Genomic DNA, 42,341 nt, shown 5'->3' on the forward strand with positions numbered 1-42,341 from the left:
CCGGGCCCTCGCCTGGCACTCCGGGGGGATGCCGCCGGCCGGGTCATACCCCGGTAGCACCCGGCGGGTTGGCTCCGCGGTATGACGCCGGCGCACCGGCCCGGCCCGTACCTTCGCCGTACGGGCCGGCCGCGACGCGCGGCGGGCCGTCACGCGGGAGACGGGGAGTCGGGGAGCATGCGCGAACGGGGCCGGGGACAGGGCCGGGGACAGGAAGTGCGGGGCCTGCGGGGCCTGCGGGGCCTGCGGGGCCTGCCCAGGGGCGCCGCCGTCGCCCTGGCGGCCACCACGGTGCTGGTCACGGCCGGGGCGGTGGCCGTGCCCGCCACCGCCTCCGCGGCGCCGGCCGTCAGCGAGCGCCGGGCCCGGGCCGCGCTGCCGCCGCCCACCGGCCCCTACCCGGTCGGCACCACCGCACTGCGTCTGACCGACCCCGGCCGCGAGGACCCCTGGCGGCCCGGGCAGGTCCGCGAACTGATGATCAGTCTCTGGTACCCGGCCACCCGACCGGCGCAGGGCAAGGACCGCGCGCCCTACATGGCGCCGCGCGCCGGCCGGCACTTCGGTGGACCGGACGGCGCCGCCGCCGTCAACTACGGTGCGACCGCCGACCGCACCGACTGGACCTGGGTGCGCACCCACGCCCGCCCGGACGCCCCGCCACTGCTCGGCGCAGGACCGCGCCCGGTGGTGCTCTGGTCGGCCGGGCTCGGCGACCCCCGCACCTGGGGGACCGGCCTGGTCGAGGACCTCGCCTCGCGCGGCTACGTCGTGGTCACCGTCGACCACCCCTACGACGCCTCCGAGGTGGCCTTCCCCGACGGCCGGCTGGCCACCTCGGTGTTCCCCGCCCTGGCCGGCCAACCCGCTCCGGACATCGGCGCGTTGCTGCGCAAGGCGCTGGCCGTCCGGGTCGCCGACACCCGCTTCGTGCTGGACGAGCTGGCGGCGCTGCGCACCGACGGCCGGCTCCCGGCGGCCCTGGCCGGCTCGCTGGACCTGGACCGGATCGGCATGGCCGGCCACTCCGCCGGCGGGTTCACCGCCGCCCAGGCGATGCACGACGACCCCCGGATCAAGGCCGGCGTCAACCTGGACGGCCAGCTCCACTTCCCCGGCCCGGACGGCACCGGGGTGCACCTGGGCACCGTCGCCGAGGAGGGCCTGGACCGCCCGTTCCTGCTGATGGGCACCGAGAGCGCGGACTCCGGCCCGTACACCGCCCAGCCCGGCTGGGCCGCGTTCTGGCAGCACACCCGGGGCTGGAAGGCGGACGTCACCCTGCTCGGCTCCCGGCACGGCTCGTACACCGACGCGCAGGCGCTGCTGCCCCAACTCGCCCGCCAGGGCGCGGTTCCGGAGGACGCCGTGCGCGCCGGCCTCGGCGACGTCCGGCCGGAGCGGGCGGTGGCCGCCACCCGCGCGTACGTCGGCTCCTTCTTCGACCGCTGGCTGCGCGGCCACGACGACCACCTGCTGGACGGTCCCTCACCGCGCTTCCCGGAGATGCGCTTCGAGGGCTGACGGGCCGCTAGAGCCCGCCCCCGAGGGTCACGCCGCCGTCCACCACCACGGTCTGGCCGGTGATCCACGCCGCTTCCGGGGAGAGCAGGAAGGCGACGGCGCCCGCGACGTCCTCGGGCACGCCGAGCCGGCCCAGCGGGTAGGCGGCGGCGACCTGCTCCTCGCGGCCCTCGTACAGGGGCTCGGCGAACCTGGTCTTCACCACCGCGGGGGCGACGGCGTTGACCCGGACGCCCAGGGGGCCCAGCTCGGCGGCGAGTTCGGCGGTGAGCCGGATCAGCGCGGCCTTGGAGACCCCGTACATGCCGATCCCGGGGGAGGCGCGGATCCCGGCCACCGAGGCGACGTTGACCACCGAGCCGCCGTGCTCGCCCATCCAGGCGGCGTGCGCGCGGCGGGTCCAGGCCAGCGGGGCGAGCACGTTGACGGCGAGGATCTTGGCGGCGGCCTCCTCGTCGACGGTCAGCACCGGGCCGTAAAGCGGGTTGATGCCGGTGTTGTTGACCAGGTGGTCCAGCCGGCCGAAGGCCTCCAGGGTGCGGGCGACGGCCTCCTCCTGGTGGGCCGGGTCGTCGGCGCGGCCGGCCACGCCGATGGCGACCTCCGGGCCGCCGAGGTCGCGGACCGCCTCGGCGAGCGGCTCCGGGGTCCGGGCGGTGAGGCAGACCCTGGCCCCGCGGGCGATCAGCTCGCGTGCGATGCCGAGGCCGATACCCCGGCTCGATCCGGTGACGACGGCCACCCGGCCCTTGAAGGAGTTCACACGGGGTCCTCTCGGCGTGGAGCGCGGCCGGCGGGGCTGCTGACTGAGCGCTTGCTCAGCATGGTGCGGGTGCGGGACCCTGTCAACGGCCCGCGACCGGCTCGTGGGTCGAACGCCCGTACGGCTGCCCGGCCGACCGATCTGCGAGGATGGCGCCATGACCAGCACGCCCATCGCCGAGCTCTGGCCCGCCCTGCCCGGAGGCGCCGACGCCCGCCCGGAGGCGGCGTACCGGCTGCTCCGGGCCGCCGTGGAGTCCTTCGCCGAGCGCGGATTCCACGCCACCACCACCCGGGACATCGCCACCGGCGCCGGGATGAGCCCCGCCGCGCTGTACATCCACTACCCGTCCAAGGCGGCCCTGCTCGCCGAGATCAGCCGGACCGGGCACGCCGCGACGCTCGAACTGGTCCGCGCGGCGGCGGCCGGCGAGGGCGACCCGGTGGCGCGGATGCGGCGCCTGGTCGAGGAGTTCACCGCCTGGCACGCCCGGGCCCGGACGGTCGGCCGGGTGGTCAACTACGAACTGCACGCGCTCCCGCAGGACGCCTACGCCGTCGTGGCGGCGCTGCGGGTGGACATCGAGCGCGAGGTCGCCGCGCTGATCGAGGCGGGCCTGGCGGCGGGGGCCTTCGAGGTCGCCGAGGTGCGCACGGCGGCCCGCGCGGTCACCTCGCTGGGGATCGACGTCTCCCGCTGGTACACCGACCGCAGCAGCGAGACGCCGGAGGAACTCGGACGCCGCTACGGGGAGCTGGTCCTGCGGATGCTGGGCGCCGCACGCTGAGCGCGGTGCCGCTCAGCCGTCCTTGACGGCGGTGTGCACCATCCAGGCGACGTGGTGGCGCAGCTCGTACATCTCCACCGTGGAGCGCAGCCCCAGCCACCGGTCGCTCGCCCCGAACCGCCGCAGCACCGCGTACGGCAGCCGGAAGTACGCGTACAGCGCCTCGGTGGTCGGCAGGTAGTAGCGGGTGGCGTCCAGCTCCTCCTCCAGCCGGAAGCCGGCGCCGGTGACCAGGGGGCCGAGCGTGCGGGTGGTGTAGTGCCGGGCGCCGGGCAGCACCATCGCGTCCAGGTACGGGTCCAGCAGCGACCGCTGGTGCGCGGGCATCTCGGCGCGCGGCACGGCGGCCGGGCCGAGCAGCACCAGCCGCCCGCCCGGGCGCAGCAGCCGGTGGAACTCGGCCAGCGCGCGGGCCGGGTCGTAGGCGTGGCAGAGCGTCTCCATCGAGTAGACGCCGTCGAACGAACCGTCCGCGTACTCCAGGTCGTGGAAGTCGCCCCAGGTGAAGGTGGTGCGGTCCTCCAGGGCGGCCCGGGCGCTCAGTCGGCGCGCCTCGCGGACGTGGAAGTCCATCAGGTCGACACCGGTGACCCGCAGCCCCAGGCGGGCGGCCAGCCGGCGGGCGACGACGCCCGAGCCGCAGCCGGCGTCCAGCACCCGGGCGCCCGGCGGCAGGGCGAGCTTGCGGCCGAGGACGGTCTCCAGTTGGCGCTGCGCCCGCCAGCAGCGCCACTTGGACTGACCGGGCTCGGTCCAGCCCCAGTGCCGGGCGCGGCGGCAGACCAGGGTGTAGAAGAGGCGGTGGCCGGGGGTGCCGTAGACCCGCCGCAGCCCGCCGAGATCGAGCCCGCCGTCGACGCCTTCGACCATCGCACCCGCCCGGCCTTCCGCTGATCCGGGCGCCGCCGCCGTGCCGGCGAGCCGCCCTTGCCGTCCCGGTCACGCTATCGAGCGGACCGGAACGGCGCCGGTCCGGTGCGGCCGGACGGGCGGTCCCGCCGGGTGTCGTGGGTCGGGCGGGGCCGGGCGGGGTCGGGCGCTCAGCTCGCCGCGGCCCGGGCCGCGGCGAGCAGGGCGTCCAGCAGGCCGGGGAAGCGGGCGTCGAGGTCGGCGCGGCGCAGCGAGACGAACCGGTTGCGGCCGGCGACCCGGGTGGTGGTCACGCCCGCCTCGCGGAGCACCCGCATGTGGTGCGAGACCGTCGACTTGTGCAGGTGTTCGAGTCCGAGGTGGCGCGGGTCGCAGGAGTGCTCCGCGCCGTCCGCGTAGCTGGTCAGCAGGCGCATCCGGACCGGGTCGCCGAGCGCGTGCAGCACGGTGACCAGGTCGATCTCGGCGGGGGAGGGCTGGGGCAGCCGCTCGTCGGCGGACATGGCCGGCGGCCTCCTCGGGGTCGGGCGCGGGGCGGTGCGCGGACGGGACGGTTTGACAATCATCCACCGATCCGTACTGTTTGGCGAGTGTCGAACAGTTGCCCGGACGTCCAACAGTTCGACGTTCCGCGATTCCGCGTCCGACAACACCCGTTCCCCGGGGGGATCAACGTGCCCGTCCGCCTGCTCCTGCTCGCCCTCGGCACCTTCGCCGTCGGCACCGACGCCCTGGTCATGGCCGGCATACTCGGCCCGGTCGCCGCCGACCTCGGGGTCTCGGTCACCGCCGCCGGCCAGCTGGTGACCGTCTTCGCCCTCGGCTACGCGCTGCTCGCCCCGCCGCTCGCGGCCCTCACCGCCCGGTGGCCGCGCCGGCGCCTGCTGCTCACCGCGCTCACCGTGTTCGGCGCCGCCAACGCGCTCAGCGCGCTCGCCCCCTCGTACGGGACGCTGCTGGCCACCCGGGTGCTGGCCGCCGCGGGCGCCGCGCTCTACACCCCGACCGCCAACGCGGTCGCCACCACCCTGGTCGCCCCCGAACGGCGCGGCCGGGCGCTCGCCACGGTGCTCGGCGGCATGACGGTCGCCACCGCGCTCGGCGTGCCGATCGGTACCTGGGTCGGACGCAGCGACTGGCGGCTGACGATGTGGCTGGTCACGGTGCTGAGCGCGGCCGCGCTGGCCGGCCTGGCGCTGCTGCTGCGCGAGCTGCCGGCGCCCGTTGCCGCGCCCGGTCTGCGGGAGCGGCTGACTCCGCTGCGCGACCGGAGGGTGCTCGGCGCCGCCTGGACCACCCTGGTGTTCTTCCTCGCCTTCCAGTCCGTCTACATCTACCTGGCCACCGCCGTCGCCCCGGCGACCGACGGCCGGGCCGACCGGCTGAGCCTGGTGCTGCTGGTCTCGGGCGTCGCCTCGGTGGCGGGCAGCTGGCTGGGCGGGCGGCTGGTGGACCGGGTCGGCGTGCGGCGGGTGCTGCTGGTCGCGAGCACGGTGGCGGCGGCCGCGTTCGCCGCACTGCCCTGGGCGGGACTCTCGATGCCCGGCGCGCTCGCCTACGCCGTGGTCACCCCGCTGGCCGGGTGGGCGGTCTCGGTCGCGCTGCCGCACCGGCTCGCCTCGCTGGACCCGGCCAACGCCCAGCTGCTGATCTCGCTCAACAGCAGCGCCCTCTACCTCGGCACGGCCGCCGGAGGTGCGGCCGGCAGCGCCGCGATGGCGCTGCTCGGCGGGCGCTGGTTCCCGCTCGCGGCGACCGGGCTCGCCCTGGTGGCCGCGGCCACGGCCTGGGTCACCACGCGCGGCACGGCGCCGCTCCGGGGCGCCGCGGCTAGCTGAGCTCGCCGCTCGTTGAGCTCGCCGCTGATTGGGCTCGCCGCTCGTCGAGCTCACCGGGCGCGGATCGACCGGAACAGCAACTCGGCCGTCTCCTCCCAGCGTTCGACGATGTCCACCCGGTCGTGCAGGACGTCCGAGATGTGCTGGGTGCCGAAGAAGGCGGCCACCAGCGACCGGGCCGCCGCCTGCGGGGAGACCTCCGGGTGCAGCTCGCCCGCCGCCTCGGCGCGCGCCAGCAGGGTGGCCAGCAGCCGGGTCCAGTCCACGTACGGCGTGGGCAGCTCGGCGTCGATCTGCGGCCGTTCGATCTGCAGCCGGGCGCCCGCCTGGACGACGATGTCGTCCCGGAAGGCGACCGCCGCCCCTTCGAGCATGTGCACCGCCGTCGCCAGCGGCCCGTGCCCCTCGGCGGTCACCTTCGCCAGCAGCACCGGCCAGCGCGCGTAGTGCTGCTCGACCACGGCCACCGCCAGGGCCTCCTTGGTCGGGAAGTGGAAGTAGACCGCTCCCTTGGTCATCTCCACCCGCTCCGCCACGTCCTTCACCGAGGTGTGGCGGAAGCCGCGCGCCGCGAACAGCTCGGCGGCCGCGGTGAGCACCAGCATCCTGGTGCGGGCCGCCCGGTCCTGCTTGGGATCGGGGCCCCGACGGGTGGTGATGGGCCGCACCCGGAACGGGGTGGCCTGGTCGGGCTCGGGCATGCTCGGCTCCTGGGGTGGCTCGGTGTGTTCAACTCGACGGCGGGCAGGTCGATTTGGACATGATGGCGGGAAGCTCCGGACTCGACGCTAAACCTTCCAGAAGGTATGTTCCTGAGACGTCGCACCGGCCGGGGCACCGCAATGTAGCGGTCCCGCCGGGGCCTCCGCGACTGCGGGGGAGGGAGAAACCATGGATGTTCTGTCATCGGTTGTGTCCGCGCGGCGCCCACGGCCGCGGCGGGCGCGGCGGGCACGGCGGAGCGGTCCGCGCGGGGCGGCGGCGTGCTGAGCTGCGAGGGCCTCGCGGGCCCGGCGGGTTCCGCGGGCCTCGCGGGCGTTGACGGCCTCGACGGCCCCGCCGCTGCCGAGCTGGCCGCGCTGGCCCGGCGGGACGTCGTACGGGCGGAGGCCGGACGGCGGCTCACCGAGGAGGTCGCCGCCGGGATCCGCCGCGCGCACTTCCCCCGCCACTTCGTGCCGGCCCGCTGGGGCGGCACCGCCGGGGAGTTCGGCGCCCTGGTGACCGCCGTGGCGCGGCTCGCCGAATCCTGTGCGGGCACCGCCTGGTGCGCGGCGCTGTACGCCTCGCACGGCCGGCTCGCCGCCTACCTCCCGCCCGAGGGGCAGCGCGACCTGTGGGGCGACGGACCGGACGCGCGGATCGCGGCCGCCGTGGTCCCGCCCCAGGGCCGGGCCCAACGCCTGGGCGACGGCTGGCGGTTGGACGGCGAGTGGCGGCTGGCGAGCGGCGCCGACCACGCCGAGTGGATCCTGCTGGCCGCCTGGACCGGGAGCGCCGCCGCCCGGGAGCACCGCGTCCTCGCCGTGCCCCGGGCCGAGCTGACGGTCCTGGACACCTGGCACTCCGCGGGCCTGCGCGCCAGCGGCAGCACCTCGGTCACCGCCGAGGCCGTCCACGTGCCCGCCCACCGCACGCTCGTCCTGGAGTCCCTGCTCGCCCCGCCGGAGGGCGGCGCCGCCCGCTGCCACAGCGTGCCCTACCCGATGGTCGCCGCGCTGGTCTTCGCCGCCCCGCTGCTCGGCATCGCCCGTGCCGCGCTGCGCGAATGGACCGCCGGGGCCCGGTGCGCGGCAGTGCCGCACCCGGCCGCGCACACCGTGCTGGCCGGGGCCTCCGCGAAGATCCGGACGGCCGGGCTGCTGCTGGACGGCGCCGCCGGGCGGGCCGACCGGGGCGAGGTGACCGCCCTGGCGGTGGTGGAGAACCGCCGTGACGCCACGACGGCCGCCACGCTCTGCCGGGAGGCGGTGGACACGCTGTTCCTCGCCGCCGGGGCCGACGGGCAGGACCCGGCCTCCCCGCTGCAACGCGCGTGGCGGGACGCGAGCGCGGTGGCGGTGCACCGCACCCTGGACGCCGACGCCGCGGCGCGCGCGTACGCGGAGACGGTCCTCGCGGCACCGGGCGGTCCGGGACGGACGGCGCGGGGCGGTCCGGGGTGAGCGTCGCCGGCCGTTCCTCGAACGGCGTTCGGGCTGACGGCCGTTCAGCGATCGGATTCTCTCCGATGTGCGGTAAGCCTGCGCGTTCGGGGCTGCCGCTGAGAACATTCATTCAGAAAGGTATGTTCTTTCCCCAGGGAGGGCACATGATGAAGCAGGAGCGGGCCCGGCGGACCCGGGAGAAGGTGCTGGACGCCGCGGCCGAGGAGTTCTCCACCCAGGGCTACAGCCGGGCCACCCTCAACGCGGTGGCACAGCGGACCGGGATGACCAAGGGCGCGCTGTACGGGCACTTCCCGTCCAAACGCGCGCTCGCCGGCGCGCTGATGTCGCACTCGCGCCGGGTCTGGGACGAGATGCGGCTGACCCGCGACGTCCCGGGCGCCGAGGCCGCCGCCGTGCTGGAGGGGCTGGTGCTGGACCTCGCGCACCGGCTGAAGGAGGACGTCCGGTTGCGGGCGGCGCTCCGGCTGGCCACCGACATCCCGGACCCGGCACAGCCGCACCCCCTCCGGCCGCCGTCCCCGGCGCCGGCCCCGCCGGACATCTTCGAGGACGTGCAGCGCGGCCTGGTCGCCCTGATCCGCCGCGCCCAGGGCGAGGGCGGCATGGCGCCCCGGCCGCCCGAGCTGGTCGCCCAGCTGCTGCTGGCCGTCCTGCACGGCGCCCCGCACGTCTCCTTCGGACAGCCGGAGGCCGCCGGCCCCGCCGGGTACGACGCGGCCTGGCGGCTGCTGCTGGAGGCCCTGACCGGCGGCGCGGACCGCGCGGTGCCGGTGGGAGCCGCCGTCCCCTCGGCGTGACCCGTGCCGACCCGGCCGCGCCGTCGTGCGGTCGGGCCGGCGTGCGGTCGGGCCGTCCCCTCACCCGGAGGCGGCCGGCCAGGGGTCGGTGCGGCCGGGCCGGGCGACGCGCTGCCAGGGCCAGCTGGCGGTGACCCAGTGGTCGAGGGCGGTGGACAGCTCCCGGTCGAGCGCCGACCCGGGGCCTTCACCCGTCCAGAAGAACAGGTCGGCCTCGTACCGGGGATCGCCCGGCGGGTCCAGGTGCACGCAGCCGAGCAGTCGGTCGTCGCCCGGTGACACCATTGCCAGCGCGAAGGACTCCCGCCGGATGAACTCCTGCTGGTGCCAGGCGAGCTGGATCAGGTCCTGCTCCTCGGTGAGGTCCGGCGGGGGCCAGTTCCAGGCCCGGCCGAACTGCGCCCAGAGCAGGTCCCGGGCGGAGGTCACCAGCGCGTGGTCCTGGGCGAGGTCGCGGATGGTGATCGGACGCAGCAGGAACCCAGGGGTCTCCAGCCGGTCCGGCACCGCGAAGCGCTGCGGCACGAACGGCCGCGGCAGTGCCCGGACCTCCGGCTCGGCGAGGGCGGTCCGTTCCGGCGGCGGCAGCTCCTGACGGAGGATCGCCCGGTGCACGGCCGTGAGGTCCGCGCCCGGTTCGACGCCGAGCTCGTCGACCAGCCGCCGCCTGGTCCGGCCGTACAGCGCCAGCGCCTCCGCCTGCCGCCCGGTGCGGTACAGCGCGCGCATCAGCAGCGCCTGCGGGCCTTCGCGCAGCGGGTGCTCGGCGGCCGTGCGCCACAGCCGGTCGACGGCCGCCGTCGCCCGTCCGCAGGCGAGTTCGGCCTCGGCCGCCGACTCCACGGCGGCCAGCCGCAGGTCCTCCAGGCGGACGGCCTCCGCCTGGAGCCGCGGAACCTCGCGCAGGTCCGCGAGCGCCGGACCGCGCCACAGGCCGAGCGCCTCGACGAGCCGTGTGCGCGCGCCGTGCGCGTCGCCGTCGGCCAGCCGCGCCCGGCCGTCGGCCGTCAGCCGCTCGAAGCGGCGGAAGTCGACGACCTCCTCGGCCGGTCCTCCTGCATCGGCTTCCCCGGCCTCGCCGACGTCGAGCCGGTAGCCGCCGGCGGTGCCCAGCAGCCGCGGCGCGCCCCGGTCGGCGCCGCCGGACGCGTCGGCGAGGACGGCGCGCAGCCGGGAGACGTAGCTCTGCACCGTGTTGACCGCGCTGGCGGGCTCCCGGCCGTTCCACACGCTGTCGACCAGCCCCGCCAGCGGGACCGGCCGCCCGTGCGCCAGCAGCAGCGTCGCGAGCACGGTCCGCTGCCGGGCCCCGCCCAGCGGCAGCGCCCGCCCGTCGCGCTGCACCGCGAGCGGTCCGAGCACGCCGAACCGCCAACCCCTCCCGGCCATCCGCCGTCCCTTCCCTCGCGCCGTTCCACCGGCCGGGCTGCCGCGCGGACGCGGACAGCCCCGCCGACCGTGCCCCGCCCGGTCCGGTGCAGCGTACGCGCCGTTTGCACGCGTTCTGCACGGCGGGTCCGGCAGGCTGCCCGGACGGCCTCCTCGGCACCCGCCGACCGCACCCGGGGCCCCGACCAGGAGAACCACCAGGATGACCACGACCTTCCCTCCGCCCGCCGGCCTCACCGTCCGGCCCGCCACGCCCGGCGACGCCCCGGCCGTCCGCGATCTGCTCAACCGGGTGGACCTGCTGGAGATCGGCCGGGCGGAGACCGACCTGCGGGAGGTCCGGGCGGACCTGGAGCACCCGGGCACCGACCTGCGCCGCGACTCCTGGCTGCTCGCCGACGGGGACGAGCTGGTCGGCTACGGCCTGGTCCGGGACCGCTCCGGCGGCGGGCGGATCGACCTCGACCAGTACGTGCTGCCGCAGTACCAGGCCGGGGCGCTGCACCTGTTCGCGCTGATGGAGCGCCGGGCGGTGGAGCTGGCGGCGGCCAACGGCGCCTCCCGGGCCGTCCTCCACCTGCTGCTCAACACCCGGCCCACGCTCGACACCAGGGCGATCCGCGGGCGCGGCTGGGCGTGCGTGCGCCGCTACCAGGTGCTGGAGCGCCGGGTCGACCCGCGCACAGACCCCGTCCCCGCCCCGCGGCCGGGCGTCACCCTGCGCGACTGCCGCCGCGAGGAGGACCGCCGCACCGCCCACCGGCTGGAACAGGAGGCCTTCGCCGCGCACTTCGACGCCCGGCCGCGCACCTTCGAGCAGTGGTGGGAGGACATCGACGGCGCCCACCTCGACTGGTCGCTGACCTGGATCGCCACCGTGGCGGGCGTCGGCGACGTGGCCGTGCTCCGCACCCGCGACGACCGCGCCGGCCGGGGATGGGCGGACCGCCTGGGCGTGCTGCCCGCCGCCCGGGGGTGCGGCCTCGGCGGCTACCTGCTGCGCCACTTCTTCGGCCACTACGCGGCATCGGGCTGGGAGGCCGTCGCCCTCGGGGTGGACACCGCCAACACCACCGGCGCGCTCGCCCTCTACGAGGGCCACGGGATGACGGTCGACTTCGCGGTGGACACCTGGGAGCTCACCCTCCCGGTGCCCGGGCTCTGAACACGGCCGGGCCCGGGTGGGCGCAGAAACGATTCCGCGCCCACCCGGGCCGGTCGCCGTCCCGGGGTCAGCCGTTGGCGAGGGCCTGGACGCGGTCGAAGGCGCCGTTGAAGAGGTTCTGGTCGCCGGGGAAGACTCCGGAGTCGGAGTGCTGCCAGATCGTCTGGAAGCTCCAGCCGGCCGGGAGGGTGCCGACGGTGGAGGCGTAGCGGGCGATCCACAGCGGGTTGGTGGCACCGAACGAGGCGTTGTTGCCGGTGCAGGTCGTCCACCAGTTGGTCGTGGTGTAGATCGTGGGATAGCGGCCGGTGCGGGTGTGCACGGTGTTGCTGAAGGAGCGGATCCAGCTCACCATGGCGCTCTGGCTGAGGCCGTAGCAGGTGGCGCCGTAGGGGTTGTACTCGATGTCGAGGGCGGGCGGGAGGGTCTTGCCGTCGCGCGACCAGCCGCCGCCGTGGTCGACGAACCAGTTGGCCTGCGCGGTGCCGGAGGAGCGGTCCGGCAGGGCGAAGTGGTACGCGCCGCGGATCAGGCCGGCGTTGTAGGAGCCGTTGTACTGCTGGGCGAAGTACGGGTTGGTGTAGGTGGTGCCCTCGGTCGCCTTGACGTAGGCGAAGCGCGCGCCGTTGGCGCGCACCGTGGACCAGGCGACGTTGCCCTGGTGGCTGGAGACGTCGAGCCCCGGAGTCTGGGTGACGGCGAGGGCGGCGGCGGGGGCGGCACCGGGCTCCCGGCCCTCGTGGGCGGCGACGGTGGAGCCGGCGAAGTCCAGCTCGGGATGGATCGGGGGCAGTTGACCGCCGCCCCGGGCGGCGGAGTTGTCGGTGGCGGCAGCCTCGGAGGCGGCGGTGTCGGAGGGGGACGCGGTGCCGGGCGCGGGCTCCGCCGCGTACGCCGGGGCGCTGACGCCGACGGCGAGGGCGACCGCGGCGGCGAGGACGGCGAACGCGGGGAGCCGGCGGTTTCCCGGCCTGCTGGTGCGGTCGGTGGGGCTGGCGGAGCGGGAAGTGCTGGGCATGACACTCCTCTGGTCCGTGGTGACGACCCTTGGATTCGCGGACAGCCGGTGCGCCGGTGACGGCGACCGGCTGGAGCAGGGTAGCCATGTACGTGCCAGCCCGCCAGGTATCGGTGGCAACATCCTGAACGGGCGTCACATGGCCGTGGTACCCACCATTCCGCCTTCCCTCACGCCCGGAACACCGCCCGCCCGGCTGCCCGGCCGGCCTCCCCGCAGCGCCGCCCACCTGCGCGGAAGCGGCCCCGGCGGCGACCGGTGCGCGGCGACGGTACGGGGCGCGGGAGCGGTGCGCGGGCGCCCCGCGGACCGCCACCGCCCGGCGCCCCGCACCGCCGTGTCTTTGCGCCTCGGTCAGCCGGTGGTCGCCCACTCTTCGCGCAGCCGCCCGAACACATCGTGGAAGGCGGGAAAGGTCTTCCGCACGCAGCCGGGGTCGTCGAAGGTGATGCCGGGCGCCCGCAGCGCGGTGACGGAGAACGACATCACCATCCGGTGGTCGCCGTGCGAGGCGAGTTCGGTGCCGCGCGGGGTGCCCGGGCGGATCTCGATCCAGTCGTGGCCGGTGGTGACGTCGATGCCGAGCCGGCGGAGGTTCCCGGCGCAGGCGTCCAGCCGGTCGCACTCCTTGATCCGGGTGTTGGCCACGTTCTCGATCCGCACCGGCCCGTCGGCGAACGGCGCGAGGGCGGCGAGCGTCGGCATGGTGTCGGAGATGTCGCGCATGTCGACCGTCAGACCCGACAGCCGTCCGCCCCGGGGGCCCTCGACGGTGACCCGGTCCGCGCCGATCTCCACCCGCGCGCCCATCCGGGCCAGCACGTCGACGAACCGCAGGTCCCCTTGGAGCGCGTCCCGGCCCAGCCCCGGGACGGTCAGCTCCCGGCCGGTGAGCGCGGCGGCTGCGAAGAAGTAGCTCGCCGTCGAGGCGTCCGGCTCGATCGGGTAGGTGGTGGCCCGGTAGCCGCCGGGCGCGACCTCGAAGACCCGGCCGGTGCGCGTCACGGTGGCGCCGAAGGCCCGCATCATGGCGACGGTGATCTCCACGTACGGCGCCGAGACCAGGTCGGTCACGGTGATCCGCAGGCCCTTCTCGGTGAGCGGGCCGAGCAGCAGCAGCGCGGTGAGGTACTGCGAGGACAGGCTCGCGTCCAGGCTCAGTTCGCCGCCGCGGACCCCGTCGGCGGTGATCCGCAGCGGGTGGTGGCCCTCGGCCTCCTCGTGCCGCAGGTCGACGCCGAGGGTGCGCAGCGCCTCGGTCAGCGGGCCGAGCGGGCGCCGGCGCAGCTGGGCGGAGGCGTCGAAGCGGAAGGTGCCGTGGCCGGCCGCGGCGAGCACGGGCAGGAAGCGGCCGGTGGTCGCGCCGTCGCGGCAGTACACCTCGGCGTCGTGGGCCGGGCCCTGCGGGCGGCCCTCGACCGTCCACCGGTCCGGCTCGCGGGTGAGCGCGTAGCCGAGTGCGTGCAGCCCCTCGGCGAAGCCCTCGGTGTCGTCGGAACGCAGCGGCCGCAGCAGGGCGGTGGTGCCGTCGGCGGCGGCGGCGAGGAACAGCGCCCGCGCGGTCACCGACTTGGAACCGGGGATCTCGACGGTCGTCATGGGGCCTCCGGGCTGGGCGGGATGGACGGGACGGGTAGGACGGGTGGGGCCCGTCGCGGTCATCCTGCCGGAGGCCGCACGGTGGCCGGGGGAGTTGTCCGGCTGTTGGACGCGGGTTCGGGACGCCCGTGCGGGGAAGGCGCGTTCGGGTGGTCGGCGGGGTGCGGGGCCGGGTGGTCGGCCGACGGTGGGGTGTGGGGTGCGGGGTCGGGCCGGGCCGGGTGGTCGGCGGGCGAGGGTCCGGCAGGTCGGCCGGTGCGGGTCCGGGCAGGTCGGAGGCCCCGGCGGCTGTGGCACGATGCCAGGGACCGGCTTTGAACGGTCGCCGCCCCCGCCCGGGCCGCCGTCCGGGCCCGTCCGAGAAGAGGACCCGTGCCCGAGAGCAGCACCCGAGCGTCCGTCGAGGCCGTCGCCGAAACCGAGGCCTCCGTCGAGGCCCCCTCCGGGGCCGTCGACACCGACCGGCTCGGCTTCCGCACCGCGACCACCGCGGACGTGCCCGCCCTGCTCGCCCTGGTCGAGTCCGCCTACCGGGGCGACGCCAGCCGGGCCGGCTGGACCACCGAGGCGGATCTGCTGGAGGGCCAGCGCACCGACACCGAGGGCGTCACCGCGGCCGTCACCCACCCCGACGGCGTGGTGCTGCTCGCGGAGCTGGACGGCGAACTGCTCGCCTGCTGCCAGCTCGAACGCCGGGGCGGCAGCGCCTACTTCGGCATGTTCTCGGTGCGCCCCGGCCGCCAGGGCGGCGGCCTCGGACGGGCCGTGCTCGCGCACGCCGAGAAGTACGCGGCCGAGCAGTGGGGCGTGGCCGAGATGGAGATGACCGTGATCGAGCAGCGTGCCGAGCTGATCGCCTGGTACGAGCGCCGCGGTTTCCGGCGCACCGGCGACTACTCGCCCTTCCCGTACGGCGACGAGCGCTTCGGCGTCCCGCTCCGTTCCGACCTGCGGTTCGAGAAGCTGACCAAGGCGCTCGCCGCCCGGTAGCGGCGGCCGGTCGGCGCCCCCGGAGGCCGCCCGCTCCTGCGGCGGGTGGGCGGCCTCCGGGGGCGTCCCGTGGCTCAGGTCCGTGGCTCAGGCCTGGGCCGGGTGCGGCAGCAGGCCGCGCTTGCGCAGCAGCGGGATCAGCTGGTCGCGCACGGCGGGGGCCAGCCGCAGGGCCGGGTCCAGGCCGTCCGTCCAGCGCAGGTCGGCGAGTTCGGCGGCGGGCGCGGGAGCGCGGTCCAGCCCGGTCTCGAACACGGTCATCCGCATCGGCACGCCCTCCAGCGCGGCGACGGCCTCGATCTCGGTCAGGTGGCGCGGTGCGACGGGGGCCGCGCCGAGCTCCTCCTCCAGTTCGCGGGTCAGCGCCGTCAGCGGCCCCTCCCCGGCGTCCGGCTTGCCGCCGGGGAGGTAGAAGACGTCCGGGGCGGCCTTCTTGCTGACGACCAGAAGGCGGCCGTTGTCGACCACGGCGGCGGCCGCGACGGTGAGCAATGCGGGGTTGGGATCGGTTTGCGGCGATTCGTGCTCGAACATGATCATGATTGTTGCAGCCGCCGATCATGCGGGACCGTGCGGGGGTGTCTGACGGGTATGTCTGGCGGTGGTGGTCCGGCGGACGGGGCCCCGTAGGCCCGGCGGCGCGCCCCGCCACCCGAGGAAGCCCCGCCGACTGGTCGCCGACGGCCGCGTCCACCTGCGGACGCTCCGGTACAGCCTCCTCGTGCCCGGCCGCGACCGGCCCCGGGAGTGCCGGGAGACCCTCACGCCGCACCCGCACCCGCACCCGAACCCGCAGCCGCCCGGCTCCGGCGGACCGCTGCGCATCGTCTTCGCCGAGGACCCCGGCCGGTTCGCCCCGGCCGGTTCGTCCCGGCCCGTTCGCCCCGGGCGGCTTCCCGCTCGGCTCCGGCGACGTGGGCCGGGCGCACGGCGCCTCGCCGAACCTGCACGAACCGGGAGCCGTCCGGGCCCTGCTCGACGCCACTGCGGCGCGCGGGGCATGGCGGCCGGGGAACGGCGGGAGGCGCGGGTCGACGGTTCGTCGCTGCCGGAGGCGGTGGCCGCCGCCGTGCCACGGGGACGCCCGCTCAGCCGTAGATGCTGCGGCAGAGGCGGGCCTGCTCGGAGCCGGCCGCCCAGCGGCCGAACCGCTCCGCCTGGTCGCAGATGGTGTCCGTTCCCGCCCCCGCTCCCGGTAGCGCGCCCGCAGGGGTGTTCGCGCCGGGGGAGGGCGCGGCGCCGGCGCCGGGCGCCGGAGCGGGCGCCGGGGCGGGGCCGCCGGCCGGGGCGCCCGCCGTCTTGGAGGGCGCCGGGCGTGGCGTGCGGCTCGCCTTCGGGCGCGGTGACGCGGAGCGCTCCGCGCCGTCGGCCCGGGCTCCCGCCTGCGGGGCGGACGCCGTGCCCGCCGCACCGTCCGGGCTCGCGGTGGCCGTCGTGCTCGCCGGACCCGTGGTCTCCAGCCGCGCGCCCTCGCCGCCCGTCGTCGTCGGCGGCGGCAGCGGGGAGGGGGCCGGCACCGGCAGCCGGTCGGCCGCCGGCGAGGCGACCGGGGACGGCGGCAGCGGCGGGGCCAAGGACGGCGCCGGGAACGCCGCCACCCCGGACGACTCCTCGCCCGGCCCGGGGCCGCACATCGCCAGTACCGCCGCCAGCCCGGCGACGATCCCCGCCGAGCCCGCCACCCACATCCGCCGTCGCCGTCGCCGGGCCGTCTCGGCCGCCGCCGCCAGCGCCTCCCAGGCCGGCGGCTCGCCGGGCGTCGTGGGCGGCGCCGGTACCGGCGGCGGCTGCCACGCGTGCGCGGGCCACTGCCACTGCACGGTGCCGGACGGCATGGTGGTGCCCGGGCCCGGCGGCCGTTCCCGGCCCGCCGACGGCGGTCTGCCCGACACCGGGCCGCCCACCACCGGCCCGCGCGGCGGCGGACCCCCGCTCGCCGGTGTCCCGCCGCCTGCCGATTGCCCGCTCATGTCCTCGTCCTCCTGCCGTCGCCTGCTCCGGCTCCCCGGCGGCCCGCCCGTCGCGGACGGCCCGGTCGTACGGGAACGGGGCCGGTCCGGCACCGCCGCAGGGCCCCCGCTCGCCGTACTCAACGAGCGCGCCGACGGCGGGACATGACCCGGAAGTGGGCCCCGGGGCGCGCCCGGGCCGCCTCGCGCCCCGGCCGTACGCTGCCTGCCGGTCCCCGGGTGCGCTCCCCGGAGGTCCGCCACATGCTTGGGGGCATGGAAACCAACAGCCCGTCCGGCACGGGGAAGCCTCAGGTCGAGGTCGCCGAGTTCCGCACCGACAGCCGCTACCGGCTGGTCCGCTTCGAGGGCCACGGCTGGGAGCCGCTCGGCCCGGAGGAGTTCGAACCGCGGATCAAGCAGCTGTTCCCGGACCTCGACCCCCGCGACCCGGTCCTCGTCGCATGGGCGGACCGCCCGTGGGAATGGCCCGCCTGGCACCCCGGTGAGGCCTGACCCCAAGTGTGACGGCCATCCGGGGTACGGTTGACGCGGCTGCTTGACGGCCGCGACGGCCCCGGTTGACGCCGGGTGCGCGTACGGAGGGCGGAGGGGGAACGGCCGTGGTCACGGGGGAGACGCGCGGCACGGACCGTCACCGTCCGGCGGGCACCGCCGGCTACGGCGAGGAGGCCGAACGGCTGGCGGCGCAGTACGAGGCCGTCACCTTCGCCGAGGTCCACCGCGAGGCCCTGCACCTGCTCCCGTCCCGGCCCGCCGACGTCCTCGACGTCGGCGCCGGCAGCGGACGCGACGCCGCCGCGCTGGCCGCCCTCGGCCACCGCGTGGTCGCCGCCGAACCCACCGCCGAGCTGCGCCGGATCGGCGAGCACCGGCACGCCGGCAGCGGCGTCCGCTGGGTCGACGACGCACTGCCCGCGCTGCCCCGGCTCGGCGCGGAGGGCGCGCGCTTCGACGTCGTCCTGCTGACCGCCGTCTGGATGCACCTGGCCCCCGACGAGCGCCCGTCGGCCATGGACGCGCTCACCGCCCTGCTCGCCCCCGGCGGCAGCCTCTTCCTCTCCGTGCGCCACGGCCCCGTCCCGGCGGGGCGCCGGATGTACGACGCCCCGGCCGCCGAGGCCATCGCCCTCGCGCGTGCCCGCGGTCTGCACCCCCTGCTGCACACCGAACGCCCCGACCTGCACGGCCGCTCCGACGTCCACTGGACCGTCCTGGTCCTCGCGGGCGCCGGCCGCTCCTGAACGTCAGCCCGCGAAGCCCCCGTTGCTCAGCAGCAGCTGGCCGTTGACCCACTGGCCCTGCGGCGAGCAGAGGAAGGCGACCAGGTTCGCCGTGTCCTCGGGAGTGCCGAGACGGCCGAGCGGCGTGCGTCCGAGGACCTCGGCCCGGATCTCCTCGGTCATCCATCCGGTGTCCACCGGGCCGGGATTGACCGCATTGGCGGTCACCCCGAGGTGGGCCAGCTCCTGCGCCGCGGCGAGGGTGATCCGGTCGAGCGCCCCCTTGCTCGCGCCGTACGGCAGGTTGCCCGCCGTGTGGTCGCTGGTGAGCGCGACGATCCTGCCACTGCCGACGGGCCCGGCGAACCGCCGCCCGAACTCCCGGATCAGCAGCCAGCTCGCCCGCGCGTTGACGGCGAAGTGGCGGTCGAAGCTCTCCACCGTGGTGTCGAGCAGACCGGAGTCGACACTCTCGCAGTGGCCCAGCACCAGTGCCGTCACCCCGCCGAGCCGCCGCTCCACCTCGTCGAACACGGCCGCCGGCGCCACCGGTTCGGCAAGGTCGGCCTCCACAGCCGCGCTCGCCGCCCCCCGGTCGGCAAGCGCCCGCGCGACGGCCTCGGCGGCACCCGGCTCGGCACCCCAGGCCATCCGGCGGTCGTAGGGGGTCCAGTAGGTGAAGGCGACATCCCAGCCGTCCTCGGCGAGCCTGCACGCAATACCGGCCCCGATCCCGACCGTCCGCCCGACACCGGTGACCAGCACCACGGGCCGCGAGGCGGGGGATTGCGGGGGTTCGTGGGCGACCGTCATGAGGAGTGATCATCCTTCTTGTATGTCGGAACGTCAAATAACCTACGCCACCACTTCCTTGGCCATCATCATCGGCGACCCGCGACCGAACCCGACGGTTCATCTCGCGTCCCGCTGCCCCAAGCCAGATCTCCACCGCCGTCCCACACCTACGAGACCACTCGCATCCGTTCGCGATGCTCACCCCTCGCCCGCTTGGGTGGAGTAGGAAGTCGGGGTGGCCGACTCCTACTCCACCCAAGCCGCCCACCACCTCAGGCGAACCCGGCTAGGCTTCCCTTGCACCGCAAGAACTATCCCAAAGATCCGATATGCCCGAATCTCAACAAGTTGCAGAATCCCGCCCCGCCCCCACATAAAGCCCCAGTTCGCGAACTCTGCTCCCCGCACACGCGGGGATGGTCCCCCGGACTACGCCGCGTACGCCGGTGGCGAGCTCTGCTCCCCGCACACGCGGGGATGGTCCCCTCGCCGGTATCACGACCAGCGCCACGGCCGGCTGCTCCCCGCACACGCGGGGATGGTCCCAGGAACACGGTGCCGGACCAGATCCAGGAGCCGCTGCTCCCCGCACACGCTGGGATGGTCCCACGGAGGTGCACATGGCCTATGGCGAGAAGGTCTGCTCCCCGCACACGCGGGGATGGTCCCATGGAGCTGCGCCTCGACCGCCGCCTCGCCGACCGCTCCCCGCGCACGCGGGGATGGTCCCACCACCGCGGCCAAGGCCACCAGCCGCATCATCTGCTCCCCGCGCACGCGGGGATGGTCCCGGCGACCCCAAGATCCTGGCGCTGGCCCGCAGCTGCTCCCCGCGCATGCGGAGATGGTCCCTCGCCGGCGGCGTGCCCGACCTCGTCGAACCGCTGCTCCCCGCGCACGTGGGGATGGTTCCGTGGCCATTACGCCCCGCGCGCCGTTCGGCGACGGCTCCCTGCGTATGTGGGGGCGTGGTCGGGTGCTCGGCCGGACTCGGGTGGTGGCGGGGGCGATGGTGGTCAGGAAGGGGTTGCCGCGCCGAAGTTGTCGGCGACCAGGCGGGTGGCCCAGTGGCGGAGGACTTCGGCCACGGGTGGGTGGTGGAGGCCGGCGGCCTGGGCGAGGTGGTCGGCGGAGGTGGTGTCGTAGCGGTCCTCGGAGAGGAAGGTGAGGGTCTCCGGGTCGGCGCCGGTGAGTGTGCGGGGCAGTCGTCGGACGATGCCGACGGGGACCCGGCCCCGGGGTGCGCGCACGCCCAGGTGGTCGGCGAGCAGTGTGATCATTTCGGGTAGGGGCGGGGTGGCCGGGTCGAGCACGGTGTGGGCGTGTGCCGGTCCGGTGTCGTGCTCCGGGACAGCGGCGAGGAACCGGGCCAGATGGTCGATCGCCACCACGGGGACGAAGGTGCGGGCCGTGCCCGGCAGCAGCGGCAGGCGGCCGGAGTGGAGTTGGCGGACCAGGCCGGCGAGTCCTAGGTACTGCCCGGACTCGCCGGTGATCGAGTGACCGATGACGCTGCTCGGGTTGACCGTCGTGAGCGGTACGCCGAGTCGGCCGGCGGTCACCCGGACGGCGGCGTCGCCGAGTTGCTTGGACGCCTCGTACGCGCCGAGGCGGGCGTAGAGGGTGTCGGCCTCGGCGGGCGGAAGCGGGTGGCGGGGCGCGGCATGGCGGCCGACGCGGTACCCGGAGGCGTGGACCAGTCTGCGCAGGCGCGGTCGCCCGGCGGCCCAGTGCAGGGCGTTGAGCGCGCCGTCGACGTTGGCGGCGTGTGCCGTCGCGCGGTCGAGGCCGAAGCGGAAGACGGCGGCGAGGTTGTGGACGTCGCGGACCTCGGCGAGGCAGGCGTCGTCCTCGGGGGTGAGTCCGAGGCCGGGGCGGGTGAGGTCGGCGGCGACGGTGGTGAGCGGGTGGTCGTCGGCGCCGTGTGCGCGCAGCCAGTGGCGGAGTTCGCGGTCGCGGGCGGTGCCGGGGCGGAAGGCGGCGGCCGTCGGTTCGCCGCGGGCGAGGAGTTCGAGGACCAGCCACCGGCCGAGGAACCCGGTGGCGCCGAGGACGAGGGTGGTCGGCGGCGGTGGTGCGGTGCTCATGGTGGCTCCGATTCAGTAGACCGGTCTGTATATTTTCGACGCATGCCCGGAGCTACTAAGTAGACCGGTCTGCATATTTTTTGGCGCAAAAGGTGCGGACGGGCGCCCGAGCGGCGCTCGCCCGCAGCTTGCGTCAGCGGGTGGGCTGCGGGACCGGGGCCGGGACCGAGGCCGGGACCCGGTCCCGGTGTGCGGTGATGAGGTGGCGTACGGCGTGGGAGGCGTCGAGCAGCGGTTCCACGGAGCGGCGCACCTGGGCGAGCAGCACCGCACCCTCCAGCAGGGCGAGCGCCTGGCCGGCCGCGACGTCCGCCTCGGCGGCCTCGAAGCCCTCGGCCGCCAGCCGCCCCGCGAGCACGCGCTGCCAGCCCGCGTACACCTCCGCGCAGACCTGGCGCAGGCTTTCGTTGCCCCCCGCGACCTCCAGGGCGACGGTCGCGACCGGGCAGCCCTTGGTGAACTCGGACTGTGTGAGGCGGTCGGCGAAGGTCCGGGCCAGGGCGGTGAGCGCGGTGGACGTGTCGGCACCCTCGCGCACGATTGCGGCGAGCAGGTCCGAGACCTCCTGGCCGGCCTGGGTGAGCGCGGCGGCGACCAGCTGGTCCTTGCCCTCGGGGAAGTGGAAGTAGAGCGAGCCGCGTGGTGCGCCGCTCTCCGCCACGATCTGGTTGAGGCCGGTGCCGAAGTAGCCGTGTGCTTCGATCAGGTTCCGCGTCCCGGCGATCAGCCGGGCGCGGGTCTCCTCGCCTTTGACTCCCATGAAGAAAACTGTAGACCGGTCTGCATATTCCTGTCGATGCCTTATGTCGACCAAAGTTGACGTGGCGACGGTTTCTGACGCCGCCCCCCATCGCATACCGTTCGGCGCATGACGAAGAGCCACCCGTCGAGCCCCGGTCCGCAGAACGGCCGCACCGGCATGCTCGCCGCGCTGCTGGCGCTGAGCGTCTCCACCGTCGCGCTGACCGCGCCGCGCGCCGTCTCCGCCGGACCCGGCGAGGCGGTCGTGGACGAGGGCTTCAACGGCCCGGGACTCCCCACCGGTTGGAGCGCCGTCGAGGGTGACTGGAAGGTGGAGGGCGGCCGGCTGGTCGGCACCTCCGCCGACGCCGGCCGGCAGACCAGGATCGCCTTCGGCCGCCACCTCGACGACTTCCGCATCGAGGTCACCGCCCGCTTCGAGACCGCCGTCGACGACGTCCGCTGGACCGCCCTCGGCCTGGAGTTCAGCCGGAACGCCACCGACGCGGCCGGCCGCGACGTCCGGATCGCCGTCGAGGTGCACGGCACCACCGCCCGCTGGAGCGTCGACGGGCGCGAGGTGGTGCGCTCCACCCGGGTCGCCCGCAGCGCCGACGACGGCCAGGCACTGCTGGTCGACGGCTCGGCGGTGTCCTTCGACGACGTCAGGGTGACCGCGCTCGCCCCGGGCGCCTTCGTCCGCCAGCCGGGCGCGCCGCTCGCCGTGTTCGCCCACCGCGGTGCCTCCTCCGCCGCGCCCGAGAACACCCTTCTCGCCGACGAGGTCGCCCGCCGGGCCGGCGCCGACTGGATCGAGAACGACGTCCGACCCAGCCGCGACGGCGTGCCGTACGTCCTGCACGACGACACGGTGAACCGCACCACCAACGGCACCGGCGCCGTCCGCGACCTGACCGCCGCCCAACTGGACGGCCTGGACGCCGGCTCCTGGTTCGCCCCGACCGCGGCCGGCGCGCGGCTGCCGAGCCTCGCCGCCCAACTGGACGACCTGCGCACCCGCGGCGGCAACCTCCTGCTGGAGATCAAGGGCCCGCACACCCGCGACGAGGTGGCCCGCATCGTCCAGGAGGTCCGCGACCACGAGATGGCCGACCGGGTCCTCGTCCAGAGCTTCGAGGCCGACGCCCTGCGCCACACCCGCGAACTCGCCCCCGAACTGCCGCTCGCCCTGCTGCGCAGCAGCCTCGACGACGATCCGGTGGCCCTCTCCCGGGAGCTCGGGCTGGCCGCCTACCACCCCGCCGACGAAGCCCTCGCGGCCCGCCCGGAGGTGGTCGCGGCCCTGCACGCGGCGGGCGTCGCGGTCAACGTCTGGACCGTCGACTCCGCCGCCCGGTGGAAGGCCCTCGACGCTGCCGGAGTCGACGGCATCATCACCAACCGCCCGGCCGAGCTCGCGGGTTGGCTCTCCGCACACCAGTAGCGGCGTGGCGGCGTAACACAGTGGCGGCATCGCGGCGTGGCGACCCCCGGCAGGGCGCCCGGTGACGGGGCGGCGGCCGACGGCCCATTCGCTGACGAACCGTCAATCATCCCGACCGGAACGGAGGACCGGGCTCCAACCCGCGACCTCCGGCGGCTATCCTTGCGCATCGGTGCGCCCCGGCGCGCCGCAGCCGCACAGGCACGTGGACCGTTGAGGTGGGGGAGACATGGCGGACGGGCCGGAGATCACGGAGCTGGACTCCCTGGAGTTCTGGGTCACCGAGGACGACGAGGAGGACGGCGACACCATGGGCGTCTTCCGGCGCGACCGCGAGGCCGTCCTGCGCCGGGTCCCGCTCGGAGCCCTGCGCAGCAACCTCACCGAGACCGTCGACGCGCTGCAGGCGCTGTTCGAGCAGATCGCGGAGCGCGGCGGCCCGATGCCGCTCAAGGAGGTGCAGTTGAGCTTCCAGGTCTCGGCCTCCGGCGGCGTGCAGCTGATCGGCAGCTCCCAGGTGCAGGGCACGCGCGGGATCACCTTCGTCTTCGGCCGCTGACGCACGACGGGGCCGCACTCGATGCACGGGGGGTTCGCCGCGCTGCTGCTCGGCGCCGGCGACTACGACCTCGCGGGCTTCACGCCCCTGCCCTTCGTCCCGCGGGACCTCGAACGGCTCGGCGAGGCCCTGCTGGCGCGCGGCTTCCGGGTGGTGCTGCCCCCGGCCAGGGGCCAGGTCGGAGCCAACTTCGTGAACGGCGAGGTCGGCCACTTCCTGCGGACCGCCCGGCGCGGCGAGACGGTGCTGATCTGCCTGAGCGGCCACGGGCTGCACGCGGAGGGCAAGGACTACCTGGTCCCCGAGGACCTGCACTCGGGGGTGGAGCCGCCGTGGTCCGGCTGCGTCGCCATCGACTGGAAGTACGAGGTCGAGCGGACCCCGGCCGCCCAGGTGCTGTTCCTGATCGACGCCTGCCGCAACGGCGTCCGGCAGGACTTCATGAGCGGCACGATCGGCTGGGGGACCCGGGAGGCCCTGGTCGTCGCGGGCCGCAGCGTCGCCCACCTGTACGCGTGCTCACCCGGTGAGTACGCGCGCTTCGTCGGCTCCGACGACCTCCGGCAGGACACCGGGGGAGGTTCGTTCAGCCTGTTCTCGCGCGCCGTCCTGGACGTGCTGCTGGCGCACGACGGGCCGCTGAACCTGGAGCAGCTGCGCGTCGGCACCCAGGCCCGGATCCAGGAGTACCACGAGCGCTACGGCAAGCAGGGCCGGCCGCAGCAGGTCCGGGTCCTCACCGACGTCGACCAGACGGCGTTCCTGGTCGCGGGCCCGGCCCGGCGCGCCGTCGCCCCGCCCGCCGGCGGGGCGGGCGGATCGGCGCCGGTCCTGCAACCGCTCGCCGCCCACCCCGCCGACGCCGCCGTCGCCGCCCACGCCGCCGTCGCCGCCCACCCCGTTTCCGACGGCACGGCCGCTCCGCCCGTGGACCCGCAGGAGCTGCTCGGCCGCGCCGTCCACGAACTGCAGACCACCGGGCGGACCGGGTTCCTGGAGGAGTGCGCGGCCGTCGGCCCCGTGGCCGACCTGCTCTGGCTCTGCTCCCTGCCCCTCGCCCCGGGGGCCGCCGCCGCGATGTGGACGGCCGCGGGCCTGCGGCGGCCGGTCGCCCCGCTGATGGAACTGCTCGCCGCCCTGTGCGACGGAGGCCGGACAGCGGTCGCGCACCGGGTGCTGGAGTCGGCGGCCACCGGACGTCCGGCGGACGAGCTGCTCCTCGCGCTCGGCGCCCTCGGCCTGCCGCCGGAGAGCGCCGATACGCTGCGCGGGACGGTCCTCGGGGTGCTGGGCGGCCTGCCGCCGGCCGAGTTGGCGGCGTGCGTGGTCGTGCTGAAGCAGGCGGACCTCGGCGCCGAGGCGAAGTCGGTCCTCTCGACGCCACGGCCAGTGGAGGACCTGCCGCCGCTGCTGGCCGCGCTGGACGCCGCGGAGTTGGCGGCCGAGGCCCGTGAGCTGCTGCGGGAGGCGGTCACCGGGTACGGCGCGCAAGCGGTGGACGGCCTCGTCGAGGCGCTCGGGCGCGCAGGTCGGGCCGAGCACCGCACCGCCGTGCTGACGCTCCTCGCGACGGGGCCCGCGGACGGCATCGTCGCCTGGCTGGCTGCGGGCCGTTCGCGCGCCGGCTTCGCCGAGGACGCCGGCTTCGTCGAGGACCCGGGCTTCGCCGAGGACGCCGCCTTCGTCCTCAGGACCGCCGTGGCCACCGGGGACCGGCACGCCCTTTCGCCGGCGCTGCGTGCCGCCGGTCTGGCGAACCACCGCGACACCGTCCACGAGGAGATCGGCCGGCTCCCGACGGCGGACGTGTGCGTGGCGCTGAAGCGTCTGGCGCACGGCGGTGCGACGGAGGACGCCGAGGCGGTGGCGGCCCGCGCGGTCCGGCCCTTCCGCCCGGAACGGGCGGCCGAACTGGTCCTCCTGCTCGACCGGGAGGGGCCCGCCGAGCTGCTGGCACCCGTCTGCCGCGAGCTCTCCGAGCAGCCCCCGGCCCAGGTGGTGGCGTTCCTCGGACACCTCGGGCACCTCGGACACCTCGGGAACGCCAGAGGCCTCGTCAAGACGGTCATGTCGTCCTTGGGCCCCTCGTATCCGCTGGACCAGGCCGTGCCATTGGTCAAGGCACTCCGTGAGCGCGGCCTCACCGGCGCCGCGGGCCGCTTCCGGCGCGCGCTGGTCCGTGAGCGGGGGGCGGCGGACCTCCTGCCCGTGCTGGCGAGGGCCGGCGACCAGGACCGGTCCGCCTTCCTGAAGGACCTCCTCGCGGCCCACCGGGCCCCGGACCGGCTCGCCGAACTGCTCCACCTGGCCTGCGGAGAGGGCCTGCGCGGCACCGTCGGCCACCGGATGGCGGAGAAGGTGGTCGCGGGGTCGGACGACGAGGCACTCGTCGCCGTGCTCGCCGAACTCCGGGCGCCCGGCCGGGAGGCCGCCGAGGAGGAACTGATCGGTCGGCTGGGGCTCAGCCCGGTCGCGGATCGCCCGGAGCGGATCGCGCGGTTGCTGGCGGCCGAGGGCCTGCACGGTTCCGCCGCCGAACTGCTCATCAGGGTGGCCGAGGAACGGGGCCCGAAGGGGGTGGCCCTGCTCGGTGCGGGCCTGCTGGCCCACCCGCAGCACCCGCAGCCGGAACTCGGCAGGCGCCTGCTGGTCGAGGCGACCGAGGACCGGCCGGTGGCCTACCTGGCCGAGCTGGCCGCTGAGCTGGCCCGGCACCCGGACGGACCGGGGCCGCACGCCGAGGGCGCCGAGATCCTCCGCAGGGCGGTCGAACGGCGCTCGCCGGCGGACGTGGCGGAGCTGCTGGTCATCCTCGACGCCCAACGGCCGGGCGCCCTCGCGTTCTACGACGTCACCGCCCTGCTCGGCGCGTTCGTCGGGGCCAGACCGGTCCACGAGATCGACGCCCTGCTCCAGGAACTGAACGCCCGCCGCGCCCGGCACCGGCTCGGCCTCAGCCTGGTGGCCGCCGTTCGGGGCGCTGCGCCCGCCCTGTTCCAGGTCACCCGCCTGACCGGGGCGGCGGCGGGCACCCGGTACGTGCTGGACGCCTTCGGGGACGACACGCCGATGCGGGCGTGGGAGGTGGGCGAACTCCTCGGGGAGCTGGAGCGGCTCGGCTGCCGTGAGGAGAGCTTCGCCGTGTTCGAGCAGCTGGGCTGCTTCCAGCCGCCCTCGGCCGTCTGCGGGCTGCTGGCCGGGTTCCGGGGCACGTACTTCTTCGGGGTGCTCTGCGAGGCTACGGCGAAGCGTCCGCCGAGGGAGATCACCGCGATCCTGTGGGAGTTCGGGGACTCGGGGGAGGCGGGCCTCTCGTTCGCGGAGTACCTGGGCCGGTTCCTCCCGCCGGACCTCTGCTGGGCCGTGCTGGTCGAGCTGCTCGTCGGCGGGCGGAGGCGTCTCGCGGGAACCGTCCTCAAGGCCGCCCCCTGGTCCCGCTCGACGAAGGGGCTCGCTCGGCTGCTCGCCACCCTGGAGCAGGAGGACGACGTCCGGCGCCGGGCGGCGCTGGACACCCTGACCCTGGACCTGCACTCCGCCGCCTGGGCGATGGAGCTCCTGCACCGCCTGCACGACCAGGGCCTGCACGAGGGCGCCGTCCCCGTCCTGCGGGCGCTCGCGCACACCCCGGACGCCTGCACCCAGTGGCTGGAGATGCACGCGCTCGGCTGGTTCCGGTACGCCGCCTTCCTGCTCGACCGGCTCCCGGGGGAGACGGACGTCCTCCCGTGGTACCGGCAGCTGCCGGGGACGCCGCCGAAGCCCGGCCGGAAGGCGCTGCTGCGGGCGTCCGGGGCGGACGGCCCGCCGCGCGCACTCGCCGCCGGTGCCGCCACGGCCCGGGCGGCGCTGGGCGCGGCGGCCCTGTACCGGTCGCCCGCAGCCGTCGCCGAGCTGCTGATCGCCCTGGCCGGCGAACCCGGCGGGTGGACCGAGCCGGGGCGGATCCTCGCGGCCGTCCGGCCGTGTGCTGAACTCGGGCAGGTCCTGGCGGAGTTGGGCCGGCTGGGGCACCCGGACGAGGCGGTCCGGATCGTCGACAGCGTGGTCGCCGACGAGCCGGTGACCAGAATCGCCGAACTGCTGGAGGCCGGGGACGGTGCGGCGGCGCTGATCGCCGAGTCCGTGGTCACCCGGGACACGACCGCCGACCTCATCGACGGCCTGGAGCGGGCCGGTCACCGGAGGAGCGCCGAGGTGCTGATCGACACCGTCGTGGCTGTCGGGCGCAGCGGGAGCCGGGCCGCCCAGGTGGTCGCGAGGCTGGCCGGCACGGGTGTGCGGTCGGCGCTCCGCCTCCGTCTGATCGGCGGCTTCTGCCGCCGGCAGCGGGCCGCGGAGGTCGCCGCCTTCCTGGCCCACCTCGACCGGTACGGTCCGAAGCGGGAGCTCGAACAGGCCGTCGGGGCGGTCCGCGCGTCCCGTGCCGCGGAGTTGGCCGAGATCCGGCAGGCCCTGAAGGAATCGGGCTACGGGAACCGCCGACTGCTGACCGCGCTCGCCGAGCAGCCTCCACCGCCGCCCACCGGTCGGCGGCTGTGGCGCAAGGACACCAACGGTCCCTGACCGGGCCGCGAACGGGAGCGGCCGTACCGGGGAAGGCGTCCCGGGGAAGGCGTCCCGGGCGTCGGTCCAGCACTCCGCTCGTCCTGGAGGAGCCGGTGGCTCCGGCTCCTCCGGGGTGCTGGTCGCGCCCTTCCGGGGGGACCGCCTTCCGGCATGGCGCCGGGACCCTAGAACGTGCCGAAGCTCGCCGGGCCCGTCGGGCGGTAGGTGTGGGCGGTGACGCCGGAGGGGGTGGTGCGGGTGCCGGCGAGGTGGAAGGCGGTGGGCGGGCCGGCCTCGGGGAAGAGGCGGTGGCCGGTGCCGAGCCGAACGGGGGCGGTGACCAGGTGGTACTCGTCGATGACGCCGTGCGGCATCAGGGCGCGGGCGAGGGCGCCGCTGCCGTGGATCTGGATCTCGGTGTCGCCCAGCCGGTCCTTGAGCGCGGCCACCTCGCCCGCCAGGCCGCCGGGGGCGGCACCCGTCAGCACGGTGGTGTTGTGCCAGGCGGGGTCGCGCAGGGTGGTCGAGGCGACGAACTTGGGCAGGGCGTTGAGCGGGACGGCGATCGGGTCCTCGGGGTCGGTCGCCTTCGGCCAGTAGCCTGCGAAGATGTCGTACGTCCGGCGGCCGAGCAGGAAGGCGCCGGCGCGGCCGATCACCGCGTTCATCAGGGCGCCGAACTCCTCGTCGGCGAACGGGAACAGCCAGCCGCCGTGGGCGAAGCCGTCCTCGCGGTCCTCCTCCGGCCCGCCGGGGGCCTGCATCACGCCGTCGAGGGTCAGGAAGGTGGTCAGCACGAGCTTGGCCATGAAGGGTCTCCCCGGTCGGATGTCGCCCCCCGGGGACCCAAGATCCCAGACCGGCCGTCGCGTCGCCGCCGCGCCACGCCGTCGCGGCGGCGCCCGGCGGCAGCCCCTCCGCGGGGACGAGGGGCCGCGCCGGCGGGGGCGGCCTGCCGGCGATGCTCCTAGGCTCCTGCCATGACGACTCCCCGGCCCGCACCCCTCGACCTCCTCTGGCGGGGCGGGTTCACCGACCGTGAACTCGACGCCCTGCACGCCGCCGCCTTCGGCTACCCGGTCGACGCCGACCGCCCGCCCACCCCCTGGCGGGCCCGGCTGGAGCGCCACAGCCTCGGCTGGGTCTGCGCCCGCCCGGCCGCGGACGGCCCGCTGCTCGGCTTCGTCAACGTCCTCTGGGACGGCGGCGTCCACGCCTTCCTCCTCGACACCGCCGTCGACCCGGCCGTCCGGCGGCGCGGCACCGGGACCCGGCTGGTCGCCGCGGCCGCCGACAACGCCCGTGCGGCGGGCTGCGACTGGCTGCACGTCGACTTCGAACCCCGTCTGCGCGACTACTACCTCGACGCCTGCGGCTTCCGCGCGACCGACGCCGGCCTGATCCGCCTCTGAGCGCCCTGCCGTACGCTCGCGGGATGGACGGATGGGTGGGGGCCTGGACCGGCGGACGGCGCGCCGTGCACATCGGCAACGTCGCCGACTTCAACGAGCAGTTCCGCCAGGAGGACGAGCCGCCGGACGCCGAGCGCCGCGCCCGCCGGCTGCGCCAGGCCCACCACTACGCGGGCCTCGCCGTCGCCTACGGCCCCGACCCCGCCGCCCTGGTGCTGCCCGCCGAGGTCGACCGGGCCTGGATCGACCTGCTCGCCCGTGAACTCGACTGGGGACCGGTCGAGTTCCACGCCGGCATCGCCCCCGGCAGTACGGTGGCCGACGCCCTCGCCGCCCGCCCCGCCCTGGCCGGACGGCTCGCCGGCGACCCCGGGCCGGTGCTGCACTGGGGCCGCACCCCCGACCTCGGCGACGGGCCGGAGCTCGCGGCCGTGCGCCGCTACGAGTCCAAGGCGGCCACCCACGAACTGTTCACCGCCCTCGCCCCCGGCCACCCCGGCATCAGGGTGCCCGGCCAGGAGCGCGCCGACACCCCGCGCCGCGCCGCCCGCCGGTTGACCTCCCGCGCCGCCCGGGGCCTCACCACCGTGCTCAAGTCCCCGCACGGCGTGGGCGGTTACGGCACCGCCGTGGTCACCCCGCAGGAACTGCTCGCGGCCGGCGGGGCCCGGGCACTGCTGCGCCGCCTGGTCCGCGAGGACGTGCTGCCGCCCGGCGGGGAGCTGCTGCTGGAGGAGTACGTGGACGGCGGACCGGCCGGCTCGGGCCGGCTGCGCGACCTCACCTTCGACGCGGTGATCGGCGCCGACGGGCGGGTGCACCCGGTCGGCGTCGGCGAGATGGCCGTCGACGGCACCCGCTACCAGGGCGTGACGGTCGGTCCGGACGTGGTGCCGCCCGGCGCCGCGGCCGTCGCCGAACGGTTCGGGCTCGCGGTGGGGGAGCGGCTGGCCGCCGCCGGCCACCGCGGCTGGTTCGACGTCGACTTCGTCACCGACCGCGAGCGCAGGCTCGCCCCGACCGAGGCCAATCTGCGGCTCACCGGCCCCGCGATCGCCTTCGTGCTGCGCCACCGCCTGGACGAGGTGCGCGGCCCCGGCCACCTGGTGCGCACCCTGGACGCCATGCCGCTCGGTGCCCGGCTCTCCCAGGAGGCGCTGTTCGGGCACCTGGAGCGGCTGCGCCCGCAGTGCGCGCGGCTCGGCGCGACCGTCCTGCCGCTGATCGTGACGGCCTGCTACGAGCCGGAGCCCGCCGTCGGCCTGGCGCTCGCCGCGCGCGACGCCGAGGCGCTGGAGGCGGCGCAGGCCCTGCTCGGCTCGGCCCACCACGCACTGGGCCGGATGTTCGAGGCGCTGCGCTGACCGGGCGGTCGGCTCGACGGCGGCACGGTCAGCGCGGCTCCTTCGGCTGCCAGGCGAGGAAGCGGACCACGACGGCCGCCGCGACCATCAGCGCCACATTGAACACGTAGACCAGCCACACCTCGGTGGCCAACACCGTGCGGTCGGCCGTCCGGTAGAGGTTGTCCTGCGGCCACCACGCCGCCAGCAGCCAGAACACCGACAGGTGGGCGGCGAACGAGAGCCCGGGCGGGCGTCCGAGGCGGCCGATCGCCGGGGCGCCGACCAGCAGCCAGGCCGTGCCCAGCCCGAACGAGGCCCACTCGAAGAGGTACAGCCCGCGGAAGAAGGCGTCGTACGGGGACGGCACCAGCGAGACGTCCGTGGAGCCCGGCCACAACTGCCCGGTGAACAGCCACGCGGCCACCGCGAACGGCACCGCCAGCATCAGCACCGCGCAGCCGGTCCGCGTCTCCGGGGAGGCCGCCCCGCCGCCCCCGCCCTTGCCCCGGTACCCCTTGCCACCGCGAGCCCGGTGCGGCGCGGAGTGGCCGACCGGCGCGGGCAGCGGCAGCGCGCCCCGGTCGAGCTTGCCGGCCCGGGTGCGTGGCAGTTCGGGCAGCGGGACGACGGCGGCGGGCGTCCCGTCCTTCGGCAGGTGGACGGCGAGGTGGGTGGAGAGCGACCAGCCGTCGGTGCCCGGCGTGCCGGGCGCGGTCGCCGCGTAGCCGACCAGCTCCCGCCGGCCGGGCGCCACCTCGACCTCGGTGACGGCCGCCTCCCGCACCCCAGGGTGCGCGCGCAGCCGGGCCTCGGCGCGGGCCGCCGCGCTCACCCGGGCCACCACGGTGGAGGACGACGGCCGCTCCTGCGGCCCGACCACGCCCGCCGCCCGGCCGACGAAGCGCAGCGTGCCGTCCGGTGCGAGCCGGCCGAGGTCCCTGGTGAGCAGCAGCCGCCCGTCCGGGTCGAAGTCCGCCCGGACGAACCGCTGCGCCGTCTCCTCGGGCCGGCCGAGGTAGCCCCGGCCGAGGCCCGGACCGGCGAGCGCGATCTCACCGGTCGTGCCGTCCGTGTGCGGGGCGCCGTCGGGGCCGAGCACGTACACCCGGGTGCCGGGGAACGGCACGCCCACCACCGACTCCGAACCGCTGTTCGGCGGCTCGTGGAGGCTCCGGAGCTCGAAGTACGTGCTGTCCACGGCGGCTTCGGCGAGCCCGTAGACGTGCACCACCCGGGTGCCGGGGCCGAGCAGCCGCCGCAGCGCCAGGTGCTCGTCCGGCCACCACTTCTCGGCGCCGACGGTGAGCAGCCGCAGGCCCGGCAGGCCTTCCGCGCCGCCTTCCGCGCCGCCTTCCGCGCCGCCTTCCGCGCCGCCTTCCGCGCCGCCTTCCGCGCCGCCTTCCGCGCCGCCTTCCGCGCCTTCCGCGCCGCCTTCCGCCGCTCCGCCCGCCGCCGCGAGGTGGGCGGCGAGGCGGCGCGCGGTGCGCACGTTCAGTTCCAACACGGTGATCCGCTCGGCGGCCACCAGCGCCGGCAGGTCGGCGACGTCGGCGCCGCGGTCCAGCGTCAGATTGCGCGGGGCGACCACCAGGGTGGCGCCCGAGCACAGCGCGCGCACCCAATCGGCGGTGAAGACGTCGAACTCCAGGCTCGCGGTGCTCAGCACCCGGTCGGCGGGGGAGAGGCCGTAGGCCTCGCTCCACCCGTGGTGGGCGGTCAGCAGGTTGCGGTGCTCGACCACCGCGCAGCGCGGCGCGCCGGTGGTGCCCGAGGTGGTGAACACCACCGCCGCGTCCTCGGGCCGGACCGGCACCGGGGGCGGCCCGGCGGGCAGCTCCGGCAGGTCGGCGGCGGCCGAGTCCACGCAGACCAGCGCCCGCGCGCCGGCGTCGGTCAGCCGGATCCGGTGGGCCTCCTCGGTGACGACCACGGCCGGTGAGGCCTCGTCGAGCACGTGCCGCAGCAGCGCGTCCGGCGCGCCCGGCTCCAGCGGCACGTACGCGGCGCCCGCCTTCAGCACGGCCAGCAGGGCGACGTACACCCCGGTGCCCCGGCCGACCGCGACCGCGGCCCGGCCGCCCGGGCCGAGCCCGAGGACGGCCAGGTGGCGGGCCAGCCGGTCGGCCCGCGCGTCCAGCTCGCCGTAGGTCAGCTCCCGCCCGGCCCACCGGACGGCGACCGCCCCGGGGGTGCGCCGCGCGTGCTCCTCGAAGCGTCCGGGCAGCGTCCCGGCGCGTCCCGTTCCGGCCTCGACCGGTTCTCCCGTCCCTGCCATGCCCGCCCCCTTCGACCCGGCCCGACCCGGTGCGTCCCGCACCGCTTCCACGCTCCGGCGCCCGGTTCCGGTTCCCCCTCCCGGTGTCCCGCCCCGGTTCCCCGATGGTGCCGCCGACTCCCCTCCGGGAACAGGGGCGTGCGGGAGCGGACCGGTGCCCTCAGGCCTTCAGCAGGACGTCGGCCACCCCCCTGGGGCCCGCGAGCACCACGGGTTCGGCCATCACCCGCAGGGTCTCGCGCAGGGTGTGCAGGAGGCCGGCCATGGTCCGGTGGGCCTGCGGGGTGTCGACGTAGATCGAGTTGATGTGCAGACCGGTGGAGTCCCGTTGGAACCACGAGGTGCTGCCGTTCACCCGCGACACCCACACGTAGGCCGTCGGCCGCCACCGCGGGTGGTGCTCGGCTCCCGGGCACTTCCGCATGTCGATGTAGGAGACGAAGTTGACCGGGAACGGCCAGCAGCGTCCGGTGAAGTGCTCCGGTGCGAGGAGTTCCCAGGCCCGGATGAAGGGCACGTCGATGCTCTCCATCATGGTCGTGAAGCCGTCCCGGACCCCGGCGATCAGCTGGGCGAAGTCGAGGTTCCGGGCCACCGCGAACTCGATGGGCAGGGTGTTCACGAACCACCCGAGGGAGTTCCGCCAGGTGCCCCGGCCGCGCTCGCTGAGCGGCATCAGCGCCCGGTACCGGTCCGGGCCGCCCTCCTCCCGCAGGGCCACGGCCACCGCTGCGAGCAGTCCCATGAACGGCTTCCCGCCGACGTCCCGGCAGCGGGCCTCCAGCGCCTCGGCCTGCCGGTCGTCCAGCAGGGTCGCGGTGTCGTTGACCACCGGGTACAGCCGGCCGGGCTCGACCCCGAGGTCCAGCGGGAAGCGCGGGAAGACGCCGTCGTTGCGGCGGATGAAAGCCCTCCAGTAGGCGAGCCGGTCGTCGTCGACGCCGATGGACGCGTAGCTCCGGCGCTGCTCCCGGGCGAACTCCAGGTAGCTCCCGGGGGACGGGAGGTCGGGCTCCCCGCCCCGGCAGTACGCGGCGTACGCGACTTCGACATCGCGGACCACGTTCGGCATCGACATGCCGTCGGAGACGATGTGGTCGAAGGCGAGGTACACCGTGGTCGAGCCGGTGTCCCGGATGACGGCGCCCATGACGTACGGCGGCCAGGCCATCGTGTCGATGCCCTTCTGGAAACCGTCCGACAGGAACGCGCGGATCTCCTGGGACGTGTCGAACTCGCCCATGTCGACGGCTTCGAGTTCGATGGCGTCCGGCCGGTGCACGGCGTAGGAGAGGTCGCCGAGGAGCCGCTGGAACTCGCAGCGCAGCACGTCGTGCCGCCGGATCAGGAAGAGCAGTGCCTCCTCCAGCGCCGCGCGGTTGAGCGTTCCCCGGATCTCGAACGTGACGGCCAGCCATGAGGCCAGGGGCTCTTCGGTGTTGCGGGATTCGTCGATCAGCGCATGGTGCTTGTCCTGGTTGAACGACGCGCTTCGCCGGTTCCGCGTCCCGCGGTGGTCCGTGCAGGCCGGGTTCGGCGGGCTGATGCGCCACTCGACAACGTGCCCCGGCGCGATATCGGCCGTTTCCAAAGGAACTTGGCGCATGGTGCTTCTCTTCCGGATGAAGGGGCGGGTCTTCCGCGGACCAGTGGGCTGCGATCAGGGCGAACGGGTTTGTCCGGTCCCTTCTCCTGCTGCCGTCGTGCGCCCCGGACTTGAATGCCTCGAAGGCGCGGCGAAGAAGCCCCGGCCGCCGTTGTTTCAACGGGGGGGGATCGCAATGGGCACCCGATCCACTGCAGAGCGTAGCGCCGCGTATTCGGCAAACTGTTGATCGGCTCGCCGCACTCCCCGGCGGTGGTGTCCAGCGCTCGGACGCCCGGGCTGCCGTCCGGGCGAACGGTTGTACTCTGCACGCGGACGGTCGGCGCCGGCCCGTCCGGTGGCGGCGCCGCGCCCGTGACCCTGCCCGGCACCGGACCACCAGGAGGACCGCCCGCATGAGCACGCCCGACCCGCGCCCGCCCGCTGAACCGTCCGCCGCCGAGCCGTCTGCCGCTGAACCGTCCGCCGCCGAGCCGCTGCTGCGAACCCGGGCCGTCGACGTCGTCCGCGACGGGCGCCACCTGCTGCGCGGGATCGACCTCGCCATCCACCCCGGCGAGCACTGGGCGCTGCTCGGCCCCAACGGTGCCGGCAAGTCCACCCTGCTCGCCCTGCTCGGCGCCGTCTCCCACCCCACCCGGGGCGAGGTGGACGTGCTCGGCCGCCGGCTCGGCCGGGTCGACATTCGCGGGCTGCGGGCCCATCTCGGCCACGTCAACCCCCGCCACCCGCTGCGCTCGCCGCTGACGGTGCGCGAGGTGGTGCTGACCGGCGTGACCAACACCATCGAGCCGGACCTGCACCGCAAGCCCGCCCCGGAGGAGCTGGACCGGGCCGAGCTGCTGATCGACACCCTCGGCATGACGGCGGCGGCGGAGTCGGCGTGGACCACGCTCTCCCAGGGGGAGCGCGGCCGGGCGCTGATCGCCCGCGCGCTGATGCCGAGTCCGCGGCTGCTGCTGCTGGACGAGCCCGCCACCGGGCTCGACCTGACGGCTCGCGAGCTGTTGCTGGACAGCCTGGACCTGCTGCGCCACCAGCACCCCGAGCTGGCCAGCGTGCTGGTCACCCACCACCTGGAGGAGCTGCCGGAGTCCACCACGCACGCTCTGCTGCTGCGTGACGGGGAGACGGTCGCGGCCGGGCCGGTGGACGAGGTGATGACCACCGATCTGGTGAGCGCCACCTTCGGGCACCCGATCCGGATCACCCGGCACGAGGGCCGCTGGACCGCCCGGGCCGCCGCGCCCCGGCGGTTCGGGCGCACCCAGGCGCTCTGACGCCGGACGGGCGGCGGCCAGGAATCGGCGGGTCTCGAGAGGGACTGCGAGAGGGGCCAGGAAAGGGCCTGCGAGAGGGGCCCTGCGAAAGGCCTGCGAAAGGCCTGCGGAAGGGGCGCGCACCGCCGGTGCGCGCCCCTTTACCACTTCTTTGCCATTCTCGCCACGCCCCGATGCGCCCCCGGTGGCCGAAAATCGTCGGTGGACCGACCGTCGGGAGCCCGCAGGCCTACTCCCACCTGCACCGTTTCGTGACCGCCCCCGGTGTAGACGGCAAAATCCGATATCCCTAAGGTATGCCTTAGCTAAGTGGGTGGGCTGCCCTTCGGTGCCAGAACTCCCACCCGTGCTCAGCCCTGCCCTGAAACACCCTGCCCTGACCGCTGGAGCCCGCATGCCCGCCCGTCGTTCCACCGCAGCCGTGCTGCTCACCCTCGCCGTGGCGACCGCCGCACTGGCGGGCTGCTCGCAGAAGAAGGACGACAAGGCATCGTCGGACGCCGTCAAGGTGAACGCCACCGACACCGCCTGCGAGGTCTCGAAGACCAGCTTCCCGGCCGGCCACGTCGTGCTCGACATCGCCAACAAGGGCTCGAAGGTCACCGAGGTCTACGTCTACGCCGAGGGCGACAAGATCGTCACCGAGCGCGAGAACATCGGCCCGGGCACCAAGGCGAGCATCACCGCCGAGATCAAGGCCGGCACGTACGAGATCGCCTGCAAGCCGGGAATGGTCGGCGACGGCATCCGCCAGAAGATCACCGTCACCGGCGACGGCGGCTCGGCCGCCCCGGCCGACCCGCGGCTGACCGCGGCCGTCGACGCCTACCGCACCTACGCCCAGGAGCAGGCCGACCTCACCATCCCGGCCGTCGAGGCGTTCGCCGCCGCGATCAACGCCGGCGACCTGGAGAAGGCCAAGTCGCTCTACGCCCCGTCGCGGATGGGCTGGGAGCGCACCGAGCCGGTCGCCGAGAGCTTCGGCGACGTCGACCCGAAGACCGACGCCCGCGAGGACGGCCTGGAGCCGGGCCAGGAGTGGACCGGCTGGCACAAGCTGGAGAAGTCGCTGTGGGCCGACGGCGCGATCGGTGACGCCGAGAAGAAGCTCGCCGACCAGCTGGTCGCCGACCTGAAGGACTGGCAGAAGAAGATCCCCGAGGCGGAGATCACCGCGACCAGCATGGCCAACGGCGCCAAGGAGCTGCTGGACGAGGTCGCCACCGGCAAGGTCACGGGCGAGGAGGAGCGCTACAGCCACACCGACCTGGCCGACTTCGCCGCCAACGTCGAGGGCGCCAAGAAGGCCTACGAGCTGCTGAAGCCGGTCGCCTCGGAGAAGGACGCCGAGCTGGCCAGGACGCTGGACTCCGAGTTCGCCGCCATCGAGACGCTGCTCGCCAAGTACAAGCAGACCGACGGCACCTACACCTCCTACGACAAGGTCGCCGAGCCGGAGCGCAAGGTCCTGTCCGACGCCGTCAACGCGCTGGGCGAGCCGCTGTCGAAGCTGGCCGCCGCGGTGGTCGCGAAGTAGTGCCCGCAGCCCGGTGCGCCCGCCCGCGGCGCGCACCGGGCACCGTACCCGCGCACCACGCCCGCACTGCGCCGTGGCGGCCCCGGTGGCCGCCGCGGCGTCCGTGAGTCCAGCACAGAGAAGGGCCCGCCCGCCGATGGACGCCGAGAACCAGCAGCAGAACGGGACGCCGGCCGACAGCGGCGCCGCCACGGACGTCACCGCCGACACCGCCCCCGCGAGCCGCACCGGGCGCACCGCGGTCAGCCGCCGCGCCGTGATCGGCTGGGCCGGGGCCGGGGTCGCCCTGGGCGCGGCCGGCGTCGGCTCGGTCGCCGCCGCCACCCGCCAGGACGACGACACCCCGGCCGCCCCGGTCACGGCCGGCGCGGAGATCCCCTTCTACGGCGACCACCAGGCCGGCATCGCCACCCCCGTCCAGGACCGGCTGCACTTCGCCGCCTTCGACGTCTCCTCGTCCGCCACCCGCGACTCGCTGGTCCGGATGCTGAAGGAGTGGACCAAGGCCGCCGCCGCGATGACCGGCGGCCGCGAGGTCGGCAGCGGCGCGGCCAACGGCCTGCCGGAGGCGCCGCCGGACGACACCGGCGAGGCCCTGGGGCTGCCGGCCTCCCGGCTGACCCTCACCATCGGCTTCGGCCCGAGCCTGTTCGAGAAGGACGGCGTGGACCGCTTCGGCCTCAGGGCCAGGCGCCCCGAGGCCCTGATCGACCTGCCCAGGTTCAAGGGCGACAACCTCGACCCGCAGCGCAGCGGCGGCGACCTGTGCGTCCAGGCCTGCGCCGACGACCCGCAGGTCGCCGTGCACGCGATCCGCAACCTGGCCCGGATCGGCATGGGCACCGTCAACATCCGCTGGTCGCAGCTCGGGTTCGGCAAGACCTCCTCGACCACCCCGGACGCCCAGACCCCGCGCAACATGATGGGGTTCAAGGACGGCACCCACAACATCGCCGGCACCGACACCGCCGGGCTCGCCGAGCACGTCTGGGTCGCCCCCGGCGAGGGACCGGAGTGGATGACCGGCGGCTCCTACCTGGTCGCCCGCCGGATCCGGATGCACATCGAGACCTGGGACCGCGCCCCGCTCAAGGAGCAGGAGGACGTCTTCGGCCGCACCAAGGGCGAGGGCGCGCCGTACGGGCGGACCAAGGAGCACGACGACCCGGACCTCAAGGCGATGCCGGTGGACGCGCACGTCCGCCTGGCCCACCCGGACTCCAACGACGGCCGGATGATCCTGCGCCGCGGTTTCTCCTTCACCGACGGCACCGACGGCCTCGGCCGGCTGGACGCCGGGCTGTTCTTCCTGGCCTACCAGCGCGACAGCCGCACGGCGTTCGTCCCGCTCCAGCAGCGGCTCGCGGCCTCCGACGCGCTGAACGAGTACATCCAGCACGTCGGTTCGGCCCACTTCGCCTGCCCCGCGGGCGTCCGAAAGCCCGGCGAGTGGTGGGGCCAGGCCCTCTTCGGCTGAGGCCGCCCCCCGCCCGTCTCGCCCGTACCACCTCTTCACCCCCCAGGGAGCCAGCGTGTTCGCCAACTACCTGATCGGCCTGCGCGAAGGACTCGAAGCCAGCCTGGTCGTCTGCATCCTGATCGCCTACCTGGTCAAGACCGGCCGCAAGGACCGGCTGCCCCCGGTCTGGACCGGCGTCGGCGTGGCCGTCGCCCTGAGCCTCGGCTTCGGCGCCGTGCTCCAGTTCGGCTCGACCCAGCTCAGCTTCGAGGCCCAGGAGGCGCTCGGCGGCACGCTGTCGATCATCGCCGTCGCCCTGGTCACCTGGATGGTGTTCTGGATGCGCCGCACGGCCCGCCATCTGAAGGTCGAGCTGCACGGCAAGCTGGACGCGGCCCTCGCCATGGGCACCGGCGCCCTGGTGGTCACCGCCTTCCTGGCGGTGGGCCGCGAGGGCCTGGAGACCGCGCTGTTCATCTGGACCGCGGTGCAGGCCACCGAGGACGGCTACAACCCGATCATCGGCGCGGCGCTCGGACTGCTGACCTCGGTGGTGCTGGGCTGGCTGTTCTACCGGGGCGCGCTGAAGATCAACCTGGCGAAGTTCTTCACCTGGACCGGCGCGATGCTGGTCGTGGTCGCCGCCGGCGTGCTCGCCTACGGCGTGCACGACCTCCAGGAGGCCGACTGGCTGGGCGGCCTGCACGACCGTGCCTTCGACATCTCCTCCACCATCCCCAAGGACAGCTGGTACGGCACCCTGCTCAAGGGCGTGTTCAACTTCCAGCCGGACCCGACGGTCCTCCAGGTGGTGGTCTGGCTCGCCTACCTGGTGCCGACGCTGGCCTTCTTCTTCGGGGTCTTCGGCAGCCGCCCCGCCAAGCCGGTCGCCCCGACGGCGGACGAGGCCAAGTCGGCCGCCTGAGCGAAGAGTTCAGGCCTTCGCAGCACCCCTGATCGCCCCCTCCGGCCACCCGCCGGGCGGGGCGATCGGCGTTTGCGGACGGCTCGGCAGCTGACGCGCGGTCAAAGTTCACCTCGCGGCTCTACCCGCGTAAACCCCTTGGCCCCCATCCTGGTTGGCAGCCCGGGCCGGTTCCCGCCCGGGGGCTTTCCCCTGCCCTCCTCGACCCAGGAGTCCCCCGCATGTCCGCGATCTCCGCCATAGCCGCGCCCCGCCGCGCCCTGGCCGCCGCCCTCGGCGCCCTGCTGCTCGCCCTCACCACCCTGCTCACCGGAGCCGGCACCGCTCGGGCCGCCCTGCCGACCCCGGTCTCGGCCGCCACCGCCCGCGGCTACCTCGCCACCATCGCGGTGGCCGCCGAGTCCCACACCAGCACCTACGACCGCGCGCTCTTCCCGCACTGGATCACCGTCTCCGGCGCCTGCAACACCCGCGAGACGGTGCTCAAGCGCGACGGCAGCAACGTCGTCACCGACTCCAGCTGCGGCGCCGTCAGCGGCAGCTGGTTCTCGGTCTACGACAACGTCACCACCACCACCTCGTCGAGCTTCGACATCGACCACCTGGTGCCGCTCGCCGAGGCCTGGCGCTCCGGTGCCTGGGCCTGGACCACCACCCAGCGCCAGGCCTTCGCCAACGACCTGACCCGCCCGCAGCTGATCGCCGTCTCCGCGAGCTCCAACCGCTCCAAGGGCGACCAGGACCCGTCCAGCTGGCTGCCGCAGGCCTCCTACCGCTGCACCTACACCCGCGCCTGGGTCCAGGTGAAGTACTACTACGGCCTCTCGGTCGACAGCACCGAGAAGAGCGCCCTCTCCGCTGTCCTCAGCGGCTGCTGAGGAAACGTTCGCTCACTGTGATGCACCGGCGCCCCACCGTCACCACGGGGGCGCCGGTGCCCCATTGTCCCGCGAATGGGCCTACGGTGGAGGAAGAGAACGTCTCGGCTTGGGAGCGTGGTCGAGATGAGCGGCAACACCGCCGCCCGGCCCAGGTGGTACATCCGCACCTGGCACGTCGTACGGGAGATCATCAGATTACGACCTCCCCGATCCGCCTGGCGCGAGCGCGTGCTCGCCCGGATCGGGTACCTGCGCGTCCTGCTCGACCGCGAGACCTGCGAGAACCTCTCCTGCGTCGATGCCGAGTGCCGCCGCCGCGTCCTGGTCGACGGCGCGCGCGTCCGCCTCGACAACGCCGCCGCGGCAACCGTGGAACGCTTCCACTGGCGGCGCCCGTGGTCGGGCGCCACCGCCCTGGAGGGCGCCTGGGCCAACGTCCGCGCCGCCGACGTCCTGCTGCTGGAGATCGTCCCCGCCGCGCTGCTGCCCGACCGGGCCATCGACATCCTCGCCATGGCCCGCAACCACCTCGGCCGCAAGGACCTGCGCACCGTCGCGCTCGGCAAACGCGTCGGTGCCGCCGACATCACGGAAACCGACCGCAACCTGCTGATCCGCACCCTCGACGCCGCCTACGCGGCCCTGGACGCCGAGTACGCCCGGGTGCGCAGTCTGCGCAACCTGCTCTGGGCCGCCACCCTGTGCGTCCTGGTCGGCGTGGCAGGGCTGGCCGTCTACGGCTGGTTCAACCCGAAGTCGCTCAGCCTGTGCTTCAGCCCCAGCCCCAGCCCCGCCGTCACCCAGGCCCCCGCCCTGGTCGTGCCCGACCCCGCCGCGACCCGGCTGGTGGTCTGTCCGTCGGGCGAGTTCGTCTGGGGCACCAAGGGCGTCATCGCCGGCAACTACGCGACCAGCGGCGACATCATCACCGTCGAGGTGGCCGGCCTGGCGGGCGCCGCGCTCACCGTGATCGGCTCGCTGCGCCGCATCCAGGGCACCAGCGCGCCCTTCATGCTGCCGCTGGCCGCCGCCGCCCTCAAGTTCCCCACCGGCGCGCTCTCCGCGCTGATCGGCCTGCTGCTGATCCGCGGCGCCTTCGTCCCCGGCCTGAGCGACCTCGACAGCCGCGCCCAGGTCCTCGCCTGGGGCGTGGCCTTCGGCGCCGCCCAGCACCTGGTGACCCGGCTGGTCGACGAACGGGCCCAGTCCACCCTGAAGGAGGTCGGGCGACCACCCGGCGGCGACGTCGCGCCGGAGGACGCCACCGGCGGCGCGGCGGCCCGCACCGAATCCTGAGCCACAGTGCCCGACAGCACGGCGCCCGCCGGGAGTGATCCCGGCG

At 75.3% G+C, this 42,341-nt stretch carries 35 protein-coding genes and 1 CRISPR repeat array; of the genes, 20 read left to right on the top strand and 15 right to left on the bottom strand.

The annotated features are described in order from the left end of the window. Positions 1 to 216: 216 nt before the first annotated feature. Complete coding sequence (locus ACFU74_RS14170) at positions 217 to 1,524, top strand: alpha/beta hydrolase family protein (RefSeq protein ID WP_380756152.1); 1,308 nt, start codon at positions 217 to 219, stop codon at positions 1,522 to 1,524. A gap of 7 nt (positions 1,525 to 1,531) precedes the next feature. On the opposite strand, the gene ACFU74_RS14175 is transcribed toward ACFU74_RS14170, so the two are convergent. Beyond that, on the bottom strand, positions 1,532 to 2,287 hold the full coding sequence (locus tag ACFU74_RS14175) for an SDR family oxidoreductase (RefSeq protein WP_380756154.1): 756 nt from the start codon (positions 2,285 to 2,287) through the stop codon (positions 1,532 to 1,534). 157 nt (positions 2,288 to 2,444) lie between these two features. Here ACFU74_RS14175 and ACFU74_RS14180 point away from each other — a divergent pair, with 157 nt between their 5' ends. Beyond that, on the top strand, positions 2,445 to 3,074 hold the full coding sequence (locus ACFU74_RS14180; protein WP_380756156.1) for a TetR/AcrR family transcriptional regulator: 630 nt from the start codon (positions 2,445 to 2,447) through the stop codon (positions 3,072 to 3,074). Between the two features lie 12 nt (positions 3,075 to 3,086). Here ACFU74_RS14180 and ACFU74_RS14185 read toward each other — a convergent pair whose 3' ends face one another. Both ACFU74_RS14185 and ACFU74_RS14190 read right to left on the bottom strand, forming a co-directional pair. Next, positions 3,087 to 3,944 carry a class I SAM-dependent methyltransferase gene (locus ACFU74_RS14185; protein WP_380756158.1) on the bottom strand — a complete coding sequence of 286 codons (858 nt, stop codon included), beginning with the start codon at positions 3,942 to 3,944 and terminating at the stop codon, positions 3,087 to 3,089. A gap of 170 nt (positions 3,945 to 4,114) precedes the next feature. After that, positions 4,115 to 4,447, bottom strand: a complete 333-nt coding sequence (locus ACFU74_RS14190) for an ArsR/SmtB family transcription factor (protein ID WP_380756160.1) — start codon at positions 4,445 to 4,447, stop codon at positions 4,115 to 4,117. 171 nt (positions 4,448 to 4,618) lie between these two features. Here ACFU74_RS14190 and ACFU74_RS14195 point away from each other — a divergent pair, with 171 nt between their 5' ends. Next, complete coding sequence (locus ACFU74_RS14195; protein ID WP_380756161.1) at positions 4,619 to 5,782, top strand: MFS transporter; 1,164 nt, start codon at positions 4,619 to 4,621, stop codon at positions 5,780 to 5,782. Positions 5,783 to 5,832: 50 nt separating this feature from the next. Here ACFU74_RS14195 and ACFU74_RS14200 read toward each other — a convergent pair whose 3' ends face one another. Further along, a complete protein-coding gene (locus ACFU74_RS14200) occupies positions 5,833 to 6,483 on the bottom strand; it encodes a ScbR family autoregulator-binding transcription factor (protein ID WP_380756162.1) in 651 nt (216 codons plus the stop codon). 282 nt (positions 6,484 to 6,765) lie between these two features. On the opposite strand from ACFU74_RS14200, the gene ACFU74_RS14205 reads away from it, so the two are divergent. Both ACFU74_RS14205 and ACFU74_RS14210 read left to right on the top strand, forming a co-directional pair. Further along, positions 6,766 to 7,947 (top strand): oxidoreductase, encoded by a 1,182-nt coding sequence (locus ACFU74_RS14205; RefSeq protein ID WP_380756164.1) that lies wholly within the window; start codon positions 6,766 to 6,768, stop codon positions 7,945 to 7,947. 146 nt (positions 7,948 to 8,093) lie between these two features. Further along, positions 8,094 to 8,750 carry a TetR family transcriptional regulator gene (locus tag ACFU74_RS14210; RefSeq protein WP_380756165.1) on the top strand — a complete coding sequence of 219 codons (657 nt, stop codon included), beginning with the start codon at positions 8,094 to 8,096 and terminating at the stop codon, positions 8,748 to 8,750. 60 nt (positions 8,751 to 8,810) lie between these two features. On the opposite strand, the gene ACFU74_RS14215 is transcribed toward ACFU74_RS14210, so the two are convergent. Further along, a complete protein-coding gene (locus ACFU74_RS14215; RefSeq protein ID WP_380756167.1) occupies positions 8,811 to 10,139 on the bottom strand; it encodes a BTAD domain-containing putative transcriptional regulator in 1,329 nt (442 codons plus the stop codon). A gap of 202 nt (positions 10,140 to 10,341) precedes the next feature. Between ACFU74_RS14215 and ACFU74_RS14220 the strand changes: the two genes are divergently transcribed. Continuing rightward, on the top strand, positions 10,342 to 11,304 hold the full coding sequence (locus tag ACFU74_RS14220) for a GNAT family N-acetyltransferase (protein ID WP_380756169.1): 963 nt from the start codon (positions 10,342 to 10,344) through the stop codon (positions 11,302 to 11,304). A 67-nt stretch (positions 11,305 to 11,371) separates the two neighbouring features. Here ACFU74_RS14220 and ACFU74_RS14225 read toward each other — a convergent pair whose 3' ends face one another. Together ACFU74_RS14225 and aroA are read right to left on the bottom strand one after the other, a co-directional pair. Then, on the bottom strand, positions 11,372 to 12,322 hold the full coding sequence (locus ACFU74_RS14225; RefSeq protein ID WP_380756171.1) for a lysozyme: 951 nt from the start codon (positions 12,320 to 12,322) through the stop codon (positions 11,372 to 11,374). Positions 12,323 to 12,676: 354 nt separating this feature from the next. Next, entirely contained in the window at positions 12,677 to 13,921 is a 1,245-nt protein-coding gene (gene aroA / locus ACFU74_RS14230; protein WP_380756173.1) for a 3-phosphoshikimate 1-carboxyvinyltransferase, read from the bottom strand. 495 nt (positions 13,922 to 14,416) lie between these two features. Here aroA and ACFU74_RS14235 point away from each other — a divergent pair, with 495 nt between their 5' ends. Continuing rightward, positions 14,417 to 14,911, top strand: a complete 495-nt coding sequence (locus ACFU74_RS14235) for a GNAT family N-acetyltransferase (protein WP_380756220.1) — start codon at positions 14,417 to 14,419, stop codon at positions 14,909 to 14,911. An 87-nt stretch (positions 14,912 to 14,998) separates the two neighbouring features. Here ACFU74_RS14235 and ACFU74_RS14240 read toward each other — a convergent pair whose 3' ends face one another. Both ACFU74_RS14240 and ACFU74_RS14245 read right to left on the bottom strand, forming a co-directional pair. After that, positions 14,999 to 15,445 (bottom strand): NUDIX domain-containing protein, encoded by a 447-nt coding sequence (locus ACFU74_RS14240; protein ID WP_380756175.1) that lies wholly within the window; start codon positions 15,443 to 15,445, stop codon positions 14,999 to 15,001. A gap of 554 nt (positions 15,446 to 15,999) precedes the next feature. After that, positions 16,000 to 16,803, bottom strand: coding sequence for a hypothetical protein (locus tag ACFU74_RS14245; RefSeq protein ID WP_380756176.1), 804 nt, complete (start codon positions 16,801 to 16,803; stop codon positions 16,000 to 16,002). A gap of 333 nt (positions 16,804 to 17,136) precedes the next feature. Between ACFU74_RS14245 and ACFU74_RS14250 the strand changes: the two genes are divergently transcribed. Both ACFU74_RS14250 and ACFU74_RS14255 read left to right on the top strand, forming a co-directional pair. After that, the gene (locus tag ACFU74_RS14250; RefSeq protein ID WP_380756178.1) at positions 17,137 to 17,376 is read left to right on the top strand and encodes a hypothetical protein; all 240 of its coding nucleotides are present in this window, start codon (positions 17,137 to 17,139) and stop codon (positions 17,374 to 17,376) included. A gap of 107 nt (positions 17,377 to 17,483) precedes the next feature. After that, on the top strand, positions 17,484 to 18,125 hold the full coding sequence (locus ACFU74_RS14255) for a class I SAM-dependent methyltransferase (protein WP_380756180.1): 642 nt from the start codon (positions 17,484 to 17,486) through the stop codon (positions 18,123 to 18,125). A gap of 3 nt (positions 18,126 to 18,128) precedes the next feature. On the opposite strand, the gene ACFU74_RS14260 is transcribed toward ACFU74_RS14255, so the two are convergent. The 3 genes from ACFU74_RS14260 to ACFU74_RS14270 all read right to left on the bottom strand — a co-directional run bounded on the left by ACFU74_RS14260 (position 18,129) and on the right by ACFU74_RS14270 (position 21,746). Continuing rightward, entirely contained in the window at positions 18,129 to 18,917 is a 789-nt protein-coding gene (locus ACFU74_RS14260) for an SDR family oxidoreductase (RefSeq protein WP_380756183.1), read from the bottom strand. Between the two features lie 377 nt (positions 18,918 to 19,294). Beyond that, positions 19,295 to 19,812: a CRISPR direct-repeat array (repeat unit 29 nt; unit sequence CTGCTCCCCGCACACGCGGGGATGGTCCC). Between the two features lie 103 nt (positions 19,813 to 19,915). Next, entirely contained in the window at positions 19,916 to 20,986 is a 1,071-nt protein-coding gene (locus ACFU74_RS14265; protein WP_380756185.1) for an SDR family oxidoreductase, read from the bottom strand. A gap of 133 nt (positions 20,987 to 21,119) precedes the next feature. Further along, complete coding sequence (locus tag ACFU74_RS14270) at positions 21,120 to 21,746, bottom strand: TetR/AcrR family transcriptional regulator (protein ID WP_380756187.1); 627 nt, start codon at positions 21,744 to 21,746, stop codon at positions 21,120 to 21,122. A 108-nt stretch (positions 21,747 to 21,854) separates the two neighbouring features. Here ACFU74_RS14270 and ACFU74_RS14275 point away from each other — a divergent pair, with 108 nt between their 5' ends. The 3 genes from ACFU74_RS14275 (at position 21,855) to ACFU74_RS14285 (ending at position 28,296) form a co-directional block, all read left to right on the top strand. Then, on the top strand, positions 21,855 to 23,171 hold the full coding sequence (locus tag ACFU74_RS14275) for a glycerophosphodiester phosphodiesterase (protein WP_380756189.1): 1,317 nt from the start codon (positions 21,855 to 21,857) through the stop codon (positions 23,169 to 23,171). Positions 23,172 to 23,400: 229 nt separating this feature from the next. After that, the gene (locus tag ACFU74_RS14280; protein WP_380756192.1) at positions 23,401 to 23,730 is read left to right on the top strand and encodes a hypothetical protein; all 330 of its coding nucleotides are present in this window, start codon (positions 23,401 to 23,403) and stop codon (positions 23,728 to 23,730) included. A 21-nt stretch (positions 23,731 to 23,751) separates the two neighbouring features. Then, positions 23,752 to 28,296, top strand: coding sequence for a hypothetical protein (locus ACFU74_RS14285; RefSeq protein ID WP_380756194.1), 4,545 nt, complete (start codon positions 23,752 to 23,754; stop codon positions 28,294 to 28,296). 167 nt (positions 28,297 to 28,463) lie between these two features. On the opposite strand, the gene ACFU74_RS14290 is transcribed toward ACFU74_RS14285, so the two are convergent. Continuing rightward, the gene (locus tag ACFU74_RS14290; protein ID WP_380756197.1) at positions 28,464 to 29,087 is read right to left on the bottom strand and encodes a dihydrofolate reductase family protein; all 624 of its coding nucleotides are present in this window, start codon (positions 29,085 to 29,087) and stop codon (positions 28,464 to 28,466) included. A 171-nt stretch (positions 29,088 to 29,258) separates the two neighbouring features. Here ACFU74_RS14290 and ACFU74_RS14295 point away from each other — a divergent pair, with 171 nt between their 5' ends. Together ACFU74_RS14295 and ACFU74_RS14300 are read left to right on the top strand one after the other, a co-directional pair. Then, a complete protein-coding gene (locus ACFU74_RS14295; RefSeq protein WP_380756199.1) occupies positions 29,259 to 29,690 on the top strand; it encodes a GNAT family N-acetyltransferase in 432 nt (143 codons plus the stop codon). Between the two features lie 23 nt (positions 29,691 to 29,713). Further along, complete coding sequence (locus ACFU74_RS14300; protein WP_380756201.1) at positions 29,714 to 31,054, top strand: hypothetical protein; 1,341 nt, start codon at positions 29,714 to 29,716, stop codon at positions 31,052 to 31,054. Positions 31,055 to 31,082: 28 nt separating this feature from the next. Here ACFU74_RS14300 and ACFU74_RS14305 read toward each other — a convergent pair whose 3' ends face one another. Next, positions 31,083 to 33,311: an AMP-binding protein gene (locus ACFU74_RS14305; RefSeq protein ID WP_380756203.1), complete on the bottom strand. Its 2,229-nt coding sequence runs from the start codon at positions 33,309 to 33,311 to the stop codon at positions 31,083 to 31,085. Between the two features lie 160 nt (positions 33,312 to 33,471). Further along, complete coding sequence (locus ACFU74_RS14310) at positions 33,472 to 34,902, bottom strand: condensation domain-containing protein (RefSeq protein WP_380756205.1); 1,431 nt, start codon at positions 34,900 to 34,902, stop codon at positions 33,472 to 33,474. A 410-nt stretch (positions 34,903 to 35,312) separates the two neighbouring features. On the opposite strand from ACFU74_RS14310, the gene ACFU74_RS14315 reads away from it, so the two are divergent. The 6 genes from ACFU74_RS14315 to ACFU74_RS14340 all read left to right on the top strand — a co-directional run bounded on the left by ACFU74_RS14315 (position 35,313) and on the right by ACFU74_RS14340 (position 42,295). Then, a complete protein-coding gene (locus ACFU74_RS14315; protein WP_380756207.1) occupies positions 35,313 to 36,197 on the top strand; it encodes an ABC transporter ATP-binding protein in 885 nt (294 codons plus the stop codon). 394 nt (positions 36,198 to 36,591) lie between these two features. Beyond that, a complete protein-coding gene (efeO, locus tag ACFU74_RS14320) occupies positions 36,592 to 37,734 on the top strand; it encodes an iron uptake system protein EfeO (protein ID WP_380756210.1) in 1,143 nt (380 codons plus the stop codon). A gap of 136 nt (positions 37,735 to 37,870) precedes the next feature. Continuing rightward, positions 37,871 to 39,211, top strand: coding sequence for an iron uptake transporter deferrochelatase/peroxidase subunit (efeB, locus tag ACFU74_RS14325; RefSeq protein WP_380756212.1), 1,341 nt, complete (start codon positions 37,871 to 37,873; stop codon positions 39,209 to 39,211). Positions 39,212 to 39,266: 55 nt separating this feature from the next. Further along, the gene (efeU, locus tag ACFU74_RS14330) at positions 39,267 to 40,118 is read left to right on the top strand and encodes an iron uptake transporter permease EfeU (protein WP_380756214.1); all 852 of its coding nucleotides are present in this window, start codon (positions 39,267 to 39,269) and stop codon (positions 40,116 to 40,118) included. Positions 40,119 to 40,339: 221 nt separating this feature from the next. Next, complete coding sequence (locus ACFU74_RS14335) at positions 40,340 to 40,996, top strand: HNH endonuclease family protein (RefSeq protein WP_380756216.1); 657 nt, start codon at positions 40,340 to 40,342, stop codon at positions 40,994 to 40,996. Between the two features lie 126 nt (positions 40,997 to 41,122). Beyond that, positions 41,123 to 42,295: a hypothetical protein gene (locus ACFU74_RS14340; RefSeq protein WP_380756218.1), complete on the top strand. Its 1,173-nt coding sequence runs from the start codon at positions 41,123 to 41,125 to the stop codon at positions 42,293 to 42,295. The last annotated feature ends 46 nt before the right edge of the window (positions 42,296 to 42,341 follow it).

The sequence above is a fragment of the Kitasatospora sp. NPDC057500 genome (genome assembly GCF_042802195.1).
Taxonomy (GTDB): domain Bacteria; phylum Actinomycetota; class Actinomycetes; order Streptomycetales; family Streptomycetaceae; genus Kitasatospora.

Bases quoted from the DNA above. Each gene is read 5' to 3' on its own strand.
- efeB (WP_380756212.1), top strand. From the start codon at position 37,871: ATGGACGCCGAGAACCAGCAGCAGAACGGGACGCCGGCCGACAGCGGC.
- ACFU74_RS14190 (WP_380756160.1), bottom strand. From the start codon at position 4,447: ATGTCCGCCGACGAGCGGCTGCCCCAGCCCTCCCCCGCCGAGATCGAC.
- ACFU74_RS14250 (WP_380756178.1), top strand. From the start codon at position 17,137: ATGGAAACCAACAGCCCGTCCGGCACGGGGAAGCCTCAGGTCGAGGTC.
- ACFU74_RS14315 (WP_380756207.1), top strand. From the start codon at position 35,313: ATGAGCACGCCCGACCCGCGCCCGCCCGCTGAACCGTCCGCCGCCGAG.
- ACFU74_RS14260 (WP_380756183.1), bottom strand. From the start codon at position 18,917: ATGACGGTCGCCCACGAACCCCCGCAATCCCCCGCCTCGCGGCCCGTG.
- ACFU74_RS14185 (WP_380756158.1), bottom strand. From the start codon at position 3,944: ATGGTCGAAGGCGTCGACGGCGGGCTCGATCTCGGCGGGCTGCGGCGG.
- ACFU74_RS14270 (WP_380756187.1), bottom strand. From the start codon at position 21,746: ATGGGAGTCAAAGGCGAGGAGACCCGCGCCCGGCTGATCGCCGGGACG.
- ACFU74_RS14300 (WP_380756201.1), top strand. From the start codon at position 29,714: ATGGACGGATGGGTGGGGGCCTGGACCGGCGGACGGCGCGCCGTGCAC.
- ACFU74_RS14215 (WP_380756167.1), bottom strand. From the start codon at position 10,139: ATGGCCGGGAGGGGTTGGCGGTTCGGCGTGCTCGGACCGCTCGCGGTG.
- ACFU74_RS14265 (WP_380756185.1), bottom strand. From the start codon at position 20,986: ATGAGCACCGCACCACCGCCGCCGACCACCCTCGTCCTCGGCGCCACC.
- efeO (WP_380756210.1), top strand. From the start codon at position 36,592: ATGCCCGCCCGTCGTTCCACCGCAGCCGTGCTGCTCACCCTCGCCGTG.
- ACFU74_RS14275 (WP_380756189.1), top strand. From the start codon at position 21,855: ATGACGAAGAGCCACCCGTCGAGCCCCGGTCCGCAGAACGGCCGCACC.
- ACFU74_RS14180 (WP_380756156.1), top strand. From the start codon at position 2,445: ATGACCAGCACGCCCATCGCCGAGCTCTGGCCCGCCCTGCCCGGAGGC.
- ACFU74_RS14290 (WP_380756197.1), bottom strand. From the start codon at position 29,087: ATGGCCAAGCTCGTGCTGACCACCTTCCTGACCCTCGACGGCGTGATG.
- ACFU74_RS14295 (WP_380756199.1), top strand. From the start codon at position 29,259: ATGACGACTCCCCGGCCCGCACCCCTCGACCTCCTCTGGCGGGGCGGG.
- aroA (WP_380756173.1), bottom strand. From the start codon at position 13,921: ATGACGACCGTCGAGATCCCCGGTTCCAAGTCGGTGACCGCGCGGGCG.
- ACFU74_RS14225 (WP_380756171.1), bottom strand. From the start codon at position 12,322: ATGCCCAGCACTTCCCGCTCCGCCAGCCCCACCGACCGCACCAGCAGG.
- ACFU74_RS14335 (WP_380756216.1), top strand. From the start codon at position 40,340: ATGTCCGCGATCTCCGCCATAGCCGCGCCCCGCCGCGCCCTGGCCGCC.
- ACFU74_RS14210 (WP_380756165.1), top strand. From the start codon at position 8,094: ATGATGAAGCAGGAGCGGGCCCGGCGGACCCGGGAGAAGGTGCTGGAC.
- ACFU74_RS14305 (WP_380756203.1), bottom strand. From the start codon at position 33,311: ATGGCAGGGACGGGAGAACCGGTCGAGGCCGGAACGGGACGCGCCGGG.
- ACFU74_RS14280 (WP_380756192.1), top strand. From the start codon at position 23,401: ATGGCGGACGGGCCGGAGATCACGGAGCTGGACTCCCTGGAGTTCTGG.
- ACFU74_RS14200 (WP_380756162.1), bottom strand. From the start codon at position 6,483: ATGCCCGAGCCCGACCAGGCCACCCCGTTCCGGGTGCGGCCCATCACC.
- ACFU74_RS14285 (WP_380756194.1), top strand. From the start codon at position 23,752: ATGCACGGGGGGTTCGCCGCGCTGCTGCTCGGCGCCGGCGACTACGAC.
- ACFU74_RS14340 (WP_380756218.1), top strand. From the start codon at position 41,123: ATGAGCGGCAACACCGCCGCCCGGCCCAGGTGGTACATCCGCACCTGG.
- ACFU74_RS14240 (WP_380756175.1), bottom strand. From the start codon at position 15,445: ATGTTCGAGCACGAATCGCCGCAAACCGATCCCAACCCCGCATTGCTC.
- ACFU74_RS14220 (WP_380756169.1), top strand. From the start codon at position 10,342: ATGACCACGACCTTCCCTCCGCCCGCCGGCCTCACCGTCCGGCCCGCC.